The sequence below is a fragment of the Fructilactobacillus sp. X7R4C1 genome, assembly GCF_059901115.1.
Genome location: NZ_JBWXVD010000002.1, coordinates 288,358 through 346,028, shown reverse-complemented (window position 1 = coordinate 346,028; position 57,671 = coordinate 288,358). Strand labels below are relative to the sequence as shown.

61 protein-coding genes (2 of these 61 only partly in view) are annotated in these 57,671 nt (G+C 37.2%); 54 read left to right on the top strand and 7 right to left on the bottom strand.

Annotated features, from left to right (window positions below):
* Positions 1-726, top strand: partial view of an FtsK/SpoIIIE family DNA translocase gene (locus tag AC6UC9_RS03800; protein ID WP_500701177.1) — the 3' end only. 1,668 nt of this gene lie to the left of the window's left edge; 726 of the gene's 2,394 nt are visible here — the last part of the coding sequence; the start codon falls outside the window, past its left edge; it ends in the stop codon at positions 724-726.
* 49 nt (positions 727-775) lie between these two features.
* Here AC6UC9_RS03800 and AC6UC9_RS03795 read toward each other — a convergent pair whose 3' ends face one another.
* A complete protein-coding gene (locus AC6UC9_RS03795) occupies positions 776-901 on the bottom strand; it encodes a DUF4044 domain-containing protein (protein ID WP_500693939.1) in 126 nt (41 codons plus the stop codon).
* A 96-nt stretch (positions 902-997) separates the two neighbouring features.
* Here AC6UC9_RS03795 and AC6UC9_RS03790 point away from each other — a divergent pair, with 96 nt between their 5' ends.
* The 28 genes from AC6UC9_RS03790 to AC6UC9_RS03655 all read left to right on the top strand — a co-directional run bounded on the left by AC6UC9_RS03790 (position 998) and on the right by AC6UC9_RS03655 (position 28,444).
* Positions 998-1,387: a DUF3397 family protein gene (locus tag AC6UC9_RS03790; RefSeq protein ID WP_500693938.1), complete on the top strand. Its 390-nt coding sequence runs from the start codon at positions 998-1,000 to the stop codon at positions 1,385-1,387.
* Positions 1,388-1,520: 133 nt separating this feature from the next.
* Positions 1,521-1,946: a division/cell wall cluster transcriptional repressor MraZ gene (mraZ, locus tag AC6UC9_RS03785; protein WP_500696584.1), complete on the top strand. Its 426-nt coding sequence runs from the start codon at positions 1,521-1,523 to the stop codon at positions 1,944-1,946.
* Between the two features lie 16 nt (positions 1,947-1,962).
* Entirely contained in the window at positions 1,963-2,907 is a 945-nt protein-coding gene (gene rsmH, locus AC6UC9_RS03780) for a 16S rRNA (cytosine(1402)-N(4))-methyltransferase RsmH (protein ID WP_500701176.1), read from the top strand.
* Positions 2,908-2,919: 12 nt separating this feature from the next.
* Positions 2,920-3,303 carry a cell division protein FtsL gene (ftsL, locus tag AC6UC9_RS03775; RefSeq protein ID WP_500695530.1) on the top strand — a complete coding sequence of 128 codons (384 nt, stop codon included), beginning with the start codon at positions 2,920-2,922 and terminating at the stop codon, positions 3,301-3,303.
* Complete coding sequence (locus AC6UC9_RS03770) at positions 3,300-5,441, top strand: penicillin-binding transpeptidase domain-containing protein (protein ID WP_500701175.1); 2,142 nt, start codon at positions 3,300-3,302, stop codon at positions 5,439-5,441. The genes ftsL and AC6UC9_RS03770 overlap by 4 nt, the downstream gene beginning before the upstream one ends.
* A gap of 21 nt (positions 5,442-5,462) precedes the next feature.
* Positions 5,463-6,419 carry a phospho-N-acetylmuramoyl-pentapeptide-transferase gene (mraY, locus tag AC6UC9_RS03765; RefSeq protein ID WP_500701174.1) on the top strand — a complete coding sequence of 319 codons (957 nt, stop codon included), beginning with the start codon at positions 5,463-5,465 and terminating at the stop codon, positions 6,417-6,419.
* A gap of 24 nt (positions 6,420-6,443) precedes the next feature.
* The gene (gene murD, locus AC6UC9_RS03760) at positions 6,444-7,820 is read left to right on the top strand and encodes a UDP-N-acetylmuramoyl-L-alanine--D-glutamate ligase (protein ID WP_500701173.1); all 1,377 of its coding nucleotides are present in this window, start codon (positions 6,444-6,446) and stop codon (positions 7,818-7,820) included.
* Complete coding sequence (gene murG, locus AC6UC9_RS03755; protein ID WP_500701172.1) at positions 7,820-8,932, top strand: undecaprenyldiphospho-muramoylpentapeptide beta-N-acetylglucosaminyltransferase; 1,113 nt, start codon at positions 7,820-7,822, stop codon at positions 8,930-8,932. Before murD ends, murG begins: the two co-directional genes overlap by 1 nt.
* A gap of 12 nt (positions 8,933-8,944) precedes the next feature.
* Positions 8,945-9,760 carry a cell division protein FtsQ/DivIB gene (locus tag AC6UC9_RS03750; protein ID WP_500701171.1) on the top strand — a complete coding sequence of 272 codons (816 nt, stop codon included), beginning with the start codon at positions 8,945-8,947 and terminating at the stop codon, positions 9,758-9,760.
* A 99-nt stretch (positions 9,761-9,859) separates the two neighbouring features.
* Complete coding sequence (ftsA, locus tag AC6UC9_RS03745; RefSeq protein ID WP_500701170.1) at positions 9,860-11,215, top strand: cell division protein FtsA; 1,356 nt, start codon at positions 9,860-9,862, stop codon at positions 11,213-11,215.
* Positions 11,216-11,235: 20 nt separating this feature from the next.
* Positions 11,236-12,519: a cell division protein FtsZ gene (gene ftsZ / locus AC6UC9_RS03740; RefSeq protein WP_500701169.1), complete on the top strand. Its 1,284-nt coding sequence runs from the start codon at positions 11,236-11,238 to the stop codon at positions 12,517-12,519.
* 20 nt (positions 12,520-12,539) lie between these two features.
* Positions 12,540-12,956 carry a cell division protein SepF gene (locus AC6UC9_RS03735; protein WP_500699377.1) on the top strand — a complete coding sequence of 139 codons (417 nt, stop codon included), beginning with the start codon at positions 12,540-12,542 and terminating at the stop codon, positions 12,954-12,956.
* Positions 12,957-12,961: 5 nt separating this feature from the next.
* Positions 12,962-13,243: a YggT family protein gene (locus AC6UC9_RS03730; RefSeq protein ID WP_500699379.1), complete on the top strand. Its 282-nt coding sequence runs from the start codon at positions 12,962-12,964 to the stop codon at positions 13,241-13,243.
* 1 nt (position 13,244) lies between these two features.
* Complete coding sequence (locus AC6UC9_RS03725) at positions 13,245-14,036, top strand: YlmH family RNA-binding protein (protein WP_500699381.1); 792 nt, start codon at positions 13,245-13,247, stop codon at positions 14,034-14,036.
* An 11-nt stretch (positions 14,037-14,047) separates the two neighbouring features.
* Positions 14,048-14,728, top strand: coding sequence for a DivIVA domain-containing protein (locus tag AC6UC9_RS03720; RefSeq protein ID WP_500693925.1), 681 nt, complete (start codon positions 14,048-14,050; stop codon positions 14,726-14,728).
* Between the two features lie 209 nt (positions 14,729-14,937).
* Positions 14,938-17,739, top strand: coding sequence for an isoleucine--tRNA ligase (ileS, locus tag AC6UC9_RS03715; protein WP_500701168.1), 2,802 nt, complete (start codon positions 14,938-14,940; stop codon positions 17,737-17,739).
* A 50-nt stretch (positions 17,740-17,789) separates the two neighbouring features.
* A complete protein-coding gene (locus AC6UC9_RS03710; RefSeq protein WP_500696594.1) occupies positions 17,790-17,993 on the top strand; it encodes a cold-shock protein in 204 nt (67 codons plus the stop codon).
* Positions 17,994-18,047: 54 nt separating this feature from the next.
* Positions 18,048-18,593, top strand: a complete 546-nt coding sequence (locus AC6UC9_RS03705; RefSeq protein ID WP_500693922.1) for an NUDIX hydrolase — start codon at positions 18,048-18,050, stop codon at positions 18,591-18,593.
* Positions 18,594-18,604: 11 nt separating this feature from the next.
* Positions 18,605-18,973 carry a hypothetical protein gene (locus AC6UC9_RS03700; RefSeq protein WP_500701167.1) on the top strand — a complete coding sequence of 123 codons (369 nt, stop codon included), beginning with the start codon at positions 18,605-18,607 and terminating at the stop codon, positions 18,971-18,973.
* Positions 18,974-18,992: 19 nt separating this feature from the next.
* Positions 18,993-19,694, top strand: coding sequence for a 5'-methylthioadenosine/adenosylhomocysteine nucleosidase (locus AC6UC9_RS03695; RefSeq protein WP_500701166.1), 702 nt, complete (start codon positions 18,993-18,995; stop codon positions 19,692-19,694).
* A gap of 13 nt (positions 19,695-19,707) precedes the next feature.
* Complete coding sequence (locus AC6UC9_RS03690) at positions 19,708-20,868, top strand: cysteine desulfurase family protein (RefSeq protein WP_500701165.1); 1,161 nt, start codon at positions 19,708-19,710, stop codon at positions 20,866-20,868.
* Positions 20,868-21,212: a DUF1831 domain-containing protein gene (locus AC6UC9_RS03685; protein WP_500693918.1), complete on the top strand. Its 345-nt coding sequence runs from the start codon at positions 20,868-20,870 to the stop codon at positions 21,210-21,212. Before AC6UC9_RS03690 ends, AC6UC9_RS03685 begins: the two co-directional genes overlap by 1 nt.
* A gap of 108 nt (positions 21,213-21,320) precedes the next feature.
* Entirely contained in the window at positions 21,321-22,445 is a 1,125-nt protein-coding gene (mnmA, locus tag AC6UC9_RS03680; RefSeq protein ID WP_500693917.1) for a tRNA 2-thiouridine(34) synthase MnmA, read from the top strand.
* A 99-nt stretch (positions 22,446-22,544) separates the two neighbouring features.
* On the top strand, positions 22,545-23,201 hold the full coding sequence (locus AC6UC9_RS03675; protein WP_500696599.1) for a histidine phosphatase family protein: 657 nt from the start codon (positions 22,545-22,547) through the stop codon (positions 23,199-23,201).
* Between the two features lie 13 nt (positions 23,202-23,214).
* A complete protein-coding gene (locus AC6UC9_RS03670) occupies positions 23,215-23,946 on the top strand; it encodes a tetratricopeptide repeat protein (protein WP_500696600.1) in 732 nt (243 codons plus the stop codon).
* Between the two features lie 10 nt (positions 23,947-23,956).
* Positions 23,957-26,413, top strand: coding sequence for an SF1B family DNA helicase RecD2 (recD2, locus tag AC6UC9_RS03665; protein WP_500701164.1), 2,457 nt, complete (start codon positions 23,957-23,959; stop codon positions 26,411-26,413).
* Between the two features lie 54 nt (positions 26,414-26,467).
* Positions 26,468-27,427, top strand: coding sequence for a ribose-phosphate diphosphokinase (locus AC6UC9_RS03660; RefSeq protein WP_500696602.1), 960 nt, complete (start codon positions 26,468-26,470; stop codon positions 27,425-27,427).
* Positions 27,428-27,448: 21 nt separating this feature from the next.
* Entirely contained in the window at positions 27,449-28,444 is a 996-nt protein-coding gene (locus AC6UC9_RS03655) for an aldo/keto reductase (RefSeq protein ID WP_500701163.1), read from the top strand.
* Positions 28,445-28,552: 108 nt separating this feature from the next.
* On the opposite strand, the gene rnjA is transcribed toward AC6UC9_RS03655, so the two are convergent.
* The gene (rnjA, locus tag AC6UC9_RS03650) at positions 28,553-30,232 is read right to left on the bottom strand and encodes a ribonuclease J1 (protein ID WP_500693911.1); all 1,680 of its coding nucleotides are present in this window, start codon (positions 30,230-30,232) and stop codon (positions 28,553-28,555) included.
* A gap of 2 nt (positions 30,233-30,234) precedes the next feature.
* On the bottom strand, positions 30,235-30,450 hold the full coding sequence (locus AC6UC9_RS03645) for a DNA-directed RNA polymerase subunit epsilon (RefSeq protein WP_500701162.1): 216 nt from the start codon (positions 30,448-30,450) through the stop codon (positions 30,235-30,237).
* A gap of 184 nt (positions 30,451-30,634) precedes the next feature.
* On the opposite strand from AC6UC9_RS03645, the gene AC6UC9_RS03640 reads away from it, so the two are divergent.
* On the top strand, positions 30,635-31,129 hold the full coding sequence (locus tag AC6UC9_RS03640) for a hypothetical protein (protein ID WP_500693909.1): 495 nt from the start codon (positions 30,635-30,637) through the stop codon (positions 31,127-31,129).
* Between the two features lie 25 nt (positions 31,130-31,154).
* Here the strand turns inward: AC6UC9_RS03640 and def are convergent, their stop codons facing one another.
* Positions 31,155-31,715, bottom strand: a complete 561-nt coding sequence (def, locus tag AC6UC9_RS03635) for a peptide deformylase (protein ID WP_500693908.1) — start codon at positions 31,713-31,715, stop codon at positions 31,155-31,157.
* Positions 31,716-31,902: 187 nt separating this feature from the next.
* Here def and AC6UC9_RS03630 point away from each other — a divergent pair, with 187 nt between their 5' ends.
* The 13 genes from AC6UC9_RS03630 to holA all read left to right on the top strand — a co-directional run bounded on the left by AC6UC9_RS03630 (position 31,903) and on the right by holA (position 44,074).
* A complete protein-coding gene (locus AC6UC9_RS03630; RefSeq protein ID WP_500695547.1) occupies positions 31,903-32,835 on the top strand; it encodes a Rossmann-fold NAD(P)-binding domain-containing protein in 933 nt (310 codons plus the stop codon).
* Positions 32,819-33,115 carry a UPF0223 family protein gene (locus AC6UC9_RS03625; protein WP_500693906.1) on the top strand — a complete coding sequence of 99 codons (297 nt, stop codon included), beginning with the start codon at positions 32,819-32,821 and terminating at the stop codon, positions 33,113-33,115. The genes AC6UC9_RS03630 and AC6UC9_RS03625 overlap by 17 nt, the downstream gene beginning before the upstream one ends.
* The gene (locus tag AC6UC9_RS03620) at positions 33,115-33,906 is read left to right on the top strand and encodes an inositol monophosphatase family protein (RefSeq protein WP_500701192.1); all 792 of its coding nucleotides are present in this window, start codon (positions 33,115-33,117) and stop codon (positions 33,904-33,906) included. Before AC6UC9_RS03625 ends, AC6UC9_RS03620 begins: the two co-directional genes overlap by 1 nt.
* 99 nt (positions 33,907-34,005) lie before the next feature.
* A complete protein-coding gene (gene typA / locus AC6UC9_RS03615; protein ID WP_500693905.1) occupies positions 34,006-35,841 on the top strand; it encodes a translational GTPase TypA in 1,836 nt (611 codons plus the stop codon).
* A 113-nt stretch (positions 35,842-35,954) separates the two neighbouring features.
* On the top strand, positions 35,955-37,127 hold the full coding sequence (locus AC6UC9_RS03610) for an FtsW/RodA/SpoVE family cell cycle protein (protein ID WP_500701161.1): 1,173 nt from the start codon (positions 35,955-35,957) through the stop codon (positions 37,125-37,127).
* 9 nt (positions 37,128-37,136) lie between these two features.
* Entirely contained in the window at positions 37,137-37,400 is a 264-nt protein-coding gene (locus AC6UC9_RS03605; RefSeq protein ID WP_500696605.1) for a YlbG family protein, read from the top strand.
* Between the two features lie 9 nt (positions 37,401-37,409).
* Positions 37,410-37,964 (top strand): 16S rRNA (guanine(966)-N(2))-methyltransferase RsmD, encoded by a 555-nt coding sequence (rsmD, locus tag AC6UC9_RS03600; RefSeq protein ID WP_500701160.1) that lies wholly within the window; start codon positions 37,410-37,412, stop codon positions 37,962-37,964.
* Between the two features lie 11 nt (positions 37,965-37,975).
* Positions 37,976-38,455, top strand: a complete 480-nt coding sequence (gene coaD / locus AC6UC9_RS03595; protein ID WP_500701159.1) for a pantetheine-phosphate adenylyltransferase — start codon at positions 37,976-37,978, stop codon at positions 38,453-38,455.
* Positions 38,452-39,507: a SepM family pheromone-processing serine protease gene (locus tag AC6UC9_RS03590; protein ID WP_500701157.1), complete on the top strand. Its 1,056-nt coding sequence runs from the start codon at positions 38,452-38,454 to the stop codon at positions 39,505-39,507. Before coaD ends, AC6UC9_RS03590 begins: the two co-directional genes overlap by 4 nt.
* A 43-nt stretch (positions 39,508-39,550) precedes the next feature.
* Entirely contained in the window at positions 39,551-40,234 is a 684-nt protein-coding gene (locus AC6UC9_RS03585) for a helix-hairpin-helix domain-containing protein (protein ID WP_500701156.1), read from the top strand.
* A gap of 65 nt (positions 40,235-40,299) precedes the next feature.
* On the top strand, positions 40,300-40,785 hold the full coding sequence (locus tag AC6UC9_RS03580) for a ComE operon protein 2 (protein ID WP_500695550.1): 486 nt from the start codon (positions 40,300-40,302) through the stop codon (positions 40,783-40,785).
* 218 nt (positions 40,786-41,003) lie between these two features.
* Positions 41,004-43,043 carry a DNA internalization-related competence protein ComEC/Rec2 gene (locus AC6UC9_RS03575; protein WP_500701155.1) on the top strand — a complete coding sequence of 680 codons (2,040 nt, stop codon included), beginning with the start codon at positions 41,004-41,006 and terminating at the stop codon, positions 43,041-43,043.
* Positions 43,040-44,074 carry a DNA polymerase III subunit delta gene (gene holA, locus AC6UC9_RS03570; RefSeq protein WP_500693896.1) on the top strand — a complete coding sequence of 345 codons (1,035 nt, stop codon included), beginning with the start codon at positions 43,040-43,042 and terminating at the stop codon, positions 44,072-44,074. The genes AC6UC9_RS03575 and holA overlap by 4 nt, the downstream gene beginning before the upstream one ends.
* Positions 44,075-44,087: 13 nt before the next feature.
* On the opposite strand, the gene rpsT is transcribed toward holA, so the two are convergent.
* Positions 44,088-44,351: a 30S ribosomal protein S20 gene (gene rpsT, locus AC6UC9_RS03565; RefSeq protein WP_500695552.1), complete on the bottom strand. Its 264-nt coding sequence runs from the start codon at positions 44,349-44,351 to the stop codon at positions 44,088-44,090.
* 236 nt (positions 44,352-44,587) lie between these two features.
* On the opposite strand from rpsT, the gene rpsO reads away from it, so the two are divergent.
* From rpsO to yihA, 7 genes are all read left to right on the top strand, one after another.
* Positions 44,588-44,857 carry a 30S ribosomal protein S15 gene (rpsO, locus tag AC6UC9_RS03560; protein WP_500693894.1) on the top strand — a complete coding sequence of 90 codons (270 nt, stop codon included), beginning with the start codon at positions 44,588-44,590 and terminating at the stop codon, positions 44,855-44,857.
* 172 nt (positions 44,858-45,029) lie between these two features.
* The gene (locus AC6UC9_RS03555) at positions 45,030-46,748 is read left to right on the top strand and encodes a ribonuclease J (RefSeq protein WP_500701154.1); all 1,719 of its coding nucleotides are present in this window, start codon (positions 45,030-45,032) and stop codon (positions 46,746-46,748) included.
* Between the two features lie 52 nt (positions 46,749-46,800).
* Entirely contained in the window at positions 46,801-47,709 is a 909-nt protein-coding gene (locus AC6UC9_RS03550) for a hypothetical protein (protein ID WP_500701153.1), read from the top strand.
* Positions 47,710-47,887: 178 nt separating this feature from the next.
* The gene (tuf, locus tag AC6UC9_RS03545) at positions 47,888-49,075 is read left to right on the top strand and encodes an elongation factor Tu (RefSeq protein ID WP_500693891.1); all 1,188 of its coding nucleotides are present in this window, start codon (positions 47,888-47,890) and stop codon (positions 49,073-49,075) included.
* Positions 49,076-49,241: 166 nt separating this feature from the next.
* Entirely contained in the window at positions 49,242-50,579 is a 1,338-nt protein-coding gene (gene tig, locus AC6UC9_RS03540; protein ID WP_500701152.1) for a trigger factor, read from the top strand.
* A gap of 143 nt (positions 50,580-50,722) precedes the next feature.
* Entirely contained in the window at positions 50,723-52,009 is a 1,287-nt protein-coding gene (gene clpX / locus AC6UC9_RS03535; RefSeq protein ID WP_500699412.1) for an ATP-dependent Clp protease ATP-binding subunit ClpX, read from the top strand.
* Positions 52,010-52,025: 16 nt separating this feature from the next.
* On the top strand, positions 52,026-52,610 hold the full coding sequence (yihA, locus tag AC6UC9_RS03530; RefSeq protein ID WP_500693888.1) for a ribosome biogenesis GTP-binding protein YihA/YsxC: 585 nt from the start codon (positions 52,026-52,028) through the stop codon (positions 52,608-52,610).
* Positions 52,611-52,645: 35 nt separating this feature from the next.
* Here the strand turns inward: yihA and AC6UC9_RS03525 are convergent, their stop codons facing one another.
* Entirely contained in the window at positions 52,646-52,813 is a 168-nt protein-coding gene (locus AC6UC9_RS03525) for an SPJ_0845 family protein (RefSeq protein WP_500695557.1), read from the bottom strand.
* A gap of 119 nt (positions 52,814-52,932) precedes the next feature.
* Here AC6UC9_RS03525 and uvrC point away from each other — a divergent pair, with 119 nt between their 5' ends.
* Together uvrC and obgE are read left to right on the top strand one after the other, a co-directional pair.
* Positions 52,933-54,741 carry an excinuclease ABC subunit UvrC gene (gene uvrC, locus AC6UC9_RS03520; RefSeq protein WP_500696613.1) on the top strand — a complete coding sequence of 603 codons (1,809 nt, stop codon included), beginning with the start codon at positions 52,933-52,935 and terminating at the stop codon, positions 54,739-54,741.
* A gap of 18 nt (positions 54,742-54,759) precedes the next feature.
* The gene (gene obgE, locus AC6UC9_RS03515) at positions 54,760-56,064 is read left to right on the top strand and encodes a GTPase ObgE (protein WP_500701151.1); all 1,305 of its coding nucleotides are present in this window, start codon (positions 54,760-54,762) and stop codon (positions 56,062-56,064) included.
* A 33-nt stretch (positions 56,065-56,097) separates the two neighbouring features.
* Here obgE and AC6UC9_RS03510 read toward each other — a convergent pair whose 3' ends face one another.
* Positions 56,098-56,376, bottom strand: a complete 279-nt coding sequence (locus AC6UC9_RS03510) for a hypothetical protein (protein WP_500693884.1) — start codon at positions 56,374-56,376, stop codon at positions 56,098-56,100.
* A 106-nt stretch (positions 56,377-56,482) separates the two neighbouring features.
* Here AC6UC9_RS03510 and rnz point away from each other — a divergent pair, with 106 nt between their 5' ends.
* Both rnz and AC6UC9_RS03500 read left to right on the top strand, forming a co-directional pair.
* Positions 56,483-57,430, top strand: coding sequence for a ribonuclease Z (rnz, locus tag AC6UC9_RS03505; RefSeq protein ID WP_500695560.1), 948 nt, complete (start codon positions 56,483-56,485; stop codon positions 57,428-57,430).
* Positions 57,427-57,671: the 5' portion of a LapA family protein gene (locus tag AC6UC9_RS03500; RefSeq protein WP_500701150.1), read on the top strand. The gene runs 154 nt beyond the window's last position; 245 of the gene's 399 nt are visible here — the first part of the coding sequence; the start codon lies at positions 57,427-57,429; the stop codon falls past the right edge of the window. Before rnz ends, AC6UC9_RS03500 begins: the two co-directional genes overlap by 4 nt.

Here is a 57,671-nt window from a genome sequence, read left to right as displayed (position 1 = left end):
CAACGTAAAATTAGTGGATATAATAAGTATATTCAAGAAAAGAATCGGACTGAAGGTACGGCTCTTCCAACTCTCCCATACATTGTAGTGGTTGTTGATGAACTAGCTGATTTAATGATGACGGTCTCAAATGAAGTGGAGAGTGCCATCATTAGACTAGCTCAGATGGGAAGAGCAGCTGGGGTTCATATGATTTTGGCAACTCAACGTCCGTCAGTTGATGTTATTACCGGATTGATTAAAGCTAATGTCCCATCAAGAATCGCTTTTGCGGTATCAAGTGGAGTTGATTCAAGAACAATTTTAGATACAAATGGAGCTGAAAAATTACTTGGGAGGGGTGATATGCTGTATCTCCCGATCGATCAAAACATTCCAGCGCGTGTCCAAGGTTCCTTTATTTCTGATAGTGATGTTGAAAACGTGATTGATTTTGTCAAGAAACAAGCTGAGCCAGAATATGATGACTCAATGATGGTTACTGATGCTGAAATTAAAGAAGAAGAAAAAGACGATGATGAGGATGATCTATTTGATGATGCTCTGAAATTTGTTGTAAAAGAACAAAAAGCCAGTACGTCGATGATTCAACGTCAGTTTCGAATTGGTTATAATCGGGCGGCTCGGATTGTTGATGATATGGAACAACGTGGGTATATTGGACCACAGCATGGAAGTAAACCTAGAGACGTCTATAAGAAGCCTTCTTCTGATGATGAAAAATAAAAAGACACTCTGAATTTGCTTCAGAATGCCCTAAAACGATATTATTAATTTACATGCCACCAAAGAAAGCAGCTGCTGATCCAGCAACCACTGATAAAATGGTTGCAATAATCATTAACCAAACAAAGATCATTAAGATCTTTTGAAACGTTGTTTTATCTTTCCATTTATTCAAAGTATCCACCACTTTCAGTATTCATACTGTCACAATTCTAACTTTGAACTAAAAATATTGCAAATCACTTATTATACCTAATTTACGAGGTTAAAAATGGTCAATTATATATCTAATCTACATTTATTAGTGGAGTCATTAATTAAGCCTTTATTACTTTTCATTATTATTGGTTTTATTATTATTTTTTTTAAGCGCATTACTAAAAATCGGATGTTTCAACGGCTGAGTGTTCTTGATTCATTTCCAATCATTGGAATTTGGTTAGTTCATGTCATTACTATGACGAGTCATGGATTTTCGTTTTTGCCATTATTCATTTTGGCTTGGATGATAATTGGGATTATCTTTTTGTTTTACCGAGTGATCGATGAAGGACAGTTGTTGCCAAAACAATTTTTAGTTAATTTTTGGCGAATAAGTGACATTTATTGGATAATTATTTTTATATTTTCTTTGATTGTAAAAATTATTATAATACACTGATATAAAAGCATTCCTGGGATTTGTTTTCCGGAGTGCTTTTATTTTTTGTGGATTTTTATGGAGGCAAAGTGGTAGGAAGTGGTTTATTGTGGTAAACTAAATTTATATTTAGGGGAGAAGGGAATGATGAATTATGTTCATGGGCGAATATCGACATAACATCGATGCCAAGGGACGTCTCATCATTCCCGCTAAATTTAGAGATTTATTAGGAGATAAATTTGTCATTACTCGTGGTTTAGATGGCTGTCTTTTTGGGTATACCGAGAATGAATGGCAAAAAGTTCAGGATAAGATTAATGAACTGCCCTTTAACAAAAAAGATGCGCGAATGTTTGCACGTTTTTTCTTTTCTGCGGCCACTGAATGTGATATTGATAAACAAGGCCGAGTCAATATCCCGACCGCTCTTTGTAAGTATGCCGACCTGACCAAAAGCTGTGTTTTGGCTGGAGTATCGACTAGGTTTGAAATTTGGGATGCTTCTAAGTGGGATAGTTATACGGATGAGGCTGCGAGTGAGTTCAGCGATATTGCTGAAAATTTACTTGATGTCTAACTTGAGGTGAATTTTAATGTCTACGTTTAAACATCAAACGGTTTTATTAAATGAGGCTATTCGTGGTCTGAATGTTAAGCCCAATGGAATCTATGTTGATTGTACTCTTGGAGGCGGAGGCCATAGTTCTAAGATCTTGTCGGAACTAAAAAAGGGTCATTTATACGCTTTTGATCAAGATCAAGTTGCCATTGATTATAATCAGTCACATTTAGAAAAGTTCTTAAAAGATAATGAAATTACTTTTATTCATGATAATTTTAGAAATTTTAAACGTGATTTGAAGCGTTATGATGTCGTTGGAATTGATGGGGTTGTTTATGATTTAGGAGTTTCTTCACCTCAACTTGATGATGCCGAGCGAGGCTTTAGTTATCAAAAGGATGCTCGTCTTGATATGCGGATGGATCAAAGAAATGATCTAGATGCTTGGGAAGTTATTAATCACTGGTCGTATGAAAAGTTAGTAAAAATTTTTTATCGGTATGGTGAGGAAAAGTTTTCTAAACAAATTGCTCGTAGTATTGAAAAAATTAGAGCTGATCATCCAATTGATACTACAAGTCAGTTAGCTGAAATCATTAAGGATGCCATTCCAGCTCCAGCACGAAGACATGGTGGTAACCCAGCTAAGCGCGTTTTTCAAGCCGTACGAATTGCTGTTAATGATGAGCTAGGCGCTTTAGAAGATTCACTTGAGCAGGCGTTAGATATGTTAAATGTTCATGGTCGGATTAGTGTAATCACGTTTCAATCGCTTGAAGATCGTTTGGTAAAGGGGATTTTTAAAGAAAAAACCACCATTCAAGATTTACCTCATGATTTACCAGTCATACCGGATTCAATGCAACCAAAGTTTAAAATGGTCCAAAGAAAACCAATTTTACCCAGTGCTGATGAACTTAGTCAAAATCATCGATCGCACAGTGCCAAACTCAGAATCATTGAGAAAATTAAATAGGAGGTGGGAACTTTGGCACAAAATGGTCTAGCAAAAAAAGAATATTCAAATGGAAACGCGTATGAAACATATCGAAGAAATCAGATCAATTCAAAGCGAGTTACTACTCCCCAAAGAGAACATAAGTTCAGTCCTAAGCTGGAAATTACAATTTTAGTAGTTGGATGTGCGATGATATTCTTAATGTCGGTCGCATTGGTTTGGACAAGAATTTCACTTTCAGGTGCCCAACAAACGTTGCAAGATACTGAGAGCCGATCAACAAGAATACATAATACCAATACCGGACTTAAGCAACAGATTGATGAACTTCAAAGTAGTTCACGTTTAGATAAGGTTGCTAAGGGATCGGGATTAAAACTTTCAAATGATCAAATAAGGAACGTCACAAAATGAATAAAAAACAAGAGCAGATAAAAAATCGGAAAAATGCGATTGCTAATCGAAAAAAATTTGGGATGTATTTTCGGATTTTAGTAATTGTAGTTTTCCTGTTGATTTTCGGCTTTTTTTTTAAAAAAGCAATTTTCAAAAGTGCGAATCACGTTAATTTGGCACAGCAAACAAAGAGTTTGTATGCCCAAACTAACGTGATTAAGTCTAAACGTGGAACCATCTATGATAACAATAATCAAGCGTTGGCTGAGGATACTAGTACTTACTCGATTTATGCTATTTTAAACAAGTCGCAAAAGACTAGAGATAATAAACCAGATTATGTAACTAATCCTGAAAAAACCGCTAGGGTCCTTTCTGAAAACTTACCGATTAGTTACAAAGAGGCCCTTAGGACTCTTAAACCAAAGAAACAAGCTTTTCAGGTTGAATTTGGAAATCCAGGAAAAAACATTTCTTTAGTTGATAAACAAAAAATTGTTTCTCATCATTTGCCCGGCATCAAATTTGTTCAACAACAGAGTCGATTATATCCAAATGGGGTATTTGCATCTCACATTGTTGGGTTGGCCTCTCCAGTTACCAATAACAAAACTAAGGAAACAAATTTAGTGGGACAAATGGGCCTTGAAAAGTCATTTAATAAAGTTCTGAGTGGGACAAATGGGTATGAAGAAGTAAGACATGATAATTATGGTTACGAAGTACCTGATGATAATAAGAAAGAACGACCAGTGGTTAACGGAAATAGTGTTCATACCACAATTGATTCTCGACTAGAATTTCTACTTGAAAACCAGATGAGTGAGGTACAGTCACAGGTTCATCCAAAGAGTATGAATGCTATGTTAATTGATGCTAAGACCGGGAAAGTTTTAGCCGCCGCTCAACGACCAACTTTCAATGCTACAACTGGCAAGGGATTAGGTGGAATTTGGCGAAATACATTAACCCAAGATGCTTTTGAGCCAGGTTCAACTATGAAGATTTTTACGTTAGCCGCTTCAATTGATAGTGGTAATTTCCATGGAAATGAGCGTTATTTATCAGGTAAATATGATATTGATGGTAAGATTGTGCCCGATTGGCTGCCAACAGGATGGGGAATGATCACTTATAATAAGGGATTTGCTTTGTCTAGTAACGTTGCCATGGCACATTTGGAACAACAGATGGGACCAAAGACTTGGAAAGATTATATTAATCGATTCCAGTTTCTGAAGAATACTAATTCAGTTTTTGGTGATGATGATTCGGGGAATATGCAATTTAAGTTACCAATTGAACAGGCTAATACTGCCTTTGGTCAAGGTATTCAAGTAACCGCTTTGCAGATGGTGCAAGCCATGACGTCAGTTGCTAATAACGGGAAAATGATCAAGCCAAGGTTTGTTGATGATATAACCAATGATCACAATAAGGTGATTAAGAGTTATAAGGAAGAAACGTTGGGACATCCCATTAAACCTTCAACTGCTAAAGCCGTCCGAAAGCATATGGAAGATGTTGTTTATAAACCATATGGAATTGGTCAAGATTACAAGATTCCCGGATATCGAGTGGCCGCAAAGACCGGTACTGCTCAAGTAAGTAATGGATCTGGCGGTTATGAGAATGGTGACGATAGTTACCTGTATTCGGTTGCTGGAATGGTACCTTCTTCAAACCCAAGATACATTATGTACGTAAGTATGAAACAACCCACTTTAAACGGTGGAAAGACCGCTACCCAATTGATGGCGCAAATCTTCAATCCAGTTATGCAGCGGGCATTAACCCAAAATACAGATGATAATGCGCAAGTTCCAGATGTCGTTAGTCAAAAGACTGATGTGGCTAAAGACCAACTTAGTAAAAGTCATTTGGAGCCAATTGTGATTGGTGATGGTGACACGGTTACTAAGCAAAGTCCAACGGCGATTGGTGCTGGTTCAGGAGATAATCACGTTATTTTGATCACTAGCGGAGTATTAAAGATGCCTAGTCTTAAAGGTTGGAGCGAAAAAGACGTTCAAACGCTTAGTGATCAATTGGGTATCAAATTAAGTACTAGCGGTAAGGGAAAAGTAGAAAGTCAGAGTATCAATGTAGGTCAAAGAATTACCCCCAAAGCTACGTTGACAGTTAAATTAAAATAAATTTTGAGAGGATGAAAAGTGATGGATTGGTTAATTCCACTAATTGGAGGATTTATTATTACACTGGGACTAACGCCAGTATTAATAAGTTATTTTAGATCAAAGCATGAAGGTCAGATGATCAGGGAGGAAGGTCCCAGCTGGCATGAAAGTAAGAGTGGAACACCCACAATGGGAGGATTAGGTTTCATAATTGCAATCGTCATTACGTGCTTGATCTATGGATTAGTAGTTAGCCAATTGAAGTCAACGTTACTCATCCTAATCTTTGTTCTTGTTTTTTATGGACTAATTGGGATGTGGGATGACTCAATTAAACTTTTTAAGCGTCAAAATGAAGGATTCAAAGCTTGGCAAAAGTTCTTGCTTCAAGTCATTGGAGCACTGGTATTTGCTTGGGTTTACTATGCTGATGGATTTCCAATGTCAATTCGCTTTTTTAACCTCGGCGAGATTCCATTAGGGTATTTCTATGTTTTGTTTATCATTTTTTGGCTTGCGGGCTTTTCTAACGCCGTTAACCTCACGGATGGATTGGATGGATTGGTAAGTGGATTATCAATTATAGCTTTTGGAGCTTATGCCGTTGTCGCTCATTTCCAACACCAGTTTGAGGTTGAAATTTTTTGCATGGCAGTTGCAGGTGCGCTTATCGCATTTCTGCTTTTTAATCACAAGCCTGCCAAGATCTTTATGGGTGACATGGGTTCCCTAGCATTGGGTGGTGCTTTAGCTGCCGTTTCAATTTTGCTTCACCATGAACTTTCGTTATTATGGGTTGGATTAGTATTCGTTGTTGAAACTGCCAGTGTCATCTTACAAGTTACATCATTTAAACTAACTGGAAAAAGAATTTTTAAGATGACTCCCATTCATCATACCTTTGAGTTGATGGGCTGGAGTGAATGGAAGATTGATATTGTCTTTTGGCTAGTAGGTTTGTTTACTGCGATCACTGGCGTTATTACAATGATTTAATTTTTAGGGAGCTTAATTTTAATTATGAAAAACGTGGACAATTATAAAGATAAAAATATTTTAGTTTTTGGGGCTGGCATGAGTGGAACCAATGCTGCTAAACTATTGGTTAAGCTGGGAGCAAATGTCACTTTAACTGATGCAAAACCAGCTGATCAAATTAAAGAATATGATGAATTAAAAGCAGATGGTGTAAGAGTAGTAGCAGGTAAATCACCTCTTTCCCTATTAGATGGAATTGATCTAATGGTCAAAAATCCTGGCATTCCATACGATAATGATTTGGTTAAAGCCGCTCAAGATAAAAACATTCCGATCATTGTGGAATTGGAACTTGCAGCAGAAATCTCAGATGCTCCGATTGTTGGGGTCACGGGTAGTAACGGAAAAACCACCACTACCACCATGATTACTAAAATGTTGCAAGCGGGCAAAAGAGATGGAAGGGCCCTAGATGGTGGAAATATTGGAATTCCTGCCACCAAGGTAGCTCAAGAAGTTAATAAGAATGATGTCTTAGTATTAGAAATTTCGAGTTTTATGTTACTGGGGACTCCTAAACTTCATCCGCATATTGCTGTCATTACTAATATTTTTTCCAACCATTTGGATTACCACAAAACACGTGAAAATTACGTAAATGCTAAGATGCAGATTACTAAAAATCAAACCAAAGATGATTTTCTTGTCATGAATTTTGATAGTGCTGAATGGCGAGAATTAAGCAAGCGTAGTAAAGCTCAAATCGTTCCATTTTCACTCACTGATAAGTACAAAAATGGAGCCTACGTTTCTAATGGCGATATTTACTTTAAAGATGAATTTATTATGCACAAAAAAGACATTCGGGTTCCGGGTGAACAAAACGTTCAAAATGCCTTAGCCGCAATTGCGGTAGCTAAACTGTATAAAATCTCTACTGAAGCGATTGTTTCAGTATTAAAGAATTTTGGTGGAGTTAGACATCGTGTTCAATACGTTTTAACTGCTGACGATCGTGAGTTCTATAACGATTCTAAGGCAACCGACATTGAGGCCACCCAAATGGCTCTAAGAGGATTTGATGAACCGATCGTTTTGTTAGCAGGTGGGCTAGATCGTGGCTATACTTTTGATAAACTGGTTCCTGATTTTAAATCTAATTTAGCGGGAATTGTTTTATTTGGTGAAACCGCTGACTTGTTAGAAGATGCTGCCAAAAAAGCCGGTGTTCCACAAATTAAAAAAGTTAAAGACCTTGATGAAGCCGTACCAGAGGCGGTTAAGATGAGTAAACCAGGTGATATCATATTGCTGTCACCGGCTAACGCAAGTTGGGATCAATTTGCAACTTATCGTGATCGTGGGGATGAATTCATCAAAGATGTAGAGAAGTTAACTGGTAAAAAGGAGACTAAATAATGAGAATGATTGTATCCGGGGGAGGAACTGGTGGACATATCTATCCAGCACTTGCCCTAATTGACGCGTTAAAAGCTCAAAAGCCTCATTCAGAGGTTTTGTACGTTGGGTCCGATCGCGGATTGGAAGGTAAAATTGTTCCAGAAAAGGGAATAAAATTTGATGCCTTAAAAATTCAAGGATTCAAACGGAAGTTGTTTAGTCTGTATAATTTTAAAACGATTTGGTTGTTTTTAAAAAGCGTCCAAGAATCAAAAAAAATCATTAAAAAGTTTAAACCTGATGTTGTGGTTGGCACCGGTGGGTATGTTTGTGGAGCTGTAGTATATGCTGCAGCTAAGTTAGGAATTCCAACCGTTATTCATGAGCAAAATAGTGTTGTTGGTCTCACTAATCGCTTTTTGAGTCGTTATGTAGATGAAATTGCCATTGCTTTTGACGATGCTCGAAAACAGTTTCCCGAAAATAAAGTTATTTTCACTGGCAATCCACGGGCGCAGCAGGTGGCTAATATGAAAAGCGATTTTAAGTGGAGTGAGTTTGGTTTAAAAGATGATGTTCCAACGGTGTTGATATTTGGTGGAAGCCAGGGAGCACTAAAAATTAATTCATCAACGGTAGAAGCAATCCCTGAATTTGACCGACGAAAATACCAAGTTGTTTTTGTTACCGGCCAGAAGCGATATCAAGGTGTTAAAAATGATTTAAAAAACGTTAAAATTAACGATAATATTGCCGTTTTACCTTATATTTCAAATATGCCAGCGGTTCTGCCTAAAGTTGATTTAATTGTTGGACGTGCTGGTGCCACTAGTATTGCAGAAATAACTGCCATTGGGATTCCGGCCATTTTAATTCCAAGTCCCTATGTTACCGCGGATCATCAAACTAAGAACGCGATGAGTCTCGTAAAAAATAATGCCGCGATGATTTTGACTGAAAAAGATTTGAATGGGCAATCTTTAGTGACAAAAGTCGATTCTTTAATGCATAACACTGAATTAAGAAAGCAAATGGCTACTAACTCATATGATATGGGAGTTCGTGATGCCGCTGACAAACTTTTAGGCGTTTGTGAGCAGGCAATTGAGAAGCATCATAAAAAAGCTTAACGGGTGATCTTAATGAAAACTAGCGATAATGATTCCAATTCATCAGGTCGGTTGGAGAAGTACCAGGAGAGAAAACAAAGGAAGAATAGTCGGTATCGAGTTGGACACAAAATTCCTGGGATTAGAAAGCAACAACGCAAACAATTAATTAGAGGATTTTTGCCAATCTTATTATTGTTTATAGTAGTAGCTTTAGTTTCGCTCTATTTGGTACTGCCATACAGTCGGGTTTCATCGATTAACATTCAAACCAATCATCAGTTAAAGGGCGAGAATATTAAAGATCTGATACCATTTCGAGTTGGAGATTCGTTGCTAATGGTAAAGAGAAACAAAGCTAAGGCCCAAAAGTACGTGTTAACTCATAATGCGCAGGTTAAGCACGTTGATTTTTCTTTTAAAAAGCATAATCAATTGATGGTAAGTGTAGATGGATATTCGAATCCGGAGTACATTTTTAAAGCTGGGAAGTATTATCCAGTCTATCCGTCAGGTCATGTTTCCAGCGAAGCAGTTAAAATTGATGATCCTAACAATATCTGCACTGTTTCTGGATTTAAGCCAGGAAATGAAATTAGAAATGTGTTAAAGCAATACAAAAAGATTAGTCCATCAATTAGGAATCAGATTAAAGAGTTAAAAAATGCTAATACTAAAAGTAATCCGGAGCGGATTCAAATTTTGATGAAAGATGGAAATGAGATTTACGTCAAAATCAGTACTATGGCAGATAAGATGGCTTACTATCCTGCAATTGCGAAGAGCCTGAAACAAAAGAGCGTGGTTAACATGGAAGTGGGAGCATATTCCTATCCTTTGGGGGAATGAGAGCTCTTTATTAACGTTCATCATGTGTGTTAAAATTAAGTGAGATTATGGTATATTGGATAATCTGTTTCAATAGACCTTATATGGAGGTTCCAGATAATGAACGATTCAAATTTGTACATTGGTTTAGATATTGGAACTACTTCGATTAAAGTGATTGTGGCTGAAAAAGCTAATGGTCAAATGAATGTAATCGGAGTTGGTAATGAAAAATCAACTGGTGTTAGTCGTGGAGTTATTGTTGATATTGATAAGGCTTCAAATGCTATTGAGCGGGCCGTTAGTCAGGCTGAAGAAAAGGCAAGTGTCAAAATTAGCAATGTAATTGTGGGCATCCCAGCTGATCAGATTAAAATTGATAAATGTTCTGGGATGATTGAACTCCCCGACCAGTCTGAGGAAATCACAAACGATGATGTTGTTGACGTTTCTGAGTCTGCTATTGACACCAACCTTCCACCTGAACGTGAAGTGATCGATCTAACTCCAGATGAATTCATGGTGGACGGCTTTGACGGTATCCAAGATCCACGGGGCATGGTTGGAAATCGTCTGAAAATGAATGGCCGAATGATTAGTGGGCCTAAGACTATTATTCATAATATTAAAAAAGCCGTTACTAATGCTGGCTTGAATATTGAGGCATTGGTTGTCGATCCCCAGGCTGAAGGAAAATATATTTTAAGTGAATCAGAGCAAGAGTTTGGAACAATATTGATTGACCTAGGTGGAGGACAATCAACGGTTGCGGTTATTCATGACTTTGAACTCAAGTACGCCAATGTTGATCTTGAGGGTGGACAATACATAACTAAAGATATTTCTTCAGTATTAAACACTTCTGCCGCTAACGCTGAAAAGTTGAAGCGTGGATATGGATATGCTGATGTTGATCAAGCTAGTGAAGATAATGAGTTTCCAGTCGAAGTTGTTGGCCAAGGACAACCAGTTAATGTAAGTGAGAAATTATTAGCTGAAATTATCGAAGCACGAATCGATCAAATCTTTGGTAGACTCAAAGATGATCTTGATGGAGTTGAGGCATTAAGTCTTCCTGGTGGGATTGTGCTAACCGGTGGAATAGCTTCTATGCCAGGGATTGCTGAATTAGCCGCTAATACCTTTGGTGTTAATGTCAGGGTTTATATTCCCGACCAAATTGGTTTAAGACATCCCTCACTATCGTTAGCATTATCATTAGTTAATTATGGTGGTAATTTAAGTCAAATTGAACGGTTAGTACGTTCAGCATTTGACCATGGTGAATTCGCCTATAATGACAACGGAAATGCCAGAGAAGTTGAACCTCAATCTAAACCAAGCGTATCTGGATCCATTCCCTTTAAGCAAAAACGTCAGAATAAAACGGCAAAACAAAAACGTGAAAAGAAACCAAAGAGTGATAAGAATTTAGGCGAAAAATTAAGTGGCATTGTACACCACTTTTTCGAGTAACGCGGGGGTATTGATAAAATATGGACTATTCAATGGATGCAAATAAAAATAATGGTGCAACAATTAAGGTCATTGGAGTTGGTGGCGGTGGTGGAAACGCCGTTAATCGAATGATCGAAGAGGGCGTTAAAGGAGTCGAATTTATTGCTGCCAATACTGACTTACAAGCTTTAGGAAGTTCTAAAGCAGAAACTAAGATTAATCTTGGACCCAAGCTCACCAAAGGATTAGGAGCTGGATCAAACCCAGAAGTTGGATCAAAAGCAGCTGAAGAAAGTGAAGAAGCCATTACTGATGCCTTACACGATGCTGACATGGTGTTTGTTACATCAGGAATGGGTGGTGGAACTGGAACTGGGGCAGCTCCGATTGTTGCCAAGATCGCTAAAGATGCTGGTGCATTGACAGTTGGGGTTGTGACTCGTCCTTTCGTTTTTGAGGGACCAAAACGTGATCATAACGCTACCGAAGGAATTGAAGCCCTTAAGCAAAACGTTGATACTTTAGTGGTGGTTTCAAATAACCGCTTGTTAGATATGGTTGATAAAAAAACTCCAATGATGGAAGCCTTTAAGGATGCTGATGACGTATTACGTCAGGGCGTTCAGGGAATCACTGATTTGATTACTAGTCCCGGGGTTGTTAATCTGGATTTTGCTGATGTAACAAGTGTAATGCAGAATCAAGGATCCGCTCTTATGGGAGTGGGTGCAGCAACCGGCGAAAACCGAACTGAAGAAGCAACTAAGAAAGCCATTAATTCGCCATTATTGGAAGTTTCAATCGACGGAGCTCAACAAGTCTTGCTGAATGTAACTGCCGGACCAGAATTATCACTTGCGGAGGCACAAGATGCCGCCAATATCGTATCTGATGCAACGTCAAATGATGTTAACATCTTCTTTGGAACCTCAATTGATGAAAATATGGGTGATGAAGTTAAAGTTTCGGTAGTTGCAACTGGAATCCAGACTGGGGATCCAGACCGTTCTGCTAGCCCAGCACTAACTAGGAAGAATCGTTCGAGTACCTTTGCTAGTCCTAAGACTGATAATGCTACTAAAGATAATTCAGCTGATTCTAGTAATGATGATCCGCTTCACAACTGGGACATTAGTGATAACCAAAACGAAGTTAGAAATGCTGATTCATCAGATAATGACAAGTTTTCTAACGTGGAAAAGCAAGACTTTGAACCATTTGAAACTGAAAATAATTCTGATTCAAATAATAATGATAGTGGAAACGACAATGATGATGTCCCTCCATTCTTCAGATATCGGAACCGAAATAATAAGCAATAGTATTCGGAGAGGAGCTAGTAATGTCATATAATTTTAAGCGTTTTTTTGGTCTCGATGATAATAACGAGACTTATGAAGACGACTACTCAAGCCAAAATAATGTTGATAGCGTTCGATCTGTAAAAAATAATCCGCGTAAAGTCGTATCAATGAGTAAAAGTGATATTTCTAATAGTAAAATTGCTGTTATGGAACCCCGAATTTATGCTGACGCAAAAAGTATTGCCAGTAAATTAATTGGTGGGAATGCTGTAATTGTTAAAATGGATGGGGTTAGTAATGAGTCCGTCAAAAGAATCGTTGATTTTTTAAATGGGACTATTTATGCTATTGATGGAAAAATAAGACGAATTGATGAGAAAATTTTTCTCTGTGCTCCTAATAATTTTGATATTGATGGCGCAATGGACGAAAAGTTCAATAGTCGGTTAGGATGATTTAGTTGATTACAGTAATTAATTGGATTGCACAGATTATTAATTATGCAATTCAGATCTATATGTTGGCAATCGTAATCGATGCTTTACTGACATGGTTTCCAGGTGCTTCACAGTCTCGATTTGGTCAGTTTTTGGGTCGGATTGTGAATCCTTTTTTAGAGTACTTTAATTTTGCTCACATTGGGATGTTAGGATTTGGGCCAATATTGGCCTTAGTTGTACTTCAACTTTTACAGTTTGGTGTAACCTACATTGGAAATATTATCATAAGTTTGGTCGCATAAAATGGGTGTTGAAAAGAATATTGAACAACATTTTAGAAAATCCGAATTACCGTTCCTTCAAACTGCAAGTGATTGGATTGATAGTGCGAATTCTGAGTATCGGCCAGTTCTTACTAGTTTTCTCAACTCAAGGGAGTGCTATTTACTTCAGACTTTGGTAAATCGTTATCCTAGTTTGAAGCTGTTGACGTTTGGTGGATATCAAAATGCTGAGATGAAACGAGGTCTGATTTATCCAGACTATTTTGTGCCGAAGTTTGATGATTATGAATTATCACTAATTGAGATTCAATATCCTGAAAAATTTGCGTCTATCCATCACAATCAAGTTCTTGGAAGTTTGATGGGAAGTGGAATTGAACGCAAAGTTCTCGGCGATATTTTGACCGACGGAGAACGTTGGCAATTTATTTGTGAGAATGAAATGGCTAAGTATTTGATAAGATCAGTTGATCGTATTGGTAAAGTAAAGGTTGATTTAAGCCAAATTAATTTTAGTCAAATTGTTCAGCAAAAAGATGACTGGATAGTAGATTTTGTTACTTTACCATCATTTCGTTTGGACGTTGTTATTTCGATTGGTTTTCATATCTCTAGAAGTATGGCTAAAGGTTTAATTGAACACGAAAAGGTTCGTTTAAATTGGTTTGAGTTTACTAAACCAAATTATGAAATTAAAGTTTCTGATATGATTTCTGTCAGAGGATACGGTAGAATAAAGGTAGTGGGATACAATGGCCACTCGAAAAAGGGAAAATTAAAAGCTGAGTTAAACGTAATAAAAAATAAATGAGGAGGGATATTATGACGCTAACGGCTCAAGATATTCATGATAAAAAGTTTTCACTAAAAATGAGAGGATACAGCATTGATGAAGTCAATGACTTTTTAGATCAACTCACTAAAGATTACCAAATTCTGCAAGATGAGAATGAGGAGCTTAAAAGATCATTAAAGAAAACCAAAAAAGACCTCACTTACTATGATGACCTAAAGAATTCTTTGAACCAATCGATTTTAGTTGCCCAAGAAGCAGCTGATAAGGTTAAAAAGGATGCAGAAAGTGATGCAAATGAAATCAAACAAAAGGCTCAAGAGCAAGCCGATTCTATTTTAACTGAAGCTACTGCTCAATCAAATGAAATCATGGGTAACACTTCGAAACAGGCTCAAAGTCTTTCGATTGCGACTGATGATTTTAGAAATAGTGTGAAGGATTTCCGTCAAAAGATGATTGGAATGCTTAAAAGTCAGTTAGACTTTGCCCAGAGTGAAGATTGGAATAAATTACTCGATTCAAGTAATTTTAGCAATTATGATGAGATTCAAGATGCTGTGAAGAATCTTGACAAGCAGGCTATTGGCAGTGTAAACTCATCTAGTAATGATTCTTCAAAGGGTGATCAATTTGTTGTGGAGTCGGTTTCAGGACCATACACGGATCCGACAGTTGAAATTTATCCCAATGATAAGCTACATAAATAATGATAGATTGAAGATAGAAAGTTGCTAATGGTCTTTTCAGCGAATTAGGGTTGGTGTGAGCCTAAAAAAGTAATTATTAGCAAAAGATCACTTCGTTAATAGTCTATGATGCAATGAGAAAATTAACGGTTGTTAATTTTGAATTTGGGTGGTACCACGAAGACTTCGTCCCTATTAGGGCGAAGTCTTTTTATTTTGAGGAGGATACTATGAGAATTAAGGATACGCTAAACTTGGGTAAAACTAAGTTTAAAATGAGAGGAAATCTTCCCGTTAAAGAGGTTGAACGGGAAAAAGTATGGGAAGATAATCAACTTTATCAACAACGGCAAAAACTGAATGAAGGCAAACCATCGTTTGTATTACACGATGGACCTCCGTATGCTAACGGTGATATCCATATGGGACACGCCATGAATAAAATCACCAAAGACATTATTGTTCGATTTAAATCCATGAATGGATACCGTGCTCCTTATGTTCCGGGATGGGATACTCATGGACTACCAATTGAACAGCAACTTAAAAAGAAGGGCTATAATCGCAAAGAGATGTCTACGAATGATTTTCGTAAACTTTGTCACGATTATGCCTTAAAACAAGTTGACCGCCAACGTGATGAATTCAAACGTTTAGGTGTTTCAGCGGACTGGGATAATCCATACCTTACTTTAATGCCCGAATATGAAGCGGCTGAAGTACGTGTTTTTGGTAAAATGGCTGATCGGGGCTTGATTTATAAGGGACTTAAGCCGGTAATTTGGTCTTGGTCATCGGAATCCGCACTAGCGGAAGCAGAAGTTGAGTATCATGATGTGACTTCTCCGTCGGCATTTTTTGCTGAAAAAGTGATTGATGGAAATGGAATTTTAGATGATGATACTTATATGGTTGTCTGGACTACGACGCCCTGGACGATTCCTGGTTCTGAGGGAATTACCGTTGAACCCGACTTTAACTATTCGATTATTCAACACGATGATGACCCGAAAAAATATGTTATCGGAACCGATTTACTTGATAAAGACGCAGAAATGTTCGGCTGGGAAGATATCAAAACCTTAAAGACGGTCAAAGGGAAGGATTTAAACAACATTAAAGCCCAACATCCGTTTGATAAAGACCGTCAATTGGTTGTAATGAACGGCGATTTTGTTACTAATGACTCCGGAACTGGGTTAGTTCACACTGCTCCTGGGTTTGGTGAGGACGACTATAACATTGGGATGCAGTACGGCTTGAATGTGTTTGCACCCGTGAATGCTAAGGGGTATCTTACTAAAGAAGCCGGTCCTGATTTTGAAGGTGTCTTTTATGAGGATGCTAACCAAATTGCTTTGGATAAGTTAAAAAAACAGGGACAGTTAATTCATTACATGCCTTATAAACATAGTTATCCCTTTGACTGGCGAACCAAAAAGCCGGTCATTTATCGTGCTACCCCACAGTGGTTTGCCTCAGTTGATAAGATTAGAAAAGAAATCTTGGATGCCATCGATACGGTTGGATTTAACCCTGATTGGGGCCAAAAGCGACTCTATAACATGATTCGTGATCGTGGTGACTGGGTCATTTCTAGACAGCGAGTTTGGGGAGTTCCACTACCAATTTTCTATGGTGAAGATGGAGAACCAATCATTACTGATGAGACGATTGAACACGTTGCTAGTTTGTTTGGTAAATATGGCTCCGATATTTGGTTTGAAAGGGAAGCCAATGATCTTTTACCAGACGGATTTACTAGTGAGCATTCACCAAATGGTAAGTTTACCAAAGAAAATGACATTATGGATGTTTGGTTCGATTCGGGTACTTCTCATCAGGGCGTTTTGGCGGAACGACCTGAATTGACGTATCCATCTGATCTCGTTGTTGAAGGATCCGATCAATACCGTGGTTGGTTTAACTCTAGTCTGATTACAAGTGTTGCCTATGCCGACATTGCACCTTACAAACATGTTTTATCACAAGGATTTACCCTAGATAAAAAAGGTCACAAAATGAGTAAATCACTTGGAAATACGATCGCCCCAAGTGATGTTATCAAGCAAATGGGAGCTGACATTGTTCGTTTGTGGGTTACCACTGTTGATACTTCAGCTGATGTGCGGGTATCAATGGGTAATTTTAAAGTCGTTTCTGATAGTTATAAAAAGATCAGAAATACAATTCGGTATATGTTAGCTAATACAAGTGATTTTGATTCAGAATCAAATTCGGTTAAGTATGAAGACATGAACCATGCTGATCAGTACATGATGCTTTGCCTGAATCAATTAATTAAAAACGTTAAAGATGACTACAACAAGTACGATTTCATGAGTATTAACAAGGAGTTACTGTCATTTATTACTAGTGATTTGTCGGCTTTCTACTTGGATTTTGCAAAAGATATTTTGTACATTGATCCCAAGAATGGTCACAGACGCCGTTCAATGCAAACGGTTTTATACGAGGTCCTAGTTGCTTTAACGAAATTAATGACTCCAATCATCCCCCACACGACCGAGGAAATTTGGAATTTCTTAAATGAACCAGAAGAATTTGTTCAGTTGGCTGAAATGCCAGAAGTTAAGCACTTTGACAATGAAGATGAAATTAGTCATCAGTGGGATCAATTTATGAAGTTGAGAAAGAACGTGTTGAAAGCCATGGAACTGGCTCGAGATGGTAAAGTAATTGGTAAACCGTCTGAAGCTAAATTGACTTTGTATGTTGATGATGCAACTAAGAAGCTGTTTAACGATTTAGGTGTGGATATTGCTCAAATCTTGATGGTTTCTCAATTAGAGGTTAAATCAATTGATGAAGTTGACTCAGATGCAGATCGATTTGATGATAATTTAGCAATTAAAGTAGAGCATGCCAAAGGTGAGACCTGTGTTCGTTGTCGTCTCATTAAGCAGGATGTTGGTTCTGACCCAGATTACCCAGAGTTCTGTGGTCGTTGTGCTAAGATTGTTAAAGAAGAGTTTCCAGAAACAGCAACAGACGGATTTGAAGAAAAGTAATGGAATCGGGATTTGATCCCGATTTTTTATTAACAAAGGGGTAAAACGAAATGAAAGGTACGATTAAAAGTTACGAAAGGGATAAGGGATTTGGGTACATTCAGGTTCCTAATTCTGATGATGTTTTCATGCATATTACTGGAATTATTTCTGGAAATCCAAAGCAAATTAAGCCTGGTGATCAAGTTGATTTTGTAAAAGCCATGGGACAACACGGTTTCCAGGCCGCTAAGGTGGTTTTACATCAAGATTAAAGCAATTGCATTGGGGTTATATTATGGTTAAACTATTTTTGGAAGGTGATTATTATGGATTTTGAAGAAAAAGTAATTAGTAGTAAACCGGTTTATAATGGACCAATTGCTCAAGTAGAAGAACAGCAAGTTAAGCTTCCAAATGGACAGTTAGCCTCTAGAGAGATTATTCACCACTGTAAATCAGTAGCAATGCTTGCAATCACCTCAGACAATAAAATGATTTTAGAGAAACAATGGCGCGCCCCAGCAAAACAAGTGATGATTGAAATCCCTGCAGGTAAATTGGATGATCGCGACAATGATTCACCGATTCATGCCGTTAAAAGGGAATTAAATGAAGAAGTTCGATATAACGCTAAGGAAATTAAAGAGCTTTATTCATTTTATCCATCAGTTGGAATTTCTGATGAGTATATGTATTTGTACTTAGTGGAGGGATTAACCCCAGTGAAGACAAAGTTACCTAGAGATCCTGGTGAATTTTTAGAAATTAATGAGTATACGCTAGATGAAGCCAAACAAATGATGAAAAGTGGCAAAATCATTGATGCTAAGACAATTATGGCAATCCAATACTGGGAACTGATGCAGAAATAGGCGGTCAATATATGGTAGTTAATGATAGGGAAAAAGATCGGTCTGAAATGACTAGATCTGAGTATCAGCGCATGTATGGTGATAGCGGGAGAAGAGATCCCCGTACTCGTTATGATAATGAATCAGAAAATCAAGAGACTCGGCATGCCCGTTTGAAAAAGCGAAGCTGGTTTGACCGATTGTTTCATCGTGCTAATAAGAGTCAATCCGATGAATCTTCGGGGAATTATTATACCGATCAACCGGACTCATATGAAAGAGAAAGACAAGATGCTTCTGAGTACAAACGTAAACGACTCGGAAGAAGATTGAATGTCGTTATATTATTATTATTGTTATTAATTGTGCTCGTGCTAGCAACTATGAGATTCGTTGGATAATTTAGGAGAATTTGGGAAAATGAAAACATTTGGAATTATTTGTGCAATGGATGAAGAAATTAAATCTTTAAAATCAGCATTAAAAAATGAGAGAGAAAAAGATATTAATGGCATCAAGTTTTATGAAGGGACCATCGATGGTCAAAAAGTTGTCTTAGTAAAATCTGGGATTGGCAAAGTTGAAGCAGGAATTACAGCGGCCCTTTTACTTGAGAATTTTGATGTTGATGTAATCATTCATTCTGGATCAGCAGCTGGCATTGGGGAAGGACTGAGCGTTGGGGACTTAGTAATCTCTACTCAAACTGCTTATCATGACGTTGATGCTACTGCTGCAGGATATGAATACGGTCAATTACCCGGTCAGCCAGCTCGATTTGACGCTTCTAACACTTGGATTAATAAAATTACCGATGCTTCAAAAGATACCGGAATTAACCCTAAAAAGGGTTTGATTGTTACCGGAGATCAATTCATTGCTGGACAAAAAATGATCAATGAAATTCTGAAAAACTTTCCAGATGCCTTATCGGCTGAGATGGAAGGCGCCGCAGTAGGACAAGTTGCCCACCAGTTTAATATTCCGTACGTCGTTATTAGAGCGATGTCAGATGTTGGTGATGAAAACGCTAATCAGAGTTTTGACGAGTTTGTTGTTGACGCCGGGAAACGTTCGGCACAGATGCTATTAAATTTATTTAAGAATACTAAAGAAGCTTAGAGGGATGATTTAATTGGGTGAGATCTATTTAGATAACGCCGCAACCACACCAGTCTCCAGCGAAGTGCTGGATGATATGTATGATAAGTTTAAAAACAACTTTGGAAATGCTTCTACTTTGTATCAACTTGGAAGACAGTCAAAAGAAATCTTGGAAGATAGTCGACATGTGATTGCTAAAAGTATTAATGCGGATGATAACGAAATTGTATTTACAAGTGGTGGAACTGAGAGTGATAATACAGCAGTAATTAGAACAGCTGAGGCTCGAAAGAGTCTTGGTAATCACATTATTACAACTTCGATTGAACACGAAGCAATTTTAAAACCAATGAAATATTTAGAAGATCATGGATTTAGAGTTACTTATTTGCCGGTTGACAAGCAAGGTAATATTTCTTTAACTGATCTGAAGAATGCGCTTGATGATGACACGATTTTGGTTTCAATCATGATGGGAAATAATGAAGTGGGTAGTAAGAATCCGATTCATGAAATTGGGGAACTACTTAAAGATCATCAGGCTTGGTTTCATACTGATGCTGTGCAAGCTTATGGTCTACTTGATATTGATGTCAAAAGGGATCATATTGATTTACTATCTACATCGGCTCATAAGTTAAATGGTCCAAAAATGATTGGTTTTTTGTATCGACGAAATGGAATTAATTTTACCAGTTATATTATGGGTGGCGATCAGGAAGACAAACGACGTGCCGGAACCGAAAATATTCCCCAAATATCAGGATTTGCTACGGCCGTTAGAAACCTTCCTAGTGAAAAGAAAAAGCAACGAAGAGAAGATTTTAGGCGATTTAAGCGCGAAGTGGTTGATGGATTAACTAATAACGGAATTGACATTGATGTAAACGGATCGATGAGTGATAATACCCTGCCACACGTCTTAAACATTTGGATCAAGGGAATTTCTACCTATGTTATGCAGACTAATTTAGATTTAGCGGGGATTGCCGTGTCGGGTGGATCAGCATGTACCGCTGGTAGTTTAGAACCTTCTCATGTCTTAACTGCAATGTTTGGAAAAGATAGTCCTAGACTTTCAGAATCCATTCGAGTTAGTTTTGGGGCATATACCACTGATGAAGACATTCAAAAATTAGTTACTGAGATTACGGCGATTGTTCATCGCTTGAAGAAGGGAAACAAGAAGTAATGGCATTTTCAAAGGTAGTCCAGTTAAAGGGTGGAACTGACAAATATGAGTTGAACCCAGAAATCAAACAATACACTTTACTTGACCTTGGTTTTAACACCACTAAAAGTGGCAATTTTTCCTATAAGAAATCCATTGACCCTGAGTCCCCATTCAATAAAAGGGCGATCAAGCTTAAGATTACAATCAATTCTGATATGAGTGAATTTAAGATGGCAGTCGTTGATGGTAATGAAATGAATGATGTGGATATCTTTTCTAATGATAATCATCAAGAAGAACGTGATCAGTTTAATTTCATTATGCAGAATATGATTTTAAGAAAAGTATTTCAAAAAGTGTAGAAGAGTGAAAAGTTGCAAGAATGTTAGTTAGTAGAGTATGATAGTAAATACTGGAATTGCGACCTTCAAATCGTAGATTTTCAGAATCTAAAGAATGATGGTGATGTTATGCAAGATAACAGTAAAACACGTGTTGTTGTTGGTATGAGTGGTGGGGTTGACTCTTCAGTTGCCGCCTACCTCTTAAAACAACAGGGATACGATGTGGTTGGAGTCTTCATGAAGAACTGGGATGACACCGATGCTGATGGTGTTTGTACCGCTACTGAAGACTACAAGGATGTTGCTCATGTTGCTAACGAAATCGGCATCCCATATTATTCTGTTAACTTTGAACATGAGTATTGGGACCGGGTCTTCAAGTATTTTTTAGCGGAATACAAACGCGGACGTACTCCTAATCCTGATGTAATTTGTAATACTGAGATTAAGTACAAAGCTTTTCTCGAGTATGCAATGGATCTTGGTGCCGATTATATTGCAATGGGGCATTATGCTCAGTTGAAACGTGATAAAGAAGGACACAACCACTTATTACGTTCCACAGATCTTAATAAAGATCAAACTTACTTTTTAAGTCAACTTTCAGCGGATCAATTGGATCGAGTAATGTTTCCAGTTGGTGGAATGACTAAACCTGAGGTTAGAAAAATTGCTAAAGAAGCTAACCTTTGGGTAGCCGACAAAAAGGATTCAATGGGAGTTTGTTTCATTGGTCCAAACAACTTTAATAATTTTCTTAGCAAATACCTTCCTGCTAAACCAGGTAAAATGATGACCTTTGATGGTGAAGTTAAGGGTCATCATAATGGGCTGATGTATTATACAATTGGTCAGAGGAAAGGTCTCGGTATTGGTGGAGATGGTTATGATAATCGACCTTGGTTTGTTGTTGGTAAGGATCTTTCTAAGAATATTCTGTACGTTGGAAAGGGTTATGACAATGAACATTTATATGCTGATTATTTAACTGCTTCTGGTCTTTCTTGGATTGATTCCAATACGCGAGGAAATGATTTTCACTGCACGGCTAAGTTTAGGTATCGTCAAAAGGATACTGGGGTTACCGTTCATATTGATGACGATAATAATCATGTTAAGGTAACTTTTGATGAACCAGTTCGGTCAATTACTCCCGGACAGGCAGTGGTTTTTTATGACGGTCAAGAATGTTTAGGAACCGCTACGATTGATGCCGCGTTTAAAAATGATCATGAACTACAATATGTATAATATTTAAACAAAGTTCGACTCGTTTTGAGTCGGACTTTTTTGATAATTTAATTCTAAACTGGCATAATAAAGCTATATCAATGTGTGTGAGGGATTTAAATGAGACTTTATTTTGTGCGACATGGGAAGACCGAATGGAATCTTGAAAGTAGGTATCAAGGTGCCGGAGGTGATTCACCGCTTCTTGACAAAAGTTACCATGAAATGGATCAAGCGGGTAAATTTCTTTCTGGTGTTCAATTTGCACATATTTATGCAAGCCCTATCAAAAGAGCACGAATTACTGCTTTCCATATTCAAAAATGGTTAAAATCTCCGGTTTCAATTTCACTGGACAGTCGCTTGGAAGAGTTTCATCTCGGTAAGATGGAAGGGATGAAATTTACTGATGTGCAAAAGAAATTCCCAGAAGAATTTGATGCCTTTCGTAACCATCCAGATCAATATCGTCCTGAAACGATTGGTGGGGAGGATTTCCCTGAATTAATCAAACGAATGCAAGGTAAAATTAATGAAATTACGCAAAATTATAGTAATAACGATAATATCTTAATTGTTAGTCATGGAGCAGCTCTAAATGCTTTGATTAATTCATTATTAGGAATCCCTCTGAGAGATTTACGGAAACGTGGTGGATTGGCTAATACAAGTACTACCGTTATTGAAACTAGTAATCATGGCAAAACGTATCGATTGGTGGATTGGAATGACACCAGTTATTTAGACAGGGAAATTGAAAAATCAGATTTAGTGTAATAGGAGTAAGGCTATGACAGATAATGGACGAGAAAATAAACCAACGGAAGATCCCCGTCAAAAGCAAGCGGAGGAAACACTTCATAAGTTAGTAAAAGATATTGATGATCACCCAAAGGACTACCGAACTTACTATGATTTAAGTGTGTTTTTAGTTGAGCTTAAAAGTTATACCCAGGCTGAAGAGTTATTAATGAAGGCTTTGGGTTTATTTGGCGATTCAAATAAAAAAGCAAAAAGCACGCTGTTATATGGTTTAGGTAACGTATATTATTCTGCTGGTGAATATGAAAAAGCCATTCAACAATTTCAGCAGGTGAATGATCCTGAGTTAAAAAAAGACGCTTACGTGATGTTGGCTCAAAGTTATATGGGGAAAAAGGACTATAAGAGAGCTTTAGTGTTTTTATTAACGGCTCAAGAATTAGCAAAGCAAGATTCTGAAATTAATCGAATGATGGGGGAGTGCCTAATGGCACTTGGTGATTTCGATCAAGCAGCCGATTTTTACGATCGAGTTCTAAAAAGTAATCCAAATGATGGGAAAGCTAATTTCGATCGGGGATTAATTGCGATGGTGATTGGTGAACCATTTGATGATTATTTCAAGAAAGCCGAAAAGTACGATAAGAAAAATTTTGATGCCAAACAAAGTCAGATAAAAGACATTGAAAAAGTAATTCAATTAAATAAACAAAAAAATGAGCACCCTGATGACTCGAAACCAAATGATTCCAAAAAATAGGAGAAAATAATTGTCTGAATCCATGGATTTATTTCAAACGAACGGAAAATTGAATAATTCATCTCAAAATGAGCAACCATTTGTGAAAGGACAAGTTCAGACAACTTTTTTTGAAAGTTCAGATAGTTTCTACAAAGTTTTGCTGGTAAAGGTTAATGAAACCAATGTAGATTGGCATGAAGATGAAATTGTTATCACTGGTAACTTTGCGGATATTAGTGATGATATCACCTATCGTTTTATTGGTAAGTTGGTTGACCATCCCAAGTATGGAAAGCAATTTCAAGCTGAAAACTACGAGCGGGTTGGTCAAACTTCCAAAAAGGGTTTGGTTAATTATTTATCAGGTGATGAATTTACTGGTATCGGGCCGAAGGCTGCCGAAAAAGTTGTTAGCAAATTGGGAACGAATTTAATTGAGAAGGTTTTAGAAAACCCGGCGGTTTTAAATTCAGTTGGATTAACCAAGAAGCAAAAAGATGTAATTACAAAAGCAATTCACGAAAATAATGGGGTTGAACAAACCATCGTTGGGCTGAATAGTTATGGCTTCGGTAGTAGCTTAGCTTCCGCCATCTTTAAAAAGTATAAAGAGCAGGCTTTAGAAGTCATTAAGAATAATCCTTACCAACTTGTTGAGGATATTTCTGGAATTAGCTTTAAGCGTGCTGATCGAATTGCGAATAAGGTTGGAGTAGATTACAACGATAAAGGACGGTTGCGTGCCGGATTACTGACAGCTCTTGACTCTTTATCCATTAAAAGTGGTAATACGTATTCTGACACTAGAGAATTGATGCAAGAAAGCACTCGAATTCTTGAAACCGATCGAACGCAGAGTATTGACGATAAGAAGCTAGGTGAAGAGTTGTATGATTTAGCTAAAGATCAAAAAATTGTCGTTGATGAAGATAAGATTTATTTAAAAAATCTATACGATGACGAGATACGCATTGCTGAAAACATCAAGCGAATTGAGCAGGGTGGCAAAAAGGCGGAGGATCAACCTAATGATTTTTCTAAGATAATTGGCAAAGTTGAGAGTGAGGTCGGAATTGAGTATGACGACTCTCAGAAAAAAGCCATTAACGAAGCAATGATAAACCCTGCATTTTTGCTTACTGGTGGTCCTGGAACTGGGAAAACGACTATTATCAACGGAATTGTTAGAACGTTTGCCGAAGCTAATGATTTATCTTTAGATATTAATGACTATAAAGAACAAGCATATCCGGTATTATTAGCAGCTCCTACTGGGCGAGCTGCCAAGAAAATGAGTGAGTCAACTAAAATTCCTGCCAGTACCATTCATCGCTTGCTAGGTCTTACTGGTCATGGCGATGAAGAAGCTGCCAATGATTTGGAAGGTGGTTTGTTAATCGTTGATGAAATGTCGATGGTGGATACAGAATTATTTAAAATTTTATGCCAGGCGGTTCCAAACGGTATGAAGGTGATCTTTGTTGGTGATAAAGATCAGTTACCATCGGTTGGTCCCGGTCAGGTTTTTTATGATTTACTCCGTTCTCACACAATTCCTAGCGTGGAATTAAACCAAATTCACCGTCAAAATGACGGATCAACCATTGTAGAATTAGCCCATGATATCAAGAATGGTGAGATGCCCAAAACACTTTTAAAAAACCAAAGGGATCGTAGCTTTATTAATTGTAATACCCAACAAGTTGATTCGGTAATTAAGCAGATTGTTAATAAGGCCAAAACGAAAGGATTTAGTTCTACGGATGTACAAGTACTGGCTCCAATGTATCGTGGAACTGCAGGGATTGATCGTTTAAACGTTGAGATTCAAAACATTATGAATCCTAAAACGGCTGACTCTCAGAAAGAAGTTGACTTTAGGGGAACCACTTATCGAATTGGCGATAAGGTTCTTCAACTTGTAAATGTCCCTGAGAATAACATTTTTAACGGTGATATTGGTAAAGTCGTTGGAATTGAAGTTAATAGCGATAATAAGCATTATCTAGATAAACTGGTCATTGCGTTTGATCAAAATGAGGTTACCTATACTCGAAATGACTGGAATCAGTTAACACTTGCCTACTGTACCTCGATTCATAAAGCTCAGGGTAGTGAGTTCGAAATGGTTATCTTACCGATTGTTCCTCAGTATAAGAGGATGCTTAAAAGGAATTTATTGTATACTGCAGTTACTAGAGCTTCGAAAATGTTGATTATGATTGGAGATCCAAATTCATTTGAAGAATGTATTGAAAATGAATCGGTTAATCGGAAAACGACTTTGAAGCAACGGTTACAATACGTGATTGACGAAGAGTTTACTCCAAAGGTAATTGGAAATTCAAAAAAGGGTAGACCGACTTTTAAAAAGAAAACTCCCTCAGATTTTATTTTATCGGAGGATCAGATTATTGAAAATACAATTGATCCCATGATTGGGATGCAGGGAATTACCCCTCAAAATTTTAATAATGATAAATGAATTAAATTCGATTATAATGTAGGTAGTAATTAGTTGGTTATGAGGGGAAACTTGATGGTGAAAACAAAAAAAGAAAAAAAGTCGGCAAAGATATTTGCGTTGAATTCGAATCGTCCGTTAGCAGAAAAGATTTCTGAATATAGTGGAATGGACCTTGGTAAAGCAACCATCAATCATTTTAGTGATGGTGAAATTCAAATTTCAATTGATGAAAGTATTCGTGGAGATGATGTGTACATCGTTCAATCGCTTTCTGATCCTGTTAATGATAATTTGATGGAACTGATGATTATGATTGATGCGGTTCGAAGAACTAGTCCCCATACTATTAACGTGGTAATCCCGTACTATGGATATTCAAGATCTGACCGAAAAGCGCGTTCAAGAGAACCAATTACTGCAAAATTAATTGCTACTTTTCTTGAATCTAGTGCGGTAGATCGAGTCATTACTCTTGATTTGCATGCGGCACAAATTCAGGGATTTTTTGATATCCCAGTGGATCACTTGCGGTCACTTGAGTTAATGGGTAATTACCTAAAAGAACATGATATTAGTAATGACGCCGTTGTGGTTTCACCCGATTATAATAGTGTCGCCAAGGCACGAGGAATGGCTGGCTACTTGAACCTTCCGATTGCAATTGTTGATAATCGAAATCCTGAGGATCTAAGTCAGGTTCCTAGTACGATTATTGGTGATGTAAAGGGTAAAAAGGCAATTGTTGTTGATGATATGATTGTGACGGGTGAGAAGATGAAAATCACTGCTCAAGCGATTATGAATGCGGGAGCAAAAGCGGTTTATGTAGTTGCTACTCATCCTGTTCTTACTGAAGAAGCGAGACAAAATCTTTCCGATCCAGCCATTAAACAGGTGATCGTTTCCGATTCCATTGTCGTTCCACAGAATAAGAGAGTTGACAAAATGGTGATCGTTTCAGTTGGCAAGCTGATTGGTGATGCCTTAAAATTAATTGAGAACGAACAATCAACAAGTAAATTGTTTAAGTAATATAAATTTGGAGGGATTCTAATGGTATTTAGAGCAAAAGATGATCGTTACGATAATATGAAAGTAAGACGTGCAGGAACAACGGGACTGCAGTTACCCGCATTATCATTTGGAATGTGGCACAGCTTCGGTGACGATGCTAATTTTAAAGATAGTGAAAAGGTAATGCTCCATGCTTTCAACAAGGGAATCTTTAGCTTTGATTTAGCTAATAACTATGGGCCCGGTTCAGGTGCTGCTGAAAGAATGTTTGGCCAAGTTTATCGACGCGATTTAAAGCCTTACCGTGATGAATTAATTATCACCACTAAAGCTGGATTTCATATGTGGCCAGGTGTTTATGGTAACTATTCTTCAAAGAAGACCCTCGTTACTGCGCTAGATCAAAGTCTTCAAAGAATGGGACTTGATTATGTGGATATTTATTATACCCATCGATTTGATCCTAATACTCGATTAGAAGAGACTGCTGAAGCCCTTGATGGATTAGTTCGTGCAGGTAAAGCACTTTACATTGGGATTTCTAATTATGATGGCCATCAGACTGCTGAAATGATTAAATTATTTAAGGAACTGAAGACTCCGTTTGTAGTTAACCAGAGTTCATATAATATGCTTAATCGAGAGCCGGAAGATGATGGGACCCTTAAGACCTTAGCAGATAATCATGATGGCTTTATTGCTTACGGTCCTTTGGCAGAGGGCCTTTTGACTAGTAAGTATCTAAAGAGGATTCCAAGTAACATTAAATTGCATAAGACTAACAAGTTTATTTTGGCTAATGGTGATGAAAGTGCTGTTAATAAACTAAATAAATTAAACGATATTGCACAGAATCGTGACCAGACACTTGCCCAAATGTCATTAGCATGGCTATTACACGATCCAACGATTGCCAGTGTGGTCACTGGTGCGTCAAAAGTCGATCATTTAGATGATAACCTGAAGGCATTAGATAATCTTGACTTTACTCAAGATGAATTAGATGAAATTGACAAAATCGTTAAGTATAAATAATTAAAAAAGGTATGCTTACTAAGCGTACCTTTTTGTTATTAAGACTAATAATAATATATGAGACTAAAATAAGGGCTGAATCCAAACAATTGGATTCAGCCCTTATTGTTAATTGTTCATGATTAGCATTGGCAAGATTAGGGGACTTCTTTGTGTTTTTTCATATAAGAAGTTTGATAAATCATTGACAATTGCTTTACTAATTGATTTTTCGTCTGCATTTTTATTCTTCATGGCACGACGGATGGTTCTAAAGACTAACTTTCGTCCTTCATCAAGTAATTCACCTGATTCGCGCATATAAACGAATCCACGTGAGAGAAGGTCAGGACCAGATTGGATTTCCTGGTTCTTTAAGTTGATGGTAGCAACCACCACTACTAAACCTTCTTCTGAAAGAAGTTGACGATCTCTTAGGACTTTGTCTCCAATATTTCCAACGCCATTACCATCAATATAAACATCACCAGCATTGAAGTATCCAGCAACACGAGCACTATCTTTTGTTAAAGCAAGTACTTCGCCATTTTTTAGGATAAAACAATGGTCGGCAGGGACCCCACATTCTTGCGCAAGTTTAGTGTGGATCTTTAACATTCGGTATTCACCATGGATCGGAACAAAGAACTTTGGCTTCATTAAACGAAGCATTAGTTTTTCTTCTTCTTGGCCACCGTGTCCAGAAGTATGAATGTTATTAATCTTACCGTGGATGACTTTAGCGCCGTCTTCTTCAAGCTCATTAATGACCCGGTTGACACTTAATGTGTTACCTGGAATTGGGTTACTTGAAAAGACAACCGTATCACCTGGTTGAATCGAAATTTGTCGGTGAGTTCCGTTAGCAATTCGAGCCAAAGCAGCCATGGGTTCACCTTGAGAGCCGGTACACAGGATCATAACCTTATCTGCCGGTAAGTGCTTTAACTCTTGAGCATCGACGAAAGCACTGTCGGGAACGTCTAGATAACCAAGCTTTCTACCATTGACAATGGCTGCTTCCATACTTCTACCAAATACAGCAATTTTACGATCATGAGCTAGTGCCGTATCAATAGCCGTTTTAATTCTTGAGAGGTTGGAAGCAAAGGTAGCAAAAATAATACGGCCCTTGACTTCGTCAAAAATATGACGAACGGATTTTCCAACCCATTTTTCTGACTTAGTCCAAACCGGCTTTTCGGCATTGGTACTGTCAGCCATCAAACAGAGTACACCTTCCTCACCCAGTTTGGCCATGGCTTGTAAATCAGGCGGCTGATTAGTGACAGGCGTGAGATCGAACTTATAATCTCCCGTTTCCACAATGACACCGTCAGGCGTATGAACAGCGACTCCCATTGTATCTGGTATCGAATGAGTGGTTCTAAAAAAAGAAACACTCGTCTTTTTGAATTTCAAAACTGACTTATCATTAATCTCGTGAAGTTCAGCCTGTTTTAACAAGCCGTGCTCTTCCAATTTGTTTTTGATTAATGCTAATGCTAGCGGGCCAGCGTAAATTGGAACGTTGAGAACCTTTAAAAGAAAGGGCACACCACCGATATGATCTTCATGACCATGGGTGATTACAAGTGCCTTAATTTTGTCCTTATTATCAATTAAGTACTGATAATCTGGGATGACATAGTCAATTCCCAATTGATCATCTTCTGGGAACTTGATTCCAGCATCAATTAAGATGATTTCATCCTGGAATTGTACACCATAAGTATTCTTACCAATTTCTCCGAGTCCACCAACACCATAAATAGCAGTTTCGTTATTTTTGATGTTTAATTTCTTCATAACTAGTTAAACTCCGTAATTTTAAAACCGGGATCATTTTTTTCAAATTCAAGGTGCTTCCCTTCGAGCGGTTCAATGAATTCAATGTTGTACTTTGTGTGTTGTTCAAGTTTAGTTCTAATGTCAGCAACGGTTTTAGCTTCTAAGTAAATCGTTTTAGTTGCTTCACGTTTAGGGTTAGAATTATTTTCATCTTGATATAAAACCTTGTAAATCAATATAATTACTCCTTTTTTGTTGATTTAATGTTATTTTTCGTACATTAGGTTGCAGGAACGCAACAATTAATCATATTTTAGCATATTATGGTAAATAAGTATAGAATCATGTGAATCGACAAACATGTTTCATGTTAGAATTGATCTATAAATTTACCTAATAATCAATAATGGGAGAAGAACAGTGAAAATATTTTTAGAATTGGTCGTTGCAATTGTCGTTGCTTTTTTAATTTATAACTGTTTGCACTATTTTTTTGTCACTTTACCGACCAAAAGGTATCAGTTAAAAATGAAGCATAGCGTTGATGGCGAAATCTATAAAGTGGTCAAATACTTTGAGGTTGAAGACAAACGTGAAATTGTGCAAAGTTACGTTGGGTCACAAGTACTGTCTGATTTCTGGGGTAGGGGAGTGATGGTTTTTGAATATCGTTGCGTTGTAAAAGAGGGCTATGATGATGCGGATCTCTTACGGGACCTTTTTAATCAAAAACTATCTGAATATGCCATTTCAGATGGTTTTATTGATTCCAATCATAAAAAGACGTTGATTGTGACTGACTGTTGGTTGAACAAAAGCGTAATGGTTTTTGATGTAGCCAATGTTATTAATCCTGCAACTCATGAATATTTAAGTGATTTGGATAAGTTAAATGAAAAAGAAAGGGAGACGTAGTAACGTCTCCCACAAAAAAACAATATTAATCAAAAAATACTTCATCTTCGGTTTTGGAAAATGGATCATCTTTGTCGATATGATCGTAAAACAGAGTTCCGTGAAGATGATCAATTTCATGTTGAGCAATGATGGCTGGGTAGTGTTTTAACCTGACTTGATGAACTTTACCGCTCAAATCTTGATATTTAATCGTAACACGGTCTGCCCTCGGAACAAAACCAGGGACATCACGATCGACCGATAAGCATCCTTCACCTTCAGTTAATGCACCACGTTGAACGGAGTTTGAGATAATAACTGGATTTATCATAATTGCCTTGAAGGGCGATTTTTGGTCTTCGCCTTCTGGTGGGGTTAAAACAGCAGCCATTGATTTGGATTGTCCAACTTGTGGAGCTGCCAAACCAACTCCTGCTCGCAAATGGTACTTTTTACATTGTTCAGGATCCTGACTAACTTCCAAGTAATTCATCATTTTTTCGCCTAATTTACGATCTTCATCGCTAAGTGGAAATTTAACGGGTTGACTTTGTTCCCGTAACACAGGATTTCCCTCTCGAGTTATGTCTTTCATTAAGTACATAACGTTTTACCTCCTAATTCATGTCAACTTCTACCAGTTATTTTATCATAAATCGCAAAACCAGTTAATTTCATGGTATTTAAGTATTTTAATTTACTCTTATGTGCAAAAAGAAATTTGAAATGGTATTTTATTAACAAGCAAAAAATTAATAAATTCTTTAAAAACAAAGAATGGAGGAATTGGAATGCAACCAAAAATATTAATTAAAGGAAGCATAACCAGGATCTTATCACTTTTGAACGCTTTAATTGTTTTAGACTTTCCCGTTACTATCCAAGTAGACGACAGTGAACAAGTTCGATCAACCGTCTTTTCTAGTAAGATGTGTCATAATTTGTCAATCCAGATTGCAAGTAAGCCAGAATTAAATAATTTCGATGCATTATTGTATTTGCCAAACGTTGATTTCTATAATCCCAAGTTGACGGATGCTACTCAAATTGCAGAAGACTTGAGACCGGAAATTGATAAACTAAGGAATTTAATCAATGACTGTGTCTCAAATGGATTTCGCGGTAAAATAGTGATTGATGCCCCACATGATGAAGTTTTTACGTATTTTGCAGCAAGTTTTTCTGGACTTGATAATCAAAATATCATTGGCGTTGGAACTCTTCCCCAAGAAATGCTACTGAAGAATGAGCTCCAGAGGAATTTTGACGTTAGTGCTGATGATATTAATGTCAATGTCTTAGGATTAAATACTAATAATTTAGTCGCGTGGAGTAGGGTTTACATTGGTCCTGCAACCTTGCTTTCATACCTGGCTGATGATAGTAACAACTATAGTAGTGACATCATTACTCAAGTTCAAGAAGTGATTGATGATCAGGGGGTTGTTATTAATGAAATGATTCAAAGTAAAGCTATTGTCCGACTACTTTTTTCGATGTATGAGGGTCAATCGTTAATTTGTTCAGTTGTAAATGTTGATAAAGAAAAAGATGAGCTAAGGCTGGATGTTAGCCCCAAACTAATTAATCGAAATGGAGCAGCTCAATCGATTCGACTTCAGCTTTCAGAGGACGAACAAAAAAAGTTAAACTCAGACGTTGAATGGGCCAATAATATTATTGCAGCCGTGATTAATGGAGGAAAAAATGCCTCGAAAAACTAATGATAGTTATTCTTATCCCATTGTTGATGATTGGAGTCGAAAAGAATTAATTGATGTTTGTCATTTCTTTGAAAATATTGAAATGGCTTATAATAATAAGGGAGTTAATCGAAAGAAACTAATGGATAGTTATCGACGCTTCTGTGAGATTAATCCGGCAAGAGTCGAACAAAATAATTTACAAAGAGATTTTGAAAAGCAGTCTGGTTTAGATGTGTATCATGTTGTTAAATTAGCAAAAGAAAACTCGGATTTAAAGACCATTAAGCGAAAGGAATGATTTCCATCACAACAGTAGATGATTTAAATAAAATTGATCAAGATGTTTGCCAAATCTTAAAAACCGCACGTGCGTTTGTCATGGAAAGATTAAATGGTCATTTAGACGTAGATGAAAAAACTGGAAGGAAAGATTTAGTTACAAACATTGATAAAGACAACGAAAAGTTTTTTGTAAAACAGCTAAAAGCACTTAAACCTGACAGTAAAGTTCTTGGTGAAGAGGGCTTAGGTGACAAAATTGACAATTTAAACGGACAGGTTTGGATTGTAGATCCAATTGATGGAACGATGAATTTTGTAAAGCAACGTAATCACTTCGCAATGATGATTGCCTATTATATCGATGGCGTACCAACGCTCGGGTTCATTTATGATGTTATAAATAACAAGTTGTATCATGGTGGCCCTGATATTGGTATCTATGTTAATTCTGAGACAATGAATCCTCCAGTTAACGGTTCTCTTGAAGATGGGTTGATTGGAATGAGTGGTCCGCTTGTTATTAGGGATGTTTATCATATGCAAGAAATTGCAGAGGCTAGTTCTGGTTATCGAATTTATGGTAGTGCTGGGATCGAAATCGTTGCTGCTCTTTGCGGGGAGACAATCGGTTATATTTCGCATTTAAGGCCTTGGGATATTGCTGCTGGTCGTGTTCTTGCTGAAACGCTTGGGATGACCGTTTCTACTATTGACGGCAAGCCCATAAATATGCTATCATCAAACACAGTTTTGTTAGCGACAAAAAAGGCGCAAAAAGATATTCTGAAAATTTCGACGAAGCGTTAATCAAAAGCTGTGATGGACTCACAGCTTTTTTATCGAAGTTGGGTTATTAACTTATCAAATTGCAAATTTTTGAATTGCTTTTTTGAGGAGGAAACATTTTTGAAAACAAGAGACGATATTAGAAACATTGCCATCATTGCCCATGTCGATCATGGTAAGACGACCTTGGTTAATGAATTATTAAAGCAATCTGACACATTGAATGATCACACTGAGATTCAAGATCGTGCGTTAGATTCTAACGCGATTGAACGTGAGCGTGGAATTACCATTCTGTCAAAAAATACTGCCGTTAAATATGGCGACAAACAAATTAACATTTTGGATACTCCAGGACATGCCGACTTTGGTGGAGAAGTTGAGCGTATCATGCGAATGGTTGATGGTGTCCTTTTGGTTGTTGATGCAGCCGAAGGAACAATGCCACAGACCCGTTTTGTTTTAAAGAAGGCTTTGGAACAACATTTGACTCCAATCGTTGTAATCAACAAAGTTGATAAGCCTGGTGCAAGACCTGAAGCAGTTGTTGATGAAGTTCTTGATTTATTCATTGAATTAGGTGCTGATGAAGAACAACTGGAATTCCCAGTTGTTTATGCCTCTGCTATGAACGGAACTTCAAGTTATGATCCTGACGTTTCAAAGCAGGAACACACTATGAAGCCGGTTTTTGATACCATTATCAAAAACATCCCTTCACCAATCGATAATTCAGACGATCCATTACAATTCCAAGTTGCAATGCTTGATTATAACGATTTCGTTGGTCGAATTGGGATTGGCCGTGTCTTCAGAGGTAAGATCAAGGTTGGGGATAATGTTGTTCTCATGAAACTTGATGGGAGCACTCAGAAGTTCCGTGTTACTAAATTGATGGGATTCATTGGTCTTCAAAAGGTTGAGATCAATGAGGCTAAGGCCGGAGATTTAATTGCTGTCTCTGGAATGGAAGACATTAACGTTGGTGAAACCGTTGTTAGTCCTGATAAGCAGGAACCACTTCCTGTTTTGAGAATTGACGAACCAACCCTTCGAATGACTTTTGGAACCAATACTTCACCATTTGTAGGTCAAGACGGGAAGTATCTAACTGCTCGTCAACTTGGCGATCGTCTGAAGAAGGAACTTCATACGGATGTTTCTCTTCGAGTTGAAGACACTGATGATCCAGGTGCTTGGGTTGTTTCTGGACGTGGGGAACTTCATCTTTCAATCTTGATTGAAACCTTGCGTCGTGAGGGTTACGAACTTCAAGTTTCTCGTCCTGAAGTTATTTATAAGGATGTTGACGGAGTTAAGTGTGAGCCATTTGAATCCGTTCAAATTGATACCCCAGAAGAATATTCTGGTTCAATCATTGATACCTTGTCACAACGTAAGGGTGAGATGAAAAATATGGAAAACGTTGGAAATGGTCAGGTTCGAATGACTTTCTTAGTTCCATCACGTGGGTTAATTGGGTACAGCACCCAATTCTTATCATTGACTCGTGGATACGGAATTATGAACCATTCATTCAGTCAATACCTTCCAGCTATCAAAAATTGGAATCCTGGTCGTCGTAATGGGACCTTGGTTTCAATTAATTCCGGTAAAGTGACTACTTATGCCATCATGGCCGTTCAAGACCGTGGTAAGATTTTCACTGATCCTGGTACCGATGTTTATGAAGGTATGATTGTTGGTGAAAACGCACGAGATAATGACATTTCGGTTAATATTACCCGTGGTCGTAATCAGACCAACGTTCGTGCGGCTGGATCCGAAGATATTGCGAAGGTTAAGGAACCAGTTCATATGACCCTTGAAGAATCACTTGAATTCTTAAATGAGGATGAACTTTGTGAGGTTACTCCGGATCATATCAGATTGAGAAAGAGAATTTTAAATACTAATGAACGTGAAAAGGCAGCTAAGAAGCGTCGTCACAATTAATTAAAATAATTAAGACTATTTAACCATTGCTAAATAGTCTTTTTTTATTTGGTGATACTAGTATAATGAGAGGTATTAATTCATGGATTTTACATATTCAGTTGGAGATTAATATGATTAAATACTTAAAACAGCTAGACTGGTACATTATGGTACCGTACCTATTACTGAGTTTGATTGGAATTGTCATGGTCTTTTCATCTAGTGAAGGGCTAAGCGCTCATACTAATATGGCGTTTCGTTATCTGATTCTGCAATCGATATTTGTGTTTGTTGGTTTTATTGTTCTGTTGTTTTTTTCAAGGCTAAGAAGTAAATTGCTTGAGGGTAACTTAAAGTTCTATGTGTTAGCAATGGTTTTTATGGCCGTTGTTTTAGTGTTTTTGAAGTTTTTTGGTACTAGTACGAATGGGGCAGCCGGATGGATCAGAATTGGACCAGTTAGTATTCAACCGGCTGAATTTTGTAAGCCGTTATTCATCTTGTATTACGCAAATGTTTTAGCACACGAAAGACCATTCTTTAAGAACGTTGGGTTATTTAAAGAGTTTAGAACTGTTGCTAAGCCAAGTTTACTTCCAATTATCATGCTCGTTTTAATTTTCTTCCAACCTGATACCGGTGGTTTTGCAATTAACTTATTCATTATTTTAATGATGATTCTGGCAGCCGGAAGTAACTTTAAGGCTTCAAGAATTTGGATTGTTGTAATTGGCATCTTTATTTTAGGTTTTAGGATTTGGATTAAACCCTTTGATGGAATTTTAGATCATCTTCATAGTTACCAGTTTCAACGATTAATTAGTTTTTCCGACCCCTTTAAGTACATTCAGACTACCGGGCATCAATTGGTGAATTCTTATTATGCAATTAGTAACGGTGGTTGGTTTGGTGTCGGGATTGGTAACGGTATTCAAAAGATGGGTTACTTGTCAGAGCCAAATACTGATTTTATAATTGCAGTTATTGGCGAAGAACTTGGGATCATTGGTATTTTAGTCGTTTTGGGACTCTTGTTGTATCTCGTTTTAAGAATTATCGCAGTTGGCAGTCGAACTAACGATACTTTTTATAGTACGATTTGTTATGGAACTGCTGCCTACATTTTTATTCAGACCTTATTTAATGCTGGTGGTGCGGTCGGTATGATTCCTTTAACTGGAGTTGCACTTCCATTTATCAGTTACGGGGGTTCAAGTATAATGGCACTTTCCATTTGTCTTGGACTAGTCCTTTATATTAGTAGAGTGGAAAAAAGAGAACGTAGTAATAAAAAAGTGAAGTAAGGTGAAATCATGGCCAAATTAACTGACCGAACGGAATTGATTGTTTCAACATACTCGATTCGTCAAATTAAAAACCTAAAGAGATTTGGTGATATTCGATTTGTATCGAAAAAGATGCATTATGTTATTATTTTTGTTGATAGTTCTGATTTAGATACGACTATCCAAGAAATTAGTAAACTTAGGTTTGTTAAGAAGGTTGGGGTATCTCCAACCGTTGACTTGGCACTTGCCTTTGGTGAGATTAATGCTGAAAATAACGTTGAAGAGTAGGAAACAAAAATGAGAATAATTTCAGGCAAATTTGGAGGACGTAAAATTAAACCAGTCCCTGGGAATCGGACGCGTCCAACAACCGACAAAGTGCGAGAAGCGTTATTTAACATGATTGGACCATACTTTGATGGCGGTAGTTTTCTGGATTTATATGCCGGGTCAGGGGCTGTCTCCCTTGAGGCCATTTCTAGGGGAATGGATCATGCCGTTTTAATTGATAAACAGTATGCTGCGTATAAAACTATTAAACAGAACGTTGCGATTGATCCGAATGCTGCTGATTTTTCTGTGTGGAAGATGAATGCCGAATCAGCACTGGTTAAATTGAAAGAAGAAGGTCATTTCTTTGACTATATTTTCTTGGATCCCCCATATAAAAAGCAACAGATGGTTAAACAACTAGAAGAAATTAGCAATAGTGGTTTGTTAAGTCATAATGGGATGGTAATCTGTGAGACTGACAATCAAACTGATATGTCTGATGATGTTAAAAACTATCGCCTCATTAAACAAAAAGATTATGGTTTAACGGTGATATCAATCTATCAAATTTTAATATAAAGGGAAAAATTATGAAAAAAGCCATTTATCCGGGTAGCTTTGACCCCATTACCAATGGACATTTGAATATTATTAAGCGAGCAACGCAACTATTTGACGAAGTTGTCGTTGCCATTGGCGACAATTCGAGTAAAGTGGGGTTGTTTACTCCTAAAGAACGGAAAGAAATGGTTGAAACGTGTGTGGCTGGCTATTCAAACGTTACTGTTAAGGTCTATTCTAATTTAACGGTTGATTTCTTAAAAGCAGAACATGCCAATATCCTGATCCGAGGGATTCGGGATACTAAAGACTTTGAAAACGAACAGGAAATTGCTAGTTTAAACCAAATGTTGGATTCGCAAATTGAGACCGTGTTGTTGTTTGCCAACCATGATTATGAATTGATTTCGTCTTCAATGGTTAAAGAGATTAATCATTTTGGTGGAGATGTATCAAAATTTGTCCCTGACGCTGTGTGTGAGGCACTAAAGGAGAAGAGAAACCAGTGAAGACAATCTGGAAATGGATTAAACATAACCGATATTTTCTGATTTTCCTAGGGATCATTATTTTTATATTGTGGTTCCTTTTTTGGCCGCTTAATGCTTTGATTGAAGCGCCTGGTGAAGCCGTTAACATTCAATCAATGGTTAAAATTCAAGGAATTAAACCAAATAAGAAGAATAAGTTTATGATCACTGCAGTTTCAATGTCGCAGGCTAGACCAATCACTTACTTGTATTCAAAAGTGAATCCCCATGTTTCAATTGAGAAAACGTCAGATGTGATGGGAAATCAAAGTAATCAAGAGTATGATAACGTACAAGATATTTATATGAAGACGGCTATCAATAATGCAATTTATGTTGGCTACCACAAAGCTCATGGTAAAATTAAGCAAAGTTATCATGGTGTGTACGTATTAAACGTTTATCCACAATCTGATTTCGCCAATAAATTGAAGCCTGGTGATTTAGTTGAATCAATAAATGGGAAAAAATTATATAAGGGTCCCGAATATGTAAGGTACATTCAAAGTTTACCCAAGCATGCGCAACTTAAAATTACTTTTAAACGGAATGGAAAAGATAAACAGGCGATCGGCACAAAGAAACAACTGGTCAAGGGGTTTTATGGGATTGGAATCGGAATGATTGATGATATGAGTGTTAAAACTGATCCTAAGGCCAATATTAACCCAGGAAAAATTGGTGGACCCTCTGGTGGTCTGATGTTTGCCCTGCAAGTATATAGTGAATTAAAACATACGAATTACGATTACAAACGAATTGCAGGAACTGGGACGATTGTCGCCAATGGTCAAGTGGGCGAAATTGGTGGAGTGGATAAGAAAATAATTGCTGCTAATAAGAGTGGCGCACAGGTTTTCTTTTGTCCATACGTTAAACCGACTGAGCCAATTTTGAGAATGGAGCAAGGTCATAAGACTAATTACCAAGTGGCTAAAGCAACTGCCAAAAGGTATGCCCCTAAAATGAAAATTGTTCCGGTCACATCTTTTGATGACGCTTTGAATTATTTAAATCAAAAACACAGCTAAAAGCTGTGTTTTTTTTCGTATTTAAATGTGAAAGGAGAGAAAGATGGATAAGTTATATGAATTTATTGAGGAATACAAGTACAGAATTATTGGAGGATTGATAATTATTGTGGTAGGACTGCTGGGATATTGTGTTTTTGCATCTCAAAATAGTAGCGGGCAAGCACCACGGACTAATTTGCAAACAACAGCCAAAGCAAATCGCAGAAAAAACGTTACTAAATCAACCGCAGAGAATTCGGCAGGCAATGGGAATGATGATCACCAACAAGTGTATGTTGATGTAAAGGGAGCAGTTAATAAACCAGGAGTTTATCAGGTTGGTAAAAACATGCGTGTTTCTGATGCAGTTGAATTAGCAGGTGGTTTTAATCGTTCAGCGGATGCTAAACACATTAATTTGGCGCAAAAATTGTCTGATCAACAGGTTGTTTATGTCCCAATTCGTGGAGAAATTAATGGATTACCAAAGACCAATCAAGTTGCTAGTGATTCATCAGGCAATTCGGCTGAAAGTGATAAGGGTTCTGATAGCGGAAAGGTTAATATTAATGAAGCAGATAAAGCTAAACTTCAACAGCTAAATGGGATTGGTGATAAGAAGGCTGATAAAATAATTGCTTATCGGAAACAAAGTGGCCCATTTAAAAAGCCTGAGGACTTGAAAAACGTTCCTGGATTTGGTGATAAGACCGTTGCAAATTTGAAAAGTTCGATTACTGTTTGAAGCAACTGTGATAGATAAATATTGGTATACTAGATTTAACTATTCTAGTGAAGGTGATGACAGTTATGAAAAAGAAGAGGATTCCGTGGGACCAATATTTCATGTTGCAAGCGATGTTAGTTGCGTCCAGAAGTACATGCAATCGACGATCTGTCGGTGCGGTATTGGTGCGAAATAAGCGAGTAATTGCTTGTGGATATAACGGTTCAGTATCAGGAGATGTCCATTGTATTGACGAAGGGTGTTATTTAGTAGATGGTCATTGTCAAAGAACAATCCACGCCGAGATGAATGCCATTCTACAATGTGCTAAGTTTGGTGAGTCAACTGATAATGCTGAGTTATACGTCACTGATGTACCTTGTTTGCAGTGTACAAAGATGTTACTTCAGGCCGGGATCATTAAAATCAAGTATTTAAGAAATTATCATAACAGTGAGTATGCTAAAAAGTTATTGGACATGAAACATGTCTCTTTAGAAAAAGTTGATGTTAATCAAAATGATGTTAATAATCTACCGTTTGAATCATTCTTATCCGTCGATAAATAATTAAAAAGAATTTTTTGGTTTTTACATCCATTTTGTGGGTGCTTGGTGCATTCGCATTTTTTGGAAATCACGTAATTGGAATTGTTTTATTAATTTTATGGTTGATTCGTATCTTTCTTTTAAGAATTCCCCGTTTCTTTTCAAAAAGTGTCATCTCACTGCTAATTCCACTGATATTTTTTGGAATTTGGCAAAATCACATTAACCGACAAGTTAGGGTGATACCTAAGACAGAAACGACTTCGACTTGGATAGCTAAGGTCCATCCAGATGAATTACAGCTTCATGGAGATACGTATAGTGGAGTTGTAGAAATTCCCCGGCTAAAACAGCGGGTATTAATTTATGGGTTTGTAAAAAATAAGAGTGAAAAAGATGCTTTGCTTCATCTTAATCACACCAGCGAATTTATTATTGATGGCCAACTTAGTTTGATTGATTCACCACCCAATTTTGCTCAATTTGACTCCAAGAGTTTTAATCGCGCTAAGGGAATTGTGAGTGAAATTAAATGTGATCAAATTAAATACCGTCAGATTTGTAGCAATCAAGGTTTAGGTGATCGGGTTCACGACTTAAGGTTTCAAATGATTAAAACGTGTGATCAATTACCTAAACATCTACGGATGTACGTTTTGGGTATCATTTATGGAAGTCGGAGTAGTGATTTTAGAGAAGAACTGACCGGGGTCCAACGCTTGGGCCTCATCCACTTATTCACAATTTCGGGGATGCACGTTTATTATTTAATTGGTTTGATTACGTGGATTATGACGACTTTGCGATTGAGAAGGGAGCAGGTTAATTCATTCTTAATCATTTTTCTTCCATTTTACTTTGTAATTGCTGGTGCAGGAGCTAGTTTACTTCGGGCAATTATAATGGCCGAAGAACGCTTGGGTCTAGATAAAGTGTATCTTGACATATCTCCCTTAGATATCTGGTCCAGTGCGGTGATGATCAACTTGCTGATTAATCCATTGTTTATTTTTCAGTTTGGGTGTCAGCTTTCATATTTATTATCACTTGGGTTAATCCTGACGAAAAACTGTGGGTTTTTAAAACAAACTATCCTACTTAACTTAATTAGTTTACCGATTATTTTGTATCATATGTATGAATGGCATGCATTATCTTTGTTTGCCAATCTGTTATTTGTCCCTTTCTTTTCAACCTTTATATTTCCGATTGTGTTAATTGGATATTTGCTGTCATTTTTAAAATTTGATTTGATTGTTTCATTAATTGATACAACCTTAAAGACATTTGACCAGCTTTTAAATTTTCTTTCAAGGCTTCCAGGAAATTTGGTGATCGGGAAACTAAACGTATGGATCGTTTTATTAATGGTAATAATTTCTTTACTACTCATTGAAAAAGTAACTATGAAGCGAATGATTCTTTTAGTGTTATTTTTTAGCATTGGTTTTGTGATGATTCATTTTCCAATGAATGGAGAAGTTGATGCATTTGATGTTGGTCAAGGGGATAGTTTTCTTGTTAGAGAGCCATTTAATCGTTCGATTACGTTGATTGACACTGGCGGAAAGCCTAATTTCTTTGGCAAACAGAAGCGGGCCAAAATTTATCAAGCCAATGATACTTCAATCCAATATTTAAAAAGCATTGGGATTTCAAAACTTGATAATGTTTGTTTAAGTCATCAAGATGCTGATCATGTTGGTGATTTGCCGGCCTTCTTAAGTAAAATGAAGGTTGATCGGGTTTATGTTCCGTGGGGGATGACTAATAATCAAAGCTTTTTAAGGCGAATTAGACCGTATCAAGGACAGTTTCAGTTGCTTGATGCCAAGGATGGAAATCGAATTAAAAATTCCCCATTTCAAGTTGTTCATCCGATGAAAAGTGGGTCTGGTGAAAATCAAGATTCAATGGTACTTTTTGGTAAAATTGGCGGTTTGAAGTGGATTTTTATGGGTGATTTGAACCGAGAGGAAGAACTTAAGATTATCCAAAAATATCCTGATTTGCGAGTTGATGTGATCAAGCTAGGTCATCACGGAAGTAGGACTTCATCCGATCCTAGATTTATCAGGGCAATTAACCCTAAAGTTGCTCTGATATCTGCGGGTCGTCATAATCGTTATAATCATCCAAATCAGGAAACTATTGATACAATGAACCAACAACATGTTGCAATTATCAGTACCAAAAAGAATGGTATGATTAGATATAAATTCAAAAATAATAACAAAATTGGAAAATTTGAAACAAAGTGGAAGGTGGCACGTCGTTGAGTGTCGTAGAACAAGTTAATCAGATTGATAGTGATCCTAAATCAATTTATTTAATCCTTGGAAATGATGATTATTGGATCGATATAATTCAAAAGAAACTAAAATCTCTGATCCCAAATGATGAACGGACAATGAATTTTGCTACTTATGATATGGAAGAAACATCGCTTTCCGTTGCACTAAATGATGCGATGTCAATTCCTTTTTTTGGAAAAAAACGACTAGTCTTCATTAAGAATCCGTATTTTTTAACCGGTGAAAAAAATAAAAGCAAAACCGTTCATCATTCAGAAGAACTCATAAATTATTTGAAGAATGCTCCTGATGAAACAACTTTGGCTTTTTTTGCTCCATATCAAAAGTTAGATGCTAGAAAAAAGGTTAGTAAGGAGCTTTTAAAACGTGCGGAAGTAATCGACTTAAATCGGTTTTCTGAAAGGGAAATTAAGCAGTTAGTGCAAAGTAAGATTAAGAACAGTGGATATTCGATCGATCGAAATGCACTTGAAGAACTTCTTTCTCGAACTTCGGGTAATTTGGCTAGTGTTATGAATGAATTAGATAAACTCTTTTTATACAAAATCAATGATAAAAAAATAACGCTTGATGCGGTCGATTCGTTAGTATCAAAATCGATGGATCAAAACGTTTTTGATTTAATTAATTATTTAATGAGTGGTAAAACAACGCAAGCAATCGAGTTTTATCATGATTTAATTTCTCAGAAGCATGAGCCAATTCAAATCAATGCAATTTTAGTTAGTCAGTTCAGATTATTACTGCAAGTTAAAATTTTAGATTATTTTGGCTATAGTCAGGGGAATTTAGCAAGTTCTTTACGGGTCCATCCGTATCGAGTAAAGTTAGCAATCAGGAACAATCGCAAGTATCCTAGAGAATATCTACGAGATGCATATATTAGTTTGGTAGAAATTGAAGAGCAACTGAAAAGTACGAGTATTGATCCAGAATTGTTGTTTGAAATGTTTGCCGTTAAACTAAATCAGAGTATAAAAAAAGAATCCGATTAATCGGATTCTTTTTTTAGTTATCGTTTTTAGCAAGTTTATTTGCTAAATGAGACTTCTTACGGTTAGCGTTATTAGCTTTGATAAGACCCTTAGATTTTGCATGGTCAATTGCTGCAACAGCACTGCGGTATACACTATCTAAATCATCGGCACCAGAAGCTTCAGCTTTTTCGAATTTTTTGATTGCACTTCTCATTTCGTTCTTTTGAGATGCGTTTTTCTTTCTAGCTTCTTCGTTAGTTCGCATACGTTCGATAGCAGATTTAATTACTGGCATTAAGTTCACCTCCACCTTGTGAAATAAATTCAATTATTCACATCTTTTGACGTTCCTAATTATACAAAATCCATTGATTAATTGCAATAGCACTAAAAACAAGACTAATTTTTTAATGATAACTTGAATAACGCTTTCTTTTAGGTTATATTAAATAGGTAACTTAATCTTAGTTTTGCGAGTCACTGACGTATTACTCAGATTGAGGGATTAGATTAGAAAGGTGGAATGTAATAATGGCTTTAACTAAAGAACAAAAGAACGATATTATTAAAAAGTTTGCTCAACACGATGGTGACACGGGCTCGACAGAAGTACAAATTGCTGTACTGACTGCTGATATTAATGAAATTAATGGACACATGAAGACCCACAAAAAGGATTTTCATTCACAACGTGGACTTATGAAGAAGATCGGTCACAGAAGAAATCTTCTTGCTTACTTACGTAACAATGATGTACAAAGTTATCGTAAATTAATCAAGGAATTAGGATTACGTCGTTAATCTTGATTTTAATAGGGCGGATTTTTTCCGCTCTTTTTTTATACATAAATAATTTAGTGCTTAATATAAATATGTTACACTGTTAACAGATATCATGAGCGCTTAGAGGCCAAGCTTCGCATAAAATAGTTAATTTTAATCGTAAGTAATTTTTTGAGAGGAACAAGTAATTATGAAAAAGAACATCAAAATCATTCCACTGGGTGGAGTGAGAGAAAATGGCAAGGATCTTTATGCCATTGAAATTAATGATAATAGTATTTTTATTTTGGATTGTGGACTAAAATACCCTCAAAACGAAATGTTAGGAATTGATTTTGTAATCCCAGATTTTTCGTATTTAAGGGATAACGCCGATAAAATTGTCGGGGTTTTTCTTACCCACGGTCACGCAGATGCAATTGGTGCACTTCCATATTTTTTAAGTGAATTTAACGTTCCCGTGTTTGGAACGGAGTTAACGATTGGTTTGGCAAAGTTGGCGGTTGCCGATAATAAGAAGACTAAGAAATTTAATGATTTTCACGTCATTAATAGTAAAAGCGAAATTGTATTTGAGGATGGCACGGTTAGTTTCTTTGATACCACTCATTCAATTCCTGACTCAGTTGGGATCGTGATTAGTACTGAACTCGGAAATATTGTTTATACTGGTGATTTTAAATTTGATCAGACTGCTGCTGACGGGTACAAAACGGATTATTCAGCTTTTACTGATATTGGTAAAGAACACGTGTTGGCACTTTTAAGTGACTCAAGAAATGCTGACAATCCGGAAGAGAGTACTGACGAGAAAGAGATCAGAGACTATCTCTATGAAACTTTTCACTATCAGAAGGGTCGTGTGATCGTTGCTTGTCTTGCTAATAATATTTTAAGAATTCAAGAAGTATTAAACGCTGCGTCTAAGTCAGGTAGGAGAGTTTATCTAACCAGCAAGGGTCTAGAAGAGGTTATTGATACTGCGTTGAAACTTGGCAAGTTAACGTTACCTTCTGACGATTTGTTTATTGAATCTGCAAAAGAGTTAGAGCAAATGAATCCGCATGAAGTTTTGATTCTACAAACCGGTAAGAACGGTGAACCAATGGAATCACTTCAAAGAATGGCTGATAACCGAGACAGAGACGTTGATATTCAGCCAGGTGACCTGGTCTTGATTGCTACCAGTCCATCCCGTGCAATGGACACTCCATGGGCTAAGACTCGCGATATGATCTATAAAGCTGGTGGAGAGGTCATGAGCATTGCTGATGAAAAGAATATTTCAGGGGATGCCAGCAAGCATGATCTTCAACTGCTCCTTAATTTAATTCATCCTGATTACTTAATTCCAATCCAAGGTGAGTATCGATTAATGGAAGCACAAAAAGAGCTAGCTGAGGAAGTTGGGATGAAACCATCACACGTTATTTTACCCGCTAAAGGTGATGTAATTGAGTTTGATGGTGAAAACATGTTTTTGTCAGAAGCTGTCCCAGCTTCTGACACCATGATTGATGGGATTGGTGTCGGAGACATTGGAAACATTGTATTACGAGATCGAAAAGTGTTATCGGAAGATGGTGTCTTCGTGGCAGTTGTTACTATCGACCGCAAGAAGAAAAAAATTATTTCAGAGCCCAAAATCATGGCTCGGGGATTTGTTTACGTTAATTCTGATAAATCCTTGCTTAAAGAAGCAGCTGGTATTGTATCTGAAGCAGTCCAGAATAACCTTAATAACAAGGAGTTTGACTGGGGTCATTTAAAACAGGATGTTAGAGAAGACCTTGGACAATTTCTATACAAAAAGACTGGGAGAAGACCAGTGATTCTTCCAGTTATTATGGAAGTCAATCAACACCATAGAAGAAAAAAAGCTAACAATAAAAACGATCAAGAAGACTAAAGAAGTTGAGCCCCGGCTCAATTTTTTTGTTTTCTTATGTGAGGATAATAGATTGAATGATCATCAAAAGGTAAGATTAAAAAAAGCACAAACAGACTTTAGGAAAAAACATTATCAGAAAAGTTCACAGGAATTGTTGGCTTTGTATGATGAAGTTGACGATTACAATGTGATTGATTTGTTGGGACACTCGCTCTTTAATGAAAAAAAGTACGTTGAATCATATCGATTATTAGAAGATAACTTTAATTATTTTGTTGAAAATGACGTTAAATTATTAATAAATATTTACTTAAAAAACCGGAAGTTTATCCCATTACGAATAATTGTTGATTCAATTGATGCATTAGATAAGGATGATGTCAAAGGCAAAATCGAATCTTTAGAGAGAATCAATGACTCTGAGCAGGCTGAATCTAACCGGGCTAACTTGAAGCATTTTATGCACATGGGTGGACAAACGGGAATCAAGCAGCGCGACATAATGGAAAAGGCTGAAGAACTCCCGTATAAGCAATATTTGAAGGGTGCACAGTTTAACCTAGTAGATCCAGACGTCAATCCAGTATGGAGAAATCAGTTACTTAATAATTTAGCTAAGTTAAAGTATGATAAACCAGTTAAATATATTTGGATGGATGGAAAAACGTATACTCTAACACCATCACAGCTTGTTGATGAATTGGATTCTAGTGCGTATCAAGCAATGCAAAAGAAAATTAGGGAACGCTACGGACAAAATGATCCAATTCGTTATCAGCAAATTTCTAACGCGGCCGAATATGATGCTCAGATTTTGTATCCGTTTATTGATGATGTGATTAAGGAACCTGATGAATGGGTAACCGCTATTCATCGGCATATCATTAATCCGAATATGGTAGTGGATGATGAAAAAATGGGATCAATTGATCATTGGTTAGTGAAAATTGATAAAATCATGAATTTATTACTAAAGTAATTTAAGAAATTGTCTATATCTGGTTTACAAATAATTTGTCAGTGGATATAATATGAAAGTGAATTCCCAAAAGGGTGACAATTTTGCCTTTTAGGGGAAATGTAGTATAATTAATAATAAAGAGACATTGGCGTTTTGCTGATGTTTATCTTACGAAAATGACAGGAGGGTTTCATAAATGGCAAAAGAACATTATGAAAGAACAAAGCCCCACGTTAATATTGGTACTATCGGCCATATTGACCACGGGAAGACTACTTTAACTGCAGCAATCACTAAAGTATTATCAGAAAAAGGCTTGGCTAAGGCTGAAGACTTTGCTGATATCGATGCTGCACCAGAAGAAAAGGAACGTGGTATTACTATTAATACTGCCCACGTTGAATACGAAACTGAAAAGCGTCATTATGCACATATTGACGCCCCAGGACATGCTGACTACGTTAAGAACATGATCACTGGTGCTGCTCAAATGGATGGTGCCATTCTTGTTGTTGCCGCAACTGATGGTCCTATGCCACAAACTCGTGAACACATTTTGCTTGCTAGACAAGTTGGTGTTGACCACATTGTTGTCTTCTTGAACAAGACTGACATGGTTGATGACGACGAGTTGATCGACTTAGTTGAAATGGAAATTCGTGAGTTGCTTTCAGAATATGGTTACAATGGTGACGATGTTCCGGTTGTTCGTGGTTCAGCTTTGAAAGCACTTCAAGGTGACAAAGAACAAGAAGAAAACATCATGAAATTAATGGATGTTGTTGATGAATACATCCCAACTCCAGAACGTGATGACGACAAGCCATTCTTAATGCCTGTTGAAGATGTATTTACCATCACTGGTCGTGGAACTGTTGCTTCTGGTCGTATTGACCGTGGTAGCATCAAAGTCGGCGACGAAGTTGAAATTGTTGGTTTAGTTCCTGACACATTGAAGACTACTGTTACTGGTCTTGAAATGTTCAGAAAGACTCTTGACAAGGGTGAAGCCGGTGACAACATCGGTGCATTACTTCGTGGTATTGATCGTGACCAAGTTGTTCGTGGACAAGTTCTTGCAGCACCTGGTTCAATTCAAACCCACAAGAAGTTCACTGGTCAAGTTTATATCTTAACCAAAGAAGAAGGTGGACGTCATACTCCATTCTTCTCAAACTATCGTCCTCAATTCTACTTCCACACCACTGATGTTACTGGTGTTATCGAATTAGACAAGGGAACTGAAATGGTAATGCCTGGAGACAACGTTACTTTCCACGTTGACTTAACTAAGCCAGTTGCCATTGAAAAGGGTACTAAGTTCACTATTCGTGAAGGTGGACATACCGTTGGTGCCGGTGTTGTTACCGAAATCGATGATTAATTAGTATTTTTATTTAGAGATTGAAGACAATGTCTTCAATCTCTTTTTTATTGCTATGGCCGTTTTAGCGTCGCTGTTTACTTTTGAGGACGCTTAAGTTAGAATATTATTTGAATACTATTACTTGGAAAAGTGTGTAAATATTTTTCATGTTGGAGGAAATGTTATGGCAGATTGGAAGAAAAAAGGTACCAATGATGGGGAATTAACTTTTGAAATTGGTCTTGATAAGATTAAAGAAGGATTAGATCGAGCTTTCAAAAAGAATAAGAAAAATATTAAAGTTCCTGGATTCCGTAAGGGTAAAGTTTCAAGACAAGTATTTAACCAAATGTATGGTGAAGAAGCTTTATACCAAGATGCTTTGAATTTGTTATTACCAGATGCTTACAGTGAAGCAATTAAAGACGCTGGCATTGAACCCGTTGGTCAACCTGACGTTAGTGTTGATTCAATTGAAAAAGGGAAGCCTTGGGTCTTAAAGGCTACTGTTAGTGTCAAACCTGATGTTAAACTTGGTCAATACAAAGGACTAAGCGTTCCAAAGGAAAGTACTCGAGTTTACAAGAAAGACGTTGATGCTAAGATTGATAAAATGCGTCAATCTCAAGCTGAACTTGTTCTAGTTGATCGTCCTGCCAAAAAAGGTGACACTGTTACCATTGATTTTGAGGGATTTGTTGATGGCAAGCCTTTTGAAGGTGGAAAAGCAAATAACTATTCTCTTGAACTTGGTTCAGGATCATTCATTCCAGGATTTGAAGATCAATTGATTGGAAAAAAGGCTGGCGATGATGTCGAAGTAAAAGTTACCTTCCCTAAGGATTATCAAGAAAAGTCACTAGCTGGCAAAGAAGCTACCTTTAAGGTTAAACTCCATGAAGTTAAAGAGAAACAACTTCCTAAGCTTGATGATGACTTTGCTAAAGATGTTGATGAAGATGTTGATACACTTTCTGAATTGGAAGACAAAGTTAAAAAAGAACTTAAGGAACAAAAAGAATCAGCCGCTCACGATGCCAAGGAAAATACGGCTATTAGTGAAGCAGTAGATAATGCTACTGTTAAAGATATTCCAGAAGTTATGATTAATGATGACGTTCAACGTCAAATGGACCAGTACTTAGCTGGAATGCAGCAGCAGGGTATTAACGCTGAAATGTACTACAAACTCACTGGTACTAAGCCAGAGGACTTAAAGAAGCAATTTGCTGATGGTGCAGATCGTCGAGTTAAAACTAATTTGGTCTTAGAAGCAATTGTTAAAGCTGAAAAGATTGATCCTAGTGAAGAAGACATTCAAAAAGAAGTTAGCAACCTCGCTAAACAATACGGAATGGAAGAAACAGCCGTTCGTAATGCATTATCTGATGACATGTTAAAACATGATATTGGTATTCAAAAAGCCGTTGACATTGTGGTTGACAGTGCTAAAGAAGAACCAAAATCAGCTACCAAGAAGGCTTCTGAAAAGAAGGATTCCAGTAAAGAAAATAAGAAATAATTTATACAAGATGGGATCCGCTTGTTAGAGCGGGTCTTTTTTTGTAGAGCAAATTATTTTAAAAGGTTCTATTAGTATGGTATAGTTTCAAATTGCAGGCAACGAGACGAATTAACAACGAATTAACAAAAAGGAGAGATACCATGTATGATGATTCAAATCAAAATGAGACCATTACTTGCTCCTTTTGTGGAAAGTCACAGGACCAAGTAAAAAAAATTGTTGCTGGACCCGGTGTATATATTTGTAATGAATGTATCGATTTGTGTGAACAAATCATGAGTGATGAATTAAACAAGACCAATGTTGAAGACATCAATGTGCTTACCCCAAGTGAAATTGTTAAAAAACTTGATGAGTATGTGATTGGTCAAGATGAAGCCAAAAAAACGCTAGCGGTGGCTGTCTTTAATCATTATATGAGAATTAAGGCTTTGAATGATTCTGAAGATGATGATGAAAGTGAAGATGGTAACCAAGAACGACATGCTTATGATGATGCTCAGATTCAGAAAAGTAATATTGCGATGATTGGACCAACTGGATCGGGGAAGACTTATCTGGCCCAAACACTTGCTAAAATTTTAAACGTTCCCTTTGCAATTGCTGACGCTACGACGTTGACTGAAGCTGGATATGTTGGAGAAGATGTTGAAAATATTCTTTTGAAACTCTTACAGAACGCTGACTATGACGTTGATCGGGCTGAAAAGGGAATCATTTATATTGACGAGATTGATAAAATTGCTAAAAAAGCCGAAAATGTTTCAATCACAAGAGATGTATCTGGTGAAGGTGTCCAACAAGCTCTGTTAAAGATTTTAGAGGGAACTACCGCTAATGTTCCACCAAAGGGTGGTAGAAAGAACCCGAGCCAAGAGTTTATTAAGATTAATACGAAGAATATTCTGTTTATTGTTGGTGGGGCTTTTGATGGAATTCAAGATATTGTTAGACGACGCTTAGGTGATAAGACAATTGGTTTTGGGGTTGATAATCATGAGACCCAAGACGTTGCTGATGAAGATATTATGCAAAAAGTAATTCCTGAAGACCTGATGAATTTTGGATTAATTCCAGAGTTTATCGGTCGTCTTCCAATTTTGACCGCTTTGAATAAGTTAAGTGAAAATGATCTGGTCAAAATTCTGACTCAACCTAAAAATGCGTTAGTAAAACAATACCAAAAGCTTTTATCACTCGAGGGTGTCCAACTTAAATTTGAAGACGCTGCACTTAAGGCCATGGCAAAAAAAGCCATTGCTAGAAATACGGGTGCTCGTGGTCTTCGTTCTATGATTGAAAGTGTGATGAGAGATATTATGTATTCACTTCCAAGTCGTGATGACGTTAAAGAAGTGATTGTTACCCCAGATTCAGTAAATAGTGGTAAAGAACCAAAGATGGTCTTAAAAAGCGAAACAAAGTAATTAAACGGAGATAATAATGGACGTAAATGATGTTGAACTTGTAATGAGTGCAGTTGATCCCAAACAGTATCCCACTACTGGATATCCAGAAATTGGCTTTTTGGGTCGATCTAACGTTGGCAAGTCTTCACTAACGAATGTGTTGATTAACCGGAAGGATTACGCTCATACGTCTGGCCAACCGGGAAAAACTCAAACTTTGAATTTTTATCGCGTTAACGATGAACTCTATTTTGTTGACGTTCCAGGATATGGCTATGCGAAGGTTTCTAAAACAGAACGGGAAAAATGGGCTCAAATGATTGAGACTTATCTAACGCAACGTGAACAGCTCCGGGGAGTGATCAATTTAATTGATGGTAGACACGCCCCGAGTGAGTACGATATTCAGATGCGTGATTGGTTAGAGTATTATGGAATTCCCGTGCTTTATGTAGCGACTAAGGTTGATAAAATTCCTAAAAGTAAGATCAAGAAACAAGAACAGACGTTGCGAAAAGGGTTGGAGCTTGAAGCAGATGAACCGCTGATAATGTTCTCTGCTAAAACCAAGGTCGGAGCAGATCAAATTTGGAACTGGATTGAGCAACAAATTAAGTAATAAAAAATCAGCTGTGAGAACAGCTGATTTTGTGTTTATTTGGTTTTGTCTTGATCTAATATTTTATTCTTTTTTGATTCGCGCTGGTCTTCTTTGTTTTTATGATTCAAAAACTTGGTACGGTTAGGATCTTTCGGATTCTCTTTAGCGAATTTACTGAACATGGCATCAAGATCTTCATTTCTTCTAATTTTTAGTCCCATATCGATCGCTCCTTTAAACTCATCATAGCAAAAAAATCATTTCATGTCAGTTTGTTATACAAACTGTAACTAATTCATTATAATTGTAACAGTAGTATTTATCGGAAAGGAGGGAGTTTATGGCATCTGATTTAATTGAACGAAAGTTAACGTTACTTCCGGATCAACCCGGTTGTTACATTATGAAAGATAAAGATGGCAAAATTATTTATATTGGTAAGGCAAAAAACCTAAAGAATCGAGTTCGCTCTTATTTCAAGAGTACTCAGTATGGGAGACGAGCCAAATTAGTGCGAAACATTGCTGATTTTGAGACAATCATTACTTCAAATGACAAAGAAGCATTTTTACTTGAAATCACTTTGATTCAGAAGCATCGGCCTTATTATAACGTTCGTTTAAAGCAAGGACACAGTGGGTATCCTTACATTAAAATTACTAATGAACGTGATCCCCGAATGTTGATTACTAATACCGTTAAAAATGATGGTGGATATTATTTTGGACCATATCCAAACGTCTATGCTGCAGATGAAACCTTGAATTTCTTACAAAAGATGTATCCACTCAGACGTTGTAATGGGTATCAAAAACGAGCTTGTTTGTACTACCACATGGGACAGTGCTTGGGAGCTTGCTTTAAGAAAGTACCTAAGTCAGAGTACGATGCTCAAATCAAGAAGATCAAGTCATTTTTAAACGGTAGTGTGGGACCTGCTAGACAACTACTGACTAAACGAATGAATACGGCTTCAAATAACATGGAGTATGAACGGGCAGCTGAATTGCGCGATCAACTGCATTACATTGATGCGACCGTTGAGAAACAAAAAATCATTTCACATGACAATACTCCACGAGATGTGTTTAATTTTTATGCTGATAAGGGATGGCTTTCTGTACAAGTTTTCTTTATTCGGCAGGCACGTTTAATGAAACGTGAGAAAAAATTGTTTCCGATTATCAGTACCGCCAATGAAGAGATGACTAGCTATATTGTTCAATTTTATAACGATTCTGATCGGATTCCACCCAAAGAAATTTTGGTACCTAACTCAATCGACCATGATGTTCTTTCGAAGATGATCGGAGTGCCAGTTAGAACCCCTCAACGTGGTCAGAAGAAAGCCCTTTTGGACATGGCAGAGCATAATGCGCGATTGGTTTTAAACGAACAGTTTAAGTTAATGGAAATGGATCGCAAAAAGACTACCGGAGCAATGGATGAATTGGGCGACGCTTTAGGAATTGGTCATCTCGAACGAATCGAAGCTTTTGATCATTCCCATATTTCGGGTGCTGATTTGGTTTCTGCTATGGTAGTATTTGAAGATGGGAAACCGAATAAGAAGAAGTACCGAAAATATAAGTTAAGAACCGTTGATCATGCCGATGAAGCAGCCAGCACGCGCGAAGTGATTAGAAGGCGCTACACACGTTTATTAAAGGAACACGCTGAAATGCCAGACTTGATCCTAATGGACGGAGGCGAGATTCAGATGAATGCCGTTACTGATGTTTTGGAAAATGAACTTAATCTGCACATTCCAGTAGCTGGAATGGTGAAAAATGAGAAACATAAGACGGCTGATTTGCTTTACGGAAGTAATGATCATCATGTTAATTTAAATCCGAAAAGCCAGGCCTTTTATCTAGTTCAAAGGGTTCAAGACGAAGTGCATCGTTTTGCAATTAACTATCATCATCAACTCCATAATAAGAATTCGATGACTTCTAGATTAGATAGTATTAGGGGAGTGGGACCCAAAACTAGAAATAAACTTTTGCGAAAATTCGGTTCCACCAAAAACATTGCAGATGCTAGTGTCGAAGACATTCAAGCAGTCGGTATTTCAAAGAAAGTTGCTCAGACGGTAAAATTGACCTTTGAGAACGTTGCACCAGTGGCCAAGATGATGAAAAACTAATATGAAAATGGAGAAATTATGTTTGTAGATCAAGTAAAATTTAAAGTTAAGGCCGGTAAAGGTGGAGACGGAATGGTCGGATTTCGTCGGGAAAAATATGTACCAAATGGTGGACCTTCTGGTGGTGATGGTGGCCATGGTGGTAATGTTGTTTTCAAAGTTGATACTGGAATGTCAACTTTAATGGATTTTAAGTATAAAAAACAATTTAAAGCCAAAAACGGTGGGAATGGTGCTAACAAAAAAATGACGGGTGCAAGTGCACCGGATTTGGTAGTACATGTCCCCGATGGCACCACGATTTATAACTCAGAGACCGGCGAGCCAATTGCGGATTTGACTAAAGCAAACGATGAAGTTGTAGTTGTAAAGGGTGGTCGTGGAGGAAGAGGAAACGTTCACTTTGCCACCCCTAAAAATTCTGCGCCAGAAATTGCTGAAAATGGGGAACCAGGTCAAGAAATGGAGATCGAACTTCAGTTAAGGTTATTAGCTGATGTTGGTTTAGTCGGTTTTCCATCGGCTGGTAAATCCACGTTATTAAGTGCAATTACTTCGTCAAAACCAAAAGTAGCTCAATACCACTTTACGACCATTGTTCCTAATCTGGGGATTGTACGAAATCATGATGGAAGTGACTTTGTGATTGCTGATTTGCCTGGACTGATTGAAGGAGCTTCCAAGGGTGTGGGATTAGGTTTTGAATTTTTAAGACACATTCAAAGAACTCGAGTTATCCTTCATGTTGTTGATATGAGTGGAGTTGAGGGACGTGATCCGTATGATGACTATGAAAAAATCAATCATGAACTGGCTAATTTTGATAAAAGTCTTTTGAAACGTCCCCAAATCATCGTTGCTTCTAAAATGGATATGCCGGATTCGGCTGAAAATCTTAAGTTGTTTAAACGTGAATTAGCTGAACATAATGACCACGTTAATGGCAAAATTATTCCCATTTCTTCCATTACTCATTCAGGGCTTAATGATCTCATTCGAGAAACGAGTAGTGAACTTGATAAGGCACCAAAGTTTCCAATTGTGGGTGCTAACGAGCTTAATGATTCTAAGGAAGTCATTTACCGTCCCGATGAGGATGAAAAGCCGTTTACTTTGACAAAAGATGAAGATGGAACTTGGGTTCTGTCTGGACATCAGATTGAACGAGTAATTCAAATGGCCAATACTGAACATGAACAAGGTGTGTTAAGATTAGCTCGAAAATTACGTGGAATGGGTGTTGATCAAGCACTACGGGATGCCGGCGCTAAGAATGGCGATCTGGTATCAATTTCGGACTTTACCTTTTCATATGTTGAATAATATAAAAGACGATACTTGTGGTATCGTCTTTTATTATCCAAAAATAAGCTCATCATTTTTTAAACGATAACCGAATAGTTTTGGAGTTTCAATTGTTTTACAAAAAAGTGATAGATGATCATCAAGTTCTCTTGTCCGGGTATTAAATTGATTCAAGGTTAGTGACCGTTTGTTTTTGCTTGGTACTAATAAAATTTTATTTTGCGAAAATTCAATGTCAAAAACTGGTAAAATAACCTTATTAATTTCAACGTATATTTTATATGAATTATTTAAATCTTCGGATGAGACGTAAAATTCGTTTAATCTCAAAGTTATCACCTAGATTCAGCTTATTATTGCTAATGTGGTATGCTACAATTGTATAGTAATTCTTCACGAGTGTAAAAATTTGAGTGTCAAAAAGGAACGATAGGATATGCAATTAGAGTTTTTTGGAACTGGTGCGGGAGTTCCTGGTAAGTTTCGAAACGTTTCTAGTGTCGCTTTAAGATTGTTGGATGAGATTAATTCCGTGTGGTTGTTTGATGCTGGGGAAGGTACTCAACAACAAATCTTGCGATCAACGTTAAAACCGCGAAAAATTAATAAGATTTTTATTACCCACCTTCATGGTGATCATATCTATGGTCTTCCGGGATTATTATCAAGTCGTTCGTTTCAAGGCGGAGATGATCCGGTTACCATTTATGGCCCCTTTGGAATCAAAAATTACGTTCAGACTAGTTTGCAAGTGACGCAGACTAAGTTAGGGTATAAAATAAAATACGTAGAGCTGGACCAGCCTGGTAAGATTTTTGACGGTAAAAAGTTTACAGTTTATGCGGAAAAGCTTGATCATCAAGTTCAAAGTTGGGGTTTTCGAATTGTTGAACATGATCATCCGGGTGAACTGCTTGTTGATAAATTGCAGGAGGATAATATTCCGTCTGGTCCACTGTACGGAAAGCTTAAGGAAGGTAAGACGGTTAAACTTAGTGACGGGAGAGTCATTAATGGCAAGGACTACATTGGTAATTCCCAAAAGGGGAGAATTGTTACCATTTTAGGGGATACGAGAAAAGTTGATACCATCAATAAGTTAGCGCAAAATGCTGACATTTTAGTTCATGAAAGTACTTTTGGAAAGGGCGAAGCAAAATTAGCTCACAATTACTATCATTCTACGAACATCCAGGCTGCTAATACCGCCAGGGATGCCAACGTAAAACGATTATTATTAACGCACATTTCTGCAAGGTATACTGCTAAAATGGCTCATGAGTTACAGAGGCAGGCTCAACAAGTTTTTCCAAATACCAAGGTAGTTAAAGATTTTGATTTTATTGATATTCCCTTTAATAAGGGAGAGGAGAATGCCCAATGAAAAAGCAAGTTTCAATGATTTTAAGCATGGTCTTGATTGTGATTGTCGCTATTTTTGTTTTGTTAAATATGGGAAGTGCGGAGATTAATTTTGGTTTTACGACGGTTAAAATGCCGTTAATCTTAGTCTTATTATTGACATTACTAATTGGGGCTTTAATCATGTTCTTATTATCAATGATCAGTTCATTTAAAAATGGTTCCAAACGGAAAAAAGAAAATCGTGATTCACAGAAAACCAT

Bases quoted from the DNA above. Each gene is read 5' to 3' on its own strand.
- ftsA (WP_500701170.1), top strand. From the start codon at position 9,860: ATGAACGATTCAAATTTGTACATTGGTTTAGATATTGGAACTACTTCG.
- rsmD (WP_500701160.1), top strand. From the start codon at position 37,410: ATGAGAATAATTTCAGGCAAATTTGGAGGACGTAAAATTAAACCAGTC.
- rpsT (WP_500695552.1), bottom strand. From the start codon at position 44,351: ATGCCAGTAATTAAATCTGCTATCGAACGTATGCGAACTAACGAAGAA.
- AC6UC9_RS03555 (WP_500701154.1), top strand. From the start codon at position 45,030: ATGAAAAAGAACATCAAAATCATTCCACTGGGTGGAGTGAGAGAAAAT.
- murG (WP_500701172.1), top strand. From the start codon at position 7,820: ATGAGAATGATTGTATCCGGGGGAGGAACTGGTGGACATATCTATCCA.
- AC6UC9_RS03770 (WP_500701175.1), top strand. From the start codon at position 3,300: ATGAATAAAAAACAAGAGCAGATAAAAAATCGGAAAAATGCGATTGCT.
- rnz (WP_500695560.1), top strand. From the start codon at position 56,483: ATGCAATTAGAGTTTTTTGGAACTGGTGCGGGAGTTCCTGGTAAGTTT.
- ileS (WP_500701168.1), top strand. From the start codon at position 14,938: ATGAGAATTAAGGATACGCTAAACTTGGGTAAAACTAAGTTTAAAATG.
- AC6UC9_RS03675 (WP_500696599.1), top strand. From the start codon at position 22,545: ATGAGACTTTATTTTGTGCGACATGGGAAGACCGAATGGAATCTTGAA.
- AC6UC9_RS03670 (WP_500696600.1), top strand. From the start codon at position 23,215: ATGACAGATAATGGACGAGAAAATAAACCAACGGAAGATCCCCGTCAA.
- AC6UC9_RS03655 (WP_500701163.1), top strand. From the start codon at position 27,449: ATGGTATTTAGAGCAAAAGATGATCGTTACGATAATATGAAAGTAAGA.
- obgE (WP_500701151.1), top strand. From the start codon at position 54,760: ATGTTTGTAGATCAAGTAAAATTTAAAGTTAAGGCCGGTAAAGGTGGA.
- AC6UC9_RS03750 (WP_500701171.1), top strand. From the start codon at position 8,945: ATGAAAACTAGCGATAATGATTCCAATTCATCAGGTCGGTTGGAGAAG.
- rnjA (WP_500693911.1), bottom strand. From the start codon at position 30,232: ATGAAGAAATTAAACATCAAAAATAACGAAACTGCTATTTATGGTGTT.
- AC6UC9_RS03585 (WP_500701156.1), top strand. From the start codon at position 39,551: ATGGATAAGTTATATGAATTTATTGAGGAATACAAGTACAGAATTATT.
- rsmH (WP_500701176.1), top strand. From the start codon at position 1,963: ATGTCTACGTTTAAACATCAAACGGTTTTATTAAATGAGGCTATTCGT.
- AC6UC9_RS03720 (WP_500693925.1), top strand. From the start codon at position 14,048: ATGACGCTAACGGCTCAAGATATTCATGATAAAAAGTTTTCACTAAAA.
- AC6UC9_RS03710 (WP_500696594.1), top strand. From the start codon at position 17,790: ATGAAAGGTACGATTAAAAGTTACGAAAGGGATAAGGGATTTGGGTAC.
- coaD (WP_500701159.1), top strand. From the start codon at position 37,976: ATGAAAAAAGCCATTTATCCGGGTAGCTTTGACCCCATTACCAATGGA.
- AC6UC9_RS03630 (WP_500695547.1), top strand. From the start codon at position 31,903: ATGCAACCAAAAATATTAATTAAAGGAAGCATAACCAGGATCTTATCA.
- mraZ (WP_500696584.1), top strand. From the start codon at position 1,521: ATGTTCATGGGCGAATATCGACATAACATCGATGCCAAGGGACGTCTC.
- AC6UC9_RS03610 (WP_500701161.1), top strand. From the start codon at position 35,955: ATGATTAAATACTTAAAACAGCTAGACTGGTACATTATGGTACCGTAC.
- uvrC (WP_500696613.1), top strand. From the start codon at position 52,933: ATGGCATCTGATTTAATTGAACGAAAGTTAACGTTACTTCCGGATCAA.
- clpX (WP_500699412.1), top strand. From the start codon at position 50,723: ATGTATGATGATTCAAATCAAAATGAGACCATTACTTGCTCCTTTTGT.
- AC6UC9_RS03625 (WP_500693906.1), top strand. From the start codon at position 32,819: ATGCCTCGAAAAACTAATGATAGTTATTCTTATCCCATTGTTGATGAT.
- AC6UC9_RS03735 (WP_500699377.1), top strand. From the start codon at position 12,540: ATGTCATATAATTTTAAGCGTTTTTTTGGTCTCGATGATAATAACGAG.
- yihA (WP_500693888.1), top strand. From the start codon at position 52,026: ATGGACGTAAATGATGTTGAACTTGTAATGAGTGCAGTTGATCCCAAA.
- ftsZ (WP_500701169.1), top strand. From the start codon at position 11,236: ATGGACTATTCAATGGATGCAAATAAAAATAATGGTGCAACAATTAAG.
- AC6UC9_RS03695 (WP_500701166.1), top strand. From the start codon at position 18,993: ATGAAAACATTTGGAATTATTTGTGCAATGGATGAAGAAATTAAATCT.
- AC6UC9_RS03725 (WP_500699381.1), top strand. From the start codon at position 13,245: ATGGGTGTTGAAAAGAATATTGAACAACATTTTAGAAAATCCGAATTA.
- AC6UC9_RS03700 (WP_500701167.1), top strand. From the start codon at position 18,605: ATGGTAGTTAATGATAGGGAAAAAGATCGGTCTGAAATGACTAGATCT.
- mnmA (WP_500693917.1), top strand. From the start codon at position 21,321: ATGCAAGATAACAGTAAAACACGTGTTGTTGTTGGTATGAGTGGTGGG.
- rpsO (WP_500693894.1), top strand. From the start codon at position 44,588: ATGGCTTTAACTAAAGAACAAAAGAACGATATTATTAAAAAGTTTGCT.
- AC6UC9_RS03580 (WP_500695550.1), top strand. From the start codon at position 40,300: ATGAAAAAGAAGAGGATTCCGTGGGACCAATATTTCATGTTGCAAGCG.
- murD (WP_500701173.1), top strand. From the start codon at position 6,444: ATGAAAAACGTGGACAATTATAAAGATAAAAATATTTTAGTTTTTGGG.
- tig (WP_500701152.1), top strand. From the start codon at position 49,242: ATGGCAGATTGGAAGAAAAAAGGTACCAATGATGGGGAATTAACTTTT.
- tuf (WP_500693891.1), top strand. From the start codon at position 47,888: ATGGCAAAAGAACATTATGAAAGAACAAAGCCCCACGTTAATATTGGT.
- mraY (WP_500701174.1), top strand. From the start codon at position 5,463: ATGGATTGGTTAATTCCACTAATTGGAGGATTTATTATTACACTGGGA.
- def (WP_500693908.1), bottom strand. From the start codon at position 31,715: ATGTACTTAATGAAAGACATAACTCGAGAGGGAAATCCTGTGTTACGG.
- AC6UC9_RS03705 (WP_500693922.1), top strand. From the start codon at position 18,048: ATGGATTTTGAAGAAAAAGTAATTAGTAGTAAACCGGTTTATAATGGA.
- AC6UC9_RS03790 (WP_500693938.1), top strand. From the start codon at position 998: ATGGTCAATTATATATCTAATCTACATTTATTAGTGGAGTCATTAATT.
- AC6UC9_RS03660 (WP_500696602.1), top strand. From the start codon at position 26,468: ATGGTGAAAACAAAAAAAGAAAAAAAGTCGGCAAAGATATTTGCGTTG.
- AC6UC9_RS03685 (WP_500693918.1), top strand. From the start codon at position 20,868: ATGGCATTTTCAAAGGTAGTCCAGTTAAAGGGTGGAACTGACAAATAT.
- AC6UC9_RS03525 (WP_500695557.1), bottom strand. From the start codon at position 52,813: ATGGGACTAAAAATTAGAAGAAATGAAGATCTTGATGCCATGTTCAGT.
- AC6UC9_RS03605 (WP_500696605.1), top strand. From the start codon at position 37,137: ATGGCCAAATTAACTGACCGAACGGAATTGATTGTTTCAACATACTCG.